The organism is Polaribacter sp. (genome assembly GCF_036480315.1).
Taxonomy (GTDB): domain Bacteria; phylum Bacteroidota; class Bacteroidia; order Flavobacteriales; family Flavobacteriaceae; genus Polaribacter.
Map to the genome: position 1 here is coordinate 1 of NZ_JAZGGG010000064.1, position 57,671 is coordinate 57,671.

A 57,671-nucleotide genomic window follows, 5' to 3' on the forward strand; every position below is an offset into this window, starting at 1 on the left:
ACTAAACCACTATGGACTAAAGTCCATAGGTTTTTAAATCTGACTAAAGTCAGGTGTACGAAAACAAACGTGCTTACTCAAGGATAAAATTATCATTATCATTACTCGATTTACGATGATGTTCTAAATAATCATTTACCATTTTATCGGTAATATTACCTGTACTCCAACATCCAAAACCAATTGCCCAAAAATGTCTACCCCAGTATTTCTTGCGTAAAACAGGAAACTCCTCTTGTATTTTCCTGGAGGTTCTTCCTTTTAACTTTTTTACAATTGTACTAATATCTTGTGATGGACGATACTCAATATGCATATGAACATGATCATTCGAAACAACTCCTTTTAAGATAACGATATCCTCTGCATCACAAATTTGTATCAATAACTTTCTACAACTTATCTGAATATCTCCTTGTAAAACTGCAAACCTATATTTAGTACTCCAAACTATATGAACAGTTAATCTTGAAACAGTATGACCATTTGTTCTTTGTTTTGACATAAGACAAAGGTAAACATTTTTAGAAGCTAAAGCGAGATGCACTAAAGTGCATAGTTTTAACTATATTTGAGACCAATAAAGCATTTTTATCCTATAAAAATTTAAAGAAAGCATATTCTATTTTAAATTTAAAAGAAAAATGTAATGATAGTTTAAATGAATGCCAACTACTTATTTTCGAATTATTAGATAGCCAAGATGATCTTAAAAATAAGATTAATGATAACCCTATAGATTATTTAAATGATTTTTTTGAATGCGCAAAAATAAAGAATGATTCAATAAAAATAATTAGATCTTATTTGGGTTATGCTTCATTTAATTTTAATAATAAAAAAAAATCTATTCCAAAAAATTATTACAAAAAAGCTTTAAAAATAATTAGAAAACTTAACATTACACAAGCAGAATCTGTTGTTTTAATGAATTTAGCTCTCTTACATTCTAATTCTAAACAAGATTCAGCAAAATACTATTTAGATGAAACTATAAAAATTTACAAAAAAGAGAATTTAATTGATAAATTATATGACCTGTATATAAATACTGCCAATTTTTATTTTATAAATAAAAAATATCCTCTTGCAATTAAAGAATTACAAAAAGCCGATAGCATTTTATTGAATGACTATAAAATAAAATCAAAAAAAATATTATATGAAAAATTTTCTTCAGTCTATAATGACGCAAAAGATTATAAAAATGCGTTTAAATATCTAACCATTACTAATAAATATACTGATAGTCTAAATACTCTCCAAAATAAAAAAGAACTACTTGATTTAGACAAAAAATATAAAACAGTTGAAAAAGAAAAAGAAATTTTACGATTAGAAAAAAACAATTTAGAAACAGAAGCAAAAAGAATAAAAAACAGAAATTTCTTAATAGGTTCTCTTCTATTTATTTTGTTAGGAGGAACTATAGGGGTTTTATCACTTAAAAACTCCAAAAGAAAAAGAAAACTAGCAGAACAAGAAAAAGAAATTCAAACTCAAAAAAATATAACCATTTTAAAAGAACAAGAGTTAACTATTATTAACGCAATGGTAGATGGTCAAGAGAAAGAGCGTAAAAGAATTGCAGAAGATTTACATGATAATTTAGGTTCCGTTTTAGCAACTTTAAAACTCCATTTCGAGAACCTAAAAATGAATCGGGAGAAGAAAAAAATTAATCAAGAAACTTTATTTGACAAAACAGAAGGTTTAATAGATGAAGCTTATCTAAAAGTAAGAAGTATTGCGCATGCAAAAAATGCTGGTGTTATTGCAAACCAAGGTTTATTAATTGCTGTACAAATGATGGCAGAAAAAATATCTTCTGCAGATAAAATTAAAATTGAAGTAATTGATTTTGGCTTAAATAAAAGACTAGATAATAGTTTAGAAATTACTATTTTTAGAATTATTCAAGAATTAATTACCAATATAATAAAACATGCAGATGCAAAAAATGCAACCATTAATGTTTCTTTGTATGATAAAAATTTAAATATTATTATTGAAGACGATGGAAAAGGTTTTGACATTAATAAAGTGAATCTAAAAAATGGAATGGGAATTAATTCTATAAAAACGAGAATTGAGCATTTAAATGGTTCTTTCGAAATTGATTCTACTATTGGTAAAGGAAGCTCTATAATTATAGATCTTCCTGTAGAATAATTTCTAACTGTAATAGTGTGTGCGTTATTAAGAAAACTAATATACCTATACATAGGTATGTTTGGTAATTGAATATTTCTGATATTTGGGTAAATAATTAATAAAAACTAGTTTTATGAGAATTTTTAAAATAATCTTGTTCCTTTCAGCCGTAAGTGTTTTTACTTTATTTTCTTTCAAGAAAAAAGAAGTTAAAACAATTTTAAATGAATATGAGAATGTTATTACAAACTTCAGCACTAGTATTCATTCAAAAAAATACCAAGTTGTACATGTTGGCTCTATGTTATTTAAAAACAAAAAAGATATTCCGCATGCTGTATTAATGAAATTTAATGCAAAAAGAAAAGGTTGGTTTTCTAAAAAGTTTGAAATGAGAGAAATTTCATTTGCCGTTTCAAACATAAGAATGAAAGACAAAAAAGTTGTTATAGATTCTATTAATTATGTGAAAAAACATAAAAGATTTAATTTATTTTTGAAAATTTACAACAATAATAGCAATGAAGATAATGGTCATCCTCTAGATAAATATTCTGAAAACTATTTTTTAAAAGATAGCACAAGAATTATTAAATATAAAAAGAAATTAATTGTAAGAAAAGGAGATGTTTTAGATTTCCATGTAGAATTAAGTAAATCTAGATCTTCATTAGTAATTGTTGGTACACCTGAAATTGAATGCAAATTAAAATTGAATTAAAAATATTAATAATAATTATTTTATCTTTTTTATTTTCTTGTAAAACATTTACACAAGAAAGTAAAAAAGGTAATTTATTATATGATAATTACTACAAAAACTTATCTCTTTATAAGTTTGGTGACTCAAACTTATCTTTAAAAAAAATAATACCAAAAGATTCTTTTTACCTAAAGAATAAATCAATTTTGAATTACTATTTATTAGGAAAGAAATCAAACATTACCAATCAGAACTTTTACACTAAAAATAACAATAGTTTAAAACTTGCTTATACAGATTACTTGAATTATACTTCTAAAAATAATGATACAATAATTTATAATAATTATTTAGAGGTCTTAAATATTGCTAGAAAAAAGAAAGATATTTTTCTAGTAAATGAGTCTTTAAGAAGAATTCTATATTATTTTTTTAAACGAAACAACTACCTGAATTACAATAAAGTAGGCAAATATCTGTTAGAATTTAAAAAAAATAAAACATCAGACTGGGATAATTTTTGGTTTGAATATTTAGGAAATGGTTTTAAAATATCAAAAGCATATTTTAATAACTCTAATTACCCAAATGTTTCAAATTTTAAAAATTGTTTAAGGTTTGCAAATAAAGCCAATAATATATTTGCAAAAGTTAAAGTGAATCAAATTATTGGAGCAACCTACACTCTTAAAGGTCAGAAGAATTTAGATAGTGCATCTTACTATTTTAATAAAAGCAAATCTCTATTATTAAAAGAAAATAGTTATTTTTTTAAAGATTTATTGAGTCAAATTTACTTTAACTTCGGTAAAGTAGAATATGAAAAAAAGGAATATAAAAAATCCATTTCTCTTTTAAAGAATGCTGTAAATCTAAAATCAATTGGTAACCAAAGTAAGTTAAAATATTATCTATTTATTTCCAAAAGTTATGAAAAGGATAATAAAAAAGATAGTGCTTTATATTATTTGAAAATTCATAACAAACTAAATGATAGTTTAAATTTATTAAAACAATCAATTGCAATTTCAGACATTAAAGAGAAATACGAAACTGCCGAAAAAGAAAAAGAAAACTTACAATTAAAAGTTGATAAAGAAAAAAGTAAACTCTTTTTATTTGCGTCTCTCCTATTTATCTTATTAGGTGGCACTATAGCAATACTATCACTTAAAAACTCTAAAAGAAAACAAAAACTTGCAGAACAAGAAAAAGCTTTAGAAACACAAAAAAACTTAACTCTATTAAAAGAACAAGAACTAACTACCATTAACGCTATGGTAGATGGTCAAGAGAAAGAACGTAAAAGAATTGCAGAAGATTTACATGATAATTTAGGTTCCGTTTTAGCAACTTTAAAACTCCATTTCGAGAATTTAAAAATGAATCGAGAAAAGAAGAAAATTAATCAAGAAACTTTATTTAATAAAACTGAAGGTTTAATAGATGAAGCATATTTAAAAGTAAGAAGTATTGCGCATGCAAAAAATGCTGGTGTAATTGCTAACCAAGGTTTATTAACTGCTGTACAAATGATGGCAGAAAAAATATCATCTGCAGATAAGATTCAAATTGAAGTTATTGATTTTGGTTTAGATAAAAGGTTAGAAAACAGTTTAGAAATTAGTATATTTAGAATTATTCAAGAACTAATTACTAATATATTAAAACATGCAGATGCTAAAAATGCAACCATTAATATTTCTTTATATGATAAAAATTTAAACATTATTATTGAAGATGATGGTAAAGGTTTCCTCATTGATAAAGTAAATTTAAAAGATGGAATGGGAATTAATTCTATAAAAACTAGAATAGAATACCTAAATGGGCGTTTTGAAGTAGATTCAACAATTGGTAAAGGAAGTTCTATAATTATAGACATTCCTGTTGAATAAATACCTATTTGTAGTGATACTCTTAAGTTGATAAATAATTATTTTTGATAAAAAAAACAGCCCTATGATTACTATAATAATGGCAGAAGATCATCAAATGTTAATAGATGGTGTAAAATCTTTCTTTGAATATGATGAAGATATAAATATTATTGGAACCGTAAATAATGGAGAAGATTTAGTAAAATTAGTTTCGTTAAAACAACCAAAATTAGTAATTACTGATATTAGAATGCCAAGAATGGATGGTATAGAAGCTACAAAAACCATCAAAAAACAATTCCCTCATATTAATGTTTTAGCTATGACAATGTTTGATCAGCCAGACGCAATCAAACAAATGTTAGATGCTGGTGCAACAGGTTATCTTTTAAAAAATTCGGGAATTAAAATGCTTTCAAAAGCAATAGTTACAGTTGCTAATGGCGAAACTTTTTTTGACCCAAATGTGGCATTTAATTTTATGAATAATTACATTGATGATAATGTAACTATTGGTAAAACAAACAAAATTGTTTTATCTAATAGAGAAAAAGAAATCTTAAACTTAATTGCAAACGGGAAAACTTCTAAAGAAATTTCTGAAATTCTATTTATAGCAAAAACTACTGTAGATACGCATAGAAAAAATATGATTCGAAAGCTAAATTTATCTTCTGGTAGCGAGTTAATAAAATATGCAGTTGATAAAAAATATCAATTTTAAAAGGTAAAACCACCTAACTTCCTCAACAATACATAATATAATTACCTATTTATAGGTATGTTTTATAGTTACTTCTTCATCTACTTTTGAAGCATAACTTAAACAAACGATATTATGAAAACAATTAAAACTTTTTGTATAGGACTACTGTTATTCAGTTCTTTAACAATCACATCCCAAAATTTTACATCGAGCTTAAGCTCCGTTGATTTAAGTACAGTAAATTTAAATAACGTAAATGTAAATGATGAAATTATTAATGATAATTCTATAGAGACTTATTCCGGTAGTTTTGTTATTCAAAATGGAAATTTAGTTTTTAAATCTAATGATTGCACACTTAAAGCATCTGGTCTTTTATTAAAAAGCATTAATGGAAAAAAGTTTAGAACTAAAAAATGGATGAAGAAAGTAAAAAAATCACCTAATAAAGAATTAGAATATATCCTTATAAAAGGTGTAAAATCACCTAGCTCTCCTGTAATTTTTGTTAAAAAAGTTAGTAAACCACTAAAAAAAGCAAAATCATGGTCTGGTGGAAATTCATACTTATACCTAACTGCAGCACAAGAATTATATCAAAAAACAATTCAATTAAGAGAAAATTATAACTTATTTTCTGTAGCAATAGAAGAAGTAGAAGATCCTGTTTTAGGTAAAATTACAGAATACACACTTTATGATTCTAAATGTAATAGAATGTCACCAGAAGACATCAAAAAAATGAGTTCAAAAGAACTAAACAGTGTAAACAATTCCTTAAAAATTGGTGGTGGTTTATTATTAAAGCAAACTGCACTTACTGCTTTAGCTGCATTAAGTACTCAAGAAATTGCTACAGCAAGTATATTTGATAAAATTACAATGGGAAAAGACGCCATTACTGCAGGTGTTTTTCAGGCAGCTATTATAGCACAATTGCCAAAAATAATAAGCAATTTAAAAGAGTCTAAAAAGTATATAGATCAATTAAAGTCAGAATAATTCTTAAAGAAGATATATCATGAAAATTAAATCTATATTTCTATTTACATTTTTACTCTTTTTTATAATTCCAAATACAAATTCTCAACAAGGAGAAGATTATAGATTAATTGTTGGTGTAGCTAAATTTACAGCAACTAATGTAAAACAAGAACGTTTAGCAAACATGGTTTCTGAAAGGGTTTTAGATGTACTTAACCAACAAAATAGGTTTCAAGTTGTAGATTTAGATGGAACAGCAAGAGAACAAGCAATTTCTAAATCTCAAGAAAACTATAAATCTAAAAATTGGATTGAAGCTAATAAATCTATTAGCGCAGAATACACACTTACTGGTGTTTTAACAAGTATTAAATTCATTCGATTAAATGCTGGTAAAGGTTATAAGGCAACAATAACATATACTATTAAGATTATTAATACAGAAAGTGGTGCTATTATTCAAAATGGTACATCAACATTTTCTTCAACTAAAAGTGAAATAAAATTAACCCCAGAAAGCGCTTTACAAAGTGCTTTAAGTACAACAATAGCTCCTTTGAGTAGTTATTTCTCTTCAAGTTTTCCTGTTAAATTAAATCTTGTTAGAATAGAAAAAGAGAAAAAAGGAAAAGCCCAAGTTGTACTGTTAGATGGAGGTTCTAAAATTGGTGTTCTAGAAGGAACAAAATTTGAAGCCTATTTTATAGATAATTCGCTAGGTAAACCTTTGCCTAAATTTATTGGAGAAATAAAAATAACAAAAGTTTTAAGTGAAGATTTTTCTGAAGCAAAAGTAACTGATGGAGGAAAAGATATTCATAAATATTTAAATGATGGAAAAAAAATAATCTGTAAAACCTTAAAAAAATGATTGATAAAATAAAATTTATTCTAATTGCAACTACACTTCTAATATTAACAAGCTGTGGTTCAAAAAAACAAGTAGCATTCTTTCCTACCTCAGAGGTTACCTATCAAGATTACTCTGGAGATATTTTAACGTTAAGAGTTCTTGGTTATGGAGCAAATGAAAACTCAGCAATAGAAGATGCTCAAAGAAGAGCTATGGAAACTCTTTTTTTTAGAGGAATACCAAACTCAAGTATTTCTAAACCTTTAATTGGATATAATGAGAATGAGTTAAAACAAAGTAACAACTCATATTTTCAAGAATTTTTTGGGTATAAAAGATTCTTAACATTTATTTCTGAAACTTCTTTTATTGGTGGACAAAAGCAAAAAGTTATTGCTACTAAACTAAATAAAAAGAAAGGACCAAAAGAAGATATGGTAGATGCATTAGTAGTTGCTGTAGATGTTCTTATTAATGTAAAACCATTACGTAAAGATTTAGAACAAAAAAATGTTATAAGAAAATTTGGATTTTAAAACAAAAAACATGAAACTAAAAATTATAATAATTGCATTAATTGCAATTGTGTCAGCTAAAACATACAGTCAAAGTGTAGAACAGGTTCAACCTACAATTATGGTAATGCCTTTTACTAAATCTGGTCAGAATGCGTTAGAATTATTCGAAAATGATTTTAAATGGCAATCTATTATTGCAAGGGTAAATAATTCACTTCAAGAAAGAGGATTTAGGCCAAAAGATTTACAAGAAACCATAAACCAGGTTAAAAGAACCAAAGCAATAAGTTCATTAAAAAATGCCAATTTTAATGTGGAAGAAGCCATTTATATGGAAGCAAGAACAGACATTATTGTAAAAGCATTTATAAACATTCATTCGGAAAACGGTGGTGTTAGTAATAGTGTACAAGTATCTCTTAAAGCAATAGAAGCTTCTTCTAGAATGTCTTTATATGATATGCCAACTGCTTCTTCACCTCCATTTAAAACTACAGATTATGGTTATTTAGTAGATAGAGTTTTAACAGAAGAAAATAGAATTGAAGGTTTTGTTGATGGTTTAAATGAAGCTTTCGGGCAAATAGTATCATTAGGAAAAGCAATTACAATAGAAATTTTAGTAACCGAAGACAGTCTATTTAAATTAGATGATGAAATTGGCCAGAATGCCGATTTTATATCTGAATTAATTACAGAATGGGTGAAACAAAATGCCAATAAAAACCAGTATAGAATTAAGCAAGATTCAGAAAACATCTTAAGTTTCGATGAAGTAAGAATTCCTTTAAAAACAGAAACTGGAAGTAATTATTCCGTAAATGATTTTGCAAGAAGTATTTCTAGAGCTATTGCAAAAATATGTAATCGAAAAGAAGGTGTAAAAGCAAAAAGAAGAAAAGCTTCTGTTTCTGAAGGAACTATAAGAATCATTTTACCATAAAAAAAAAATCATGAAAATTAAAATACTAATTATCGTTTTATATTGTATCTCAATTGTCAATATAAATTCACAAGAAAATGAAGAGTTACTAAATTCAAGAATAGTTTTATCTATAGTAATGCCTCAAAATGAAGAAAAGATTAACAGTTCTAATTTTGCTAAAATAAAATCTAAAATAAAGCAAATAATATCTAAAAATGATGTTGCAGCAACGGGTTACTATTCAGATTTTTTAATATATCCGAGTATAGAAATTTACGATGAAGAAACTATTGACGCTGGTTTACAGCCAATAACAATTTTTAGTGGAGACTTTACTTTATTTGTAAAACAAGCTTCTACAAATAACCAATTCGGAAGTATTTCTATAAAATTTAAAGGTTCAGGTAACAGTAAATCAAAAGCCATTAAAAATGGAGTTTCAAAAATTAATTCTAATCATAAAGATTTTCAAGGATTTCTAAAAAACGTAAAATCTAAAATTGTTAATTATTACCAAAACAACTGTAGTTTATATATTTCTGAAGCAGACAAACTAAATGCAAGTAAACAATACGAGCAAGCTCTTTTAAAATTATTAGCAATTCCTGCTGGTATAACAAAATGTAATTCTAAAGTAAACACTAGAATAGTACAATATTACAGAAACTATTCTAATAGTATTTGTGATAAAAAAATAATGATTGCAAATGGTCATTATAGCGAAAAGAATTTTTCTAAATCTTTAGATATACTAAAGACTATAAACCCAGAATCTAAATGTAAGAATGCTGCATTAAGTTTAATGAGAAAAATAGAATCTAAGATAGATAGAGAAGATAAACAAGCTTTAGATCTTACAATGAAAATTTATAATAATAAGGTTTCAATGGAAAAAGCTAGAATAGCTTCTATTAATGAAATAGCATTAACATATTATAAAAATCAACCTGAAACAAAAATTCATGTAATTAGATGATAATTACCTATTTATAGGTAATAAAACCATCTCTTTAATCAATTAAATTTGAAAATAATTATTAACTTAAACTATATATTATGAAAAATTTAAAAAAATTAAGTGTTATTATTTTTGCAGTAGCTTTAACAAGTTTCTCATTAATTTCTTGTGAAGAAGCAATTGATGCTGGTTGTTCTGCAGAAACTGCTCAAGAAAACTATTTAAAAGCAATAAATACGTTTTCTAGTAACCCAACTAGAACTAACTGTAATAATTTAAAGAGCAAAGCAAATGCTTTTATAGATGCAGCAGAAAGATGTGGTGGTTTTGATGCAAGTGCTGCGCACACTTCAATAAATCAAATTGATTGTTCAGACTTTTAACTTCCAATTTTAAGTAATTAAAAAGCTCTTTTAAATTTAATTTAAAAGAGCTTTTTATGTTTTTTTCCTTTAAGATTTAATAATAAAAGAGAAATTAATTTCCTACTTCATTAATAAATTTAATTCGCATTAATCGTAATTCGTCTTCATCATAATCTCCATCAAATTCATCTAAAGCTTCTTGAATACTGTCAGTTTCTGCTTCCATAAAATATTCATGAATCTCTTCTTGTTGATCTTCATCTAACAAATCATCTATAGCATAATCTATATTTAATTTTGTGCCAGAATAAATAATGACTTCCATTTCCTTAATTAAATCATTCATTTCTTTTCCTTTAGATTTTGCAATATCTTCTAAGGGCAATTTTCTATCTGTATTCTGAATGATATATAATTTTAAACCAGAATTAACTCCTGTACTTTTTACAATTAAATCATCTGGTCTTAAAACATCATTTTCATCAACATAAGTAGAAATTATTGCAACGAATTCTTTACCAAATTTTCTTGCTTTTCCTTCACCAACTCCATGTACTTTAGACATTTCATCTAAATTTATAGGATATTTTAAAGCCATATCATCTAAAGATGGGTCTTGAAAAACAGCAAAAGGTGGTACACCTTGTTTAATAGCTACTTTTTTACGTAAATTTTTTAAGATTTTTACTAATTTTTCATCAGCAGAACCACCTGAAGATTTTGCATTTGTAACAATAGCGTTATCATTTTCGGCAGAATATGAATGATCTTCTGTCATCAGAAAAGAAGTTGGTTTTTTCATAAACTCTTCTCCTACTTCTGTCAATTTTACAACTCCATATTGCTCTATTTCTTTTCGTACATAATTAACAACCAGAATTTGACGAATTAACGCCATCCAATAAGCTGCAGTTTTATCTTTACCAATTCCAAAATGAGGTTGTAAATGTGTTTTATGTGAAGTTAAAAGTGCATTTTCTTTACCAATAATTGTATTTACAACTTCTTTAGATTTGTATTGTTGTAAAGTATCTTTAATTACAGAAAGTAATTTTGCTACATCCTGTTTTGCTTCGTGTTTTTTCTTCGGGTTTCTAGTATTATCATCCATATCTGCACCATCTCCGTTGATTTCATCAAAACTTTCACCAAAATAATGCAACAAATATTTACGTCTATTCATAGAAGTTTCTGCATAACCAACCACTTCTTGTAGCAATGCATGACCTATTTCTTGTTCTGCAATTGGCTTGCTAGCCATAAACTTCTCTAACTTCTCAATATCTTTATAAGCATAAAAAGCCAAACAATATCCTTCACCATCATCACGTCCTGCTCTACCCGTTTCTTGATAGTAACTTTCTAAACTTTTAGGAATGTCATGATGAATTACAAAACGAACATCTGGTTTGTCAATTCCCATACCAAATGCAATTGTAGCCACTACAACATCGCAATCTTCCATTAAGAACATGTCTTGATGTCTAACACGTGTTTTTGCATCTAAACCTGCATGATACGGAACTGCCTTAATTCCGTTTACTTGTAAAATTTGAGCAATTTCCCCAACTTTTTTACGACTTAAACAATATATAATACCAGATTTTCCTTCTCTTTGTTTTACAAAACGAATAATGTCTTTTTGTACTTCTTCTGTTTTAGGTCTCACTTCATAAAATAGATTCGCTCTATTAAAAGAAGCTTTAAATCTATTTGCATCTGTAATTCCTAAAGTTTTTAAAATGTCTTCTTGTACTTTTTCTGTGGCAGTTGCTGTTAAACAAATTACAGGAACATTGTCTATTGCTTTAATAATATGACGTAAATTTCTATATTCTGGTCTAAAATCGTGTCCCCATTCAGAAATACAATGTGCTTCATCAATAGCCACAAAAGAAATTGTTTGCGTTCTTAAAAAAGTAACGTACTCTTCTTTTATAAGAGATTCTGGTGCAACATATAAAAGTTTTGTTATTCCGCTATCAATATCTGCTTTTACTTGAGCAATTTCTGTTTTATTTAAAGAAGAATTTAGAACATGTGCAACTCCATTGTGTTCAGAAATACCTCTTATTGCATCAACTTGGTTTTTCATTAATGCAATTAAAGGAGATACCACAATTGCAGTACCTTCTGCCATTAAAGCTGGTAATTGGTAACAAAGAGATTTTCCTCCTCCTGTTGGCATTATTACAAAAGTATTTTCATTATTAACAATACTTTTAATTACCTGTTCTTGCAATCCTTTAAATTTATTAAAACCAAAGAATTTTTTAAGAGGACTATGTAAATCCATTTATATAAATATTCGTTTAAAATTAAAAAACAAATTACAAACCTTATATAGTTTGTTGTCACTATTATTTGTAGTAAATTTGTCCTGTTTCCTTATCTAAAGATATAACTTTTTTTTATTCTGATAAAATACTTAAAGCTTGAAAAAATTAGACACTATTATTAGCACTGCAAAAAAAACTATTTTAACTGAGAGTAATGCTATTGCTAATTTAGCAAATTTAATTGACGAAAATTTTGAAAATGCAGTTAAATTCATATTAAATTCTAAAGGACGTGTAATTGTTACCGGAATTGGTAAAAGCGCAAACATTGCTACAAAGATTGTTGCCACCTTTAATTCTACTGGAACGCCTGCAATTTTTATGCACGCTGCGGATGCTATTCATGGAGATTTAGGAAATGTACAAAAAGATGATGTGGTTATTTGTATATCTAAAAGTGGTAATACACCAGAAATAAAGGTTTTAGTTCCGTTAATTAAAAATTATGGAAATAAGATTATAGCAATTACAGGAAATATAGATTCCTTTTTAGGAAAAAATGCAGACTTTCCTTTAAATACTTTTATAGAAAAAGAAGCTTGTCCAAATAATCTAGCACCAACTACAAGTACAACAGCTCAATTAGTTATGGGTGATGCTTTGGCTGTTTGTTTATTAGAGTTAAATGAATTTAGCAGTAAAGATTTTGCAAAATACCATCCAGGAGGTGCATTAGGAAAACGTTTATATTTAAGAGTTTCAGATTTAATAAAAGATAATCAACTTCCAAAAGTTGAAAAAAATGACTCAATTGCAAAGGTAATTGTAGAAATTTCAGAAAAAAGATTAGGTGTTACTGCTGTTATAAATAATGATAAAATTGTTGGTATTATTACTGATGGTGATATTAGAAGAATGTTAAGTAAATCTACTGATATTCAAAATTTTACTGCAATAGACATTATGGGTAAGAACCCAAAAACAATTCATGAAAACGCAATGGCAATTGAAGCTTTAGATTCTTTAGAAGCTGATAGTATTACACAAATTTTAGTAGTAAATGATGCCGGTAATTATGTTGGAGTTGTTCATTTACATGATTTAATTAAAGAAGGAATTTTCTAATGGCAGAAAAAAAAAATGAAATGTCTTTTCTAGGCCACCTAGAAGAATTAAGATGGCATTTAGTAAGAAGTGCAGCGGCAATATTTATTATTGCAATCGTATTATTTATATTTCAAAAGGAAGTATATGAAAACTTTTTGCTAGCGCATAGAAAACCTGACTTTATTACGTATCAGTTATTTTGTGATTTCTTTACTTTTATTGGTTTTGATAGTGGGTTTTGTAATGTTACTTTTAAAGATAATTTAATTAGTTTAAAGCCTACACAACAATTAATGAACTCCATTTGGTCTTCGTTAATTTTAGGAATCATTTTAGCTTTCCCTTATTTACTATGGGAAATTTGGCGATTTGTTTCTCCTGGTTTAACAAAAAAAGAAGTAAATAAATCAAGAGGTTTTATCTTTATTGCTTCATTTCTTTTTTTCTGCGGAATTGCATTTAGTTTTTACGTAATAGCACCAATTTCTATTCACTTTTTGTATAATTATCAAATTACAGATTTAATCCAAAATAATTTCACAATGGATTCTCATATTGGACTTGTAACCAATATGTTATTAGGAGTTTCTATTCTTTTTGAATTACCAGTTTTAGTTTTCTTTTTAACAAAAATTGGGTTGGTAACTCCAGAGTTTTTAAAGAAATATAGAAAACATGCTTTAGTAGTTGTTTTAATTTTAGCTGCTATTATTACACCACCAGATATTGCTAGTCAGGTTATTGTTGCAATTCCTATTCTTATTTTATATGAAGTAAGTATTAGAGTTTCTAAAATGGTGATTAAAAAACAAGAAAAAGAAGCGAAGAAAAATTCTTCGAATAAATAGACATTTATAATTACTTTAAGAATTCACTTTAACAGTTTTACTATCTTTGATATATGATTTTAAGAGCAGAAAATATTCAAAAAATTTACGGAAGTAGAAAAGTGGTAAGCGGCATTTCTTTGGAAGTTCAGCAAGGAGAAATCATTGGACTTTTAGGACCAAATGGTGCAGGAAAAACAACTTCTTTCTACATGATTGTAGGTATGGTAAAACCAAATTCAGGTAAAATTTTCTTAAATGATGAAGAGATTACGGAAGACCCAATGTATAAACGTGCTCAAAAAGGAATTGGATATTTAGCACAAGAAGCTTCTATTTTTAGAAAATTATCTGTTGAAGATAATATTATGTCAGTTTTACAATTTACTGGTTTATCAAAAAAAGCACAAAAAATTAAGTTAGAATCTTTAATTGAAGAATTTAATATTGGGCATGTTCGTAAAAATAGAGGAGATTTATTATCTGGTGGAGAAAGACGTAGAACAGAAATAGCACGTTGTTTAGCTTCTGACCCAAATTTTATTTTATTAGATGAACCATTTGCTGGTGTAGACCCTATTGCTGTTGAAGATATACAAAGTATTGTTGCACAATTAAAGAATAAAAATATTGGTATTTTAATAACCGATCATGATGTGCAAGCAACTTTAGCAATTACCGATAAAACGTATTTAATGTACCAAGGAAGCATTCTAAAAAGCGGGTCGCCAGAAGAATTAGCTGCAGATGAAATGGTGCGTAAAGTATATCTTGGTAAAGATTTCGAACTAAAAAGAAAGAAAGTTTTTTAGGAATTAAATTTACCTATATGCAAAAGAATTCTTTTTCCCAGTCATTAATTACAATTTCTGATACTCTAACATTAGAATACTTCTCTGTAAGTTTTTTTGATTTTAATTCTATTAAATATTCTTCAAGATTTTCAACTTCTAAAATAACATAGAATTATCTACCCAATCTTTAACAAAAGCTTTTTGAAGGTAAAAACCTAGATGGTTCTCAACCTTAAACAAAGACATATCTTCTGATAAAACGACTTCATAAAAACCAAAATCCCTATAAAAGTTTCTAAATTGATTTTTTGTGCCTATAAAAGCCCTAACAGATTTAAACTGTTGCTTTTTTTCCATAATTACTAATTACTGATAAAACAACATAAAGTATTATTATCAAAGGAATAGAAATATACTGCAAGAAAATAATCATTAATAATGAAGCTAGTAAAAACAAATATTTTGTTAAATTATTTTTAACAGAATACTCTTTAAACTTTAGTGAAAATAAAGGTAATTCTGCATTCATTAAATACGTTAATAGTAAAGTAATTGCAATTAAAAAATAGTTATTAGATATTAAATTCTGTGCAAATTCAATTGTAGACAATTCTTGAATTAAAGGCAAAGAAATTACAAATAAACACATAGCTGGTGTTGGTAAACCTATAAAAGAATCTGTTTGTCTTGTATCAATATTAAATTTTGCTAATCTGTAACACGCTCCTAAAGTTAAAATTAATCCCAGAAGTGAAAAACCCAAAATAGAATCTTCAAAATGACTATGAGGAATGTCAAATAAATTATTTTGAATCAACTTAAACATAATAATTCCTGGAACAACTCCACTTGTAACCATATCTGCTAAAGAATCTAACTGTTTTCCTAATTCTCCAGAGACATTTAATAAACGTGCAGCAAATCCATCAAAAAAGTCAAAAACGATTCCTAAAACTACAAAAAATGCAGCCATTTTAAAATTACCATGCACTGCAAAAATAGTTGCTATAGTTCCGCAAAAAAGGTTACCAAGTGTTATTAAATTAGGAATGTGTTTTTTCATATTTCTTTTGATTAAAAAGCTAAAATAAGAAATCCTATTTTGGTAGTTTTCTATTTCATTTAATTATTATCATATTTGCATAAAATAATAAAGTTATGCCCGTTTTTACGTCCAACTTCTCTCCTACTTTACCTTTTAGAAATAGTCATTTTAATACTATGTATAGACCACTATTTATGAAAGATACTTGTACTTATGCAAGAAAAAGAGTAACAACTTGGGATCATGATTTTATTGATTTAGATTTCTCTTTAGTAGGCTCAAAAACATTGGTTGTTTTAATTCATGGTTTAGAAGGTAGTTCTGAATCTAAATACATAACGTCTACCTCTAATCATTTAAATGATATTGGTTTAGATGCAGTATGTTTTAATTTAAGAGGTTGCAGTGGCGAAGATAATTTACAATTACCAACCTATCATAGTGGAAAAACTGAAGATGTAGATTTTATTATAAATCATCTTTTAGAAAATTATGATTATGAGAATATAATTTTAGTTGGTTATAGTTTAGGAGGTAATTTAACCCTAAAGTATTTGGGTGAAAATACTTCTAATTTATCAACCAAAATAAAAGGAGGAATTGCAGTTTCTGTGCCAATACATATTGCTTCCGCAGAAATAGAAATGGACAAGTTAAAAAATAAGCTTTATATGGAAGTTTTTTTTAAAACAATGAAAAATAAAGTTTTAGAAAAAGCGCACAAATTCCCTGAATATCAATTAGATAAAGATAAATTATTTAAAGCAACAAAATTTAAACATTTAGAGTATTTATATACTGTGCCCGTTTTTGGATTTGAAAGTCCAGAAGATTATTGGGAAAAAGCGAGCTCTAAACAATACGTTTCTAATATAGATAGACCTGCGCTTCTAATAAACGCAAAAGACGATACATTTTTATCAAAGGAATGCTTTCCTTTTGAGGAAGCTAAAAGCTCTGATTATTTCCATTTAGAAGTACCCGATTATGGTGGTCACGTTGGTTTTATGTCTTCTTTTAAACCATCAGAAAATAGATGGTTAGAAAATAGAATTGCTCGTTTTATTAAAGAAAATATTCAGATTGCTATTTAACAAACAATATCTTTAGAAAACAGCAGTTATTTTAGTAAGAAATTCGATATTTGTTATTGATAATCATGCGCCTTTTGAAACATAAAATTTTACTTTTTTTATTCCTTTCTCCCTTACTTTTAAATGCACAAGCATTTAGAAATTATTCGAACGAATTCTTAACTATTGGTGTAGATGCTGCTGCTCTTGGTATGAGTAAAGCCGTTGTTGCTACTAGTAACGATGTAAATGCAATTTATTGGAATCCTGCAGGTTTAGTAGGTATTGAAGATTACCAAGGTTCATTAATGCATGCTTCATATTTTAAAGGAATTGCAAATTACAATCATGCTGGTTTTGCAATGCCAATTGATAAAGAAAGTGCCATTGGAATTTCTATTATCAGATTTGGAGTAGATAATATTTTAAATACTACAGAATTAATTGATAATGAAGGTAACATCGACTTTAATAGAATTCGTCTTTTTTCATCTGTAGATTATGCTTTTAATATGGCGTATGCACGAAACTTAATTTTTAAAGATTTAAAATTTGGGATAAACGCAAAAATTGTACGAAGAATTATTGGCGATTTTGCTTCTTCTTATGGTTTTGGTTTTGATGCTGGTATTCAATTTGAAAGAAACGATTGGAAATTTGGATTAATGGCAAGAGATATTACCACAACTTTTAATAGTTGGACTATTGATGAAGATGAATTTAATAAAATTAAAGATGCAATTTCTGGACAAAATCAAGAATTACCAGAAACAACAGAAATTACAAAACCAAAATTACAACTAGGAGTTGCTAGAAATTGGCGAGTTGGTCGATTTTTAAATTTACTTACTGAAGTAGATTTGAATGTCCGTTTTGCTAAAACAAATGATATTTTTTCTTCTGATATAGCAAGTATAGATCTTGCTGCTGGTTTTCAATTAAATTATGATGAATTGGTTTATTTAAGGGCTGGTGTTGGTAATTTTCAATACATTACAGAATTTGATAATTCTAAATCTCTCTCTATGCAGCCAAATTTTGGTGTTGGTTTTAAATACAACGGAATTAGCGTAGATTACGCTTTAACAAATATTGGTAGTGTTGGTAACGCTTTATACTCTAATATTTTTTCTATTACTTTTGATTATACTTTTTTTAGACGTTAGTTTTTATGAAGAAAAAATACTTTTTACTACTATTTCTTATCACTTTTTTTAAAATTACAACTTCACAAAATGTTCAACTTTCTGTATATTCTGAAATTAGCATTGTAACTGCAGGTCCAGGGACTGAACTATATTCGGCATTTGGTCATTCTGCAATAAGAATTAAAGATCCTGTTTTAAATTTAGATATTATTTATAACTATGGAATCTTTGATTTTAATGCTCCAAACTTTTATTCAAATTTCGCAAAAGGAAATCTTACTTATAGTTTGGCTCGTTATGATTTTAAATACTTTTTAAGAAGTTATAAGAACGAAAAACGTTGGGTAAAACAACAAGTTTTAAACCTTACTAGAGAAGAAAGGCAAGCCTATTTTTTATATTTAGAAAATAATGCTAGACCAGAAAACGCAAAGTATTCTTACGATCCTTATTTTAATAATTGTGCCACAATATTAAGAGATATAACAAATTCTATTTTAGACAATAAGGTCGTTTTTAAAGATGATCATATAGAAAAAGAGCAATCATTAAGAGGTTTAATGGACAAAGAAATCTATTGGAATACTTGGGGGAGTTTTGGCATAAATTTAATTGCAGGAACAATTTTAGATAAAAAAGCAACTACTTCTGAATATATGTATTTGCCAGATTATGTGTATGATGCTTTTAAACATGCATCGCTTTATATAAATAACCAACCACAAAGTTTAGTAAAAAGAGAAGATATTGTTTTAGATTTTAAAGAAACAAATCTAAAAAGAGGTTTGTTTAATCCTTTTTTAATTTTTAGTTTGTTGGCAATTATTGGTTTGTTTATTACTTACAAAGATTGCAAAAATGAAAAAAGAACAAAACTATTAGATTTTATATTGTTTTTTATAACAGGAATTATTGGGTGTGTACTTTCTTTTTTATGGTTTTTCTCAAGTCATTCAACAGGACCAAATAACTTTAATCTTTTATGGGCTTTAGCTCCGAATTTATTAGTTGCCTTTTTATTATTGAAAAGGAATCAAAAAAAATGGGTGCAAAAATACGTTCAGTTACTTTTGGTACTTTTATTAATTATACCAATACTTTGGATTGCTAAAGTTCAAGGTTTTCCAATTGCTGTAGTTCCGTTATTAATATTGCTTTTTGTAAGGTATTTATTCCTTTCAAAAAGGTTATTGCCCTCGAAAATATAAAACAGTAGTTATCGTTTTAATTAGAATTTTAAAGTCTAAAAAAGAGTTTCTTTCTTTAATGTAATATAAATCATATCGTAACTTAATTTCTTGTTCTTCTATTGTACTTGCATATGGATAATTAACTTGAGCCCATCCTGTTAATCCAGGTCTCACAACATGACGAATAGCGTAAAAAGGAATTTTTTCTTCTAAATCATTTACAAAATTAGGTCTTTCTGGTCTTGGACCAATAATACTCATTTCTCCTTTTAAAATATTGAAAAATTGAGGAACTTCATCTAATCTAGTATTTCTTAAAAATTTACCGAAAGACGTTATCCTTGAGTCATTTTTCTCTGCCCAAACTGCTCCATTCTTTTCAGCATTTTTTATCATTGAACGTAATTTATAAATTTTAAATAAATTACCGTTTTCACCTACTCGTTCTTGTGTATAAAATAATGGGCCTCTACTTCCTATTAAATTACCTATAATTAAAAAAGGAATAATACATATAAATATAGTTAAACCAAAAAACGAAATAAGTATATCTAAAAAACGAACCCAAAAAAGGTAAAACCTGTTTTCGTTATTTTTACTAAAATTTATATATTTATAAAAGTTATGATCTAAATACTCTTTTGGTACTCGAGCTGTAATGTCTTCATAAAAACTCTCAAAACTTATAATATTTACCCCTTTTTCAAACAATAAAATGAGGTCTTTATTTAATGAATTTATAATCTCTTTAGAAAAACCTACTTTGGAAACAATAACTTCTGAAATAAAGCCTTTTTTAACTGATGAAGATAATTTTGTAGATAAAATATCTTGAAAACCATTAATATTGTCTATCTCTTTATCTGAAACATAACTAATTAAATTATGAAAATTATCATTTTTTATATTGTGAAGCATTTTTTCTAATCTATCAGACTTTCCTATAAATACAACATTCTTAAAGTATTTAGGTGAAAAAACTAGCCAAGTATATAAGAATCTCCATATAATTATTGGTGCAGAAATTATTAAAAAGAAATAAACAATTTGTAACCTATTAGTTGGTAATTCTGGTGAAATAAATGGAGTAAAAACATAAAAAATAGTAGTAGCAAAAGCAGTTAAAGTAACACTTCTAACAATTAAGTATCTATTATTTGAAACATTTAAATTATATAGTTGAAAAACTTCACCAAAAATTAAGTAATAAAAACCAAGTAGTAATAACCAAATAAAAATATTATCATTTAAAAAATCTAAATAAGTAAAATTTAAATATTTAGAAGCTGCAAATAAGCTGGCGCCAACAACTATTATATCTACTATTCTAAGAAGAAATTTTCTTTCAGATATATTGTAATATGTAGAGGTATTATTCAATATTAGTGATTTTGATGTCTATAATATTAATTAAAATAATATAGACAATAATTGGTTAAACTTATTATTTGGGAGAAAAACAAATTTATAAAAAAAAGAATGCTATTTATGATTATTTAATAAAATTATTCTCGAATAGTTTATTTAATTGGTTTTCTAAATTATATTCATGTTTATGAATTGATAAAGACCTCTTACTTAATTTTTTATAATCTACTTTATTTAAATCTATATAGCTTATAATACTCTTTTTTAAATTGCTAAAATCACCCGAATTACAAGTGAAACCTATCCCTTCTCTTTCAATAATATTTACTCCTTCTCCTTCTCCAAAAAATAAAACAGGAACACCTAATTGCATTAATTCAAATATTTTAGAAGGAACAGCGCCATATATTTTATTTTTTAAAGGAACAAAACCAACATCATACTTTCGAATTTCTTCTTTAATTTCTTTTGAGTTTTTAATGCCATGAAAAAAGATATTACTTTCTTTATCTTTGATAAATTTCTTAAGTTCTTCCTCTTCCATTCCAGCCCCATAGATATGTAATTCTGCATCTAATTCTTTAAAATTAATTTGCTTACATACTTTTAAAACTCCTTGAGCATAACCTAATAAACCAGCGTAAACGATTTTTAGATTACCATTACTCTTTTCTTTTGGTTGATATTCTTCATAATCTGAAACATTTCTGTACACTAAAAAATCCTTTTGCACCAATTTATTTATATGAGAAATTGTTTCTTCTGATTGGCCAACAATTTTATCTGCTAGTTTATAATTGACTTTTTCAACCTTTTCTAACAAACTATAAAAGAATCCTTTCTTAATAACACCAAGTTCTAACGCAGATAATGGCCAAATATCAGACACGTTTAATATATTTTTACAACCTAAAAATTTGCTTAAAATTAATCCTGAAAAAGCTACAAGTAATGGTGGAGATTGTACAATAAATACATCTGGTTTTTTTCTTAAGAAACTAAAAAAAGAAAACCATAAAGCCCATGAAAAAGACAACATACTCAATAGTCTTATAAAAGCATTTGTAGACTTAGAAGGAAAAATCCAAAACCTTTTTACTTTTACATTATTCACAGTTTCACTTACGAAAAACTTATTTTTATAGTTTTTAAAAATTTTACCTTGCGGATAATTTGGTAACGGACAAATTACGGTAACATCATTACCTTTATTTATTAATCCTTCTGCTAAATTTTTAATTCTATTAGCCGCAGCACCCATTTCTGGAGGATAATAATTAGAAATTATAACGATTTTTTCCATTCTTTAAAGCTAATTATTTTTTATTAGAGAAGTAAATTGCTTTAATTTTCCGCTTTTAGATCTTTCTAACGCTGGTAACCTTAAAAAAACAATCTTTAAGTTAGATTCTAAATAATCTAACAAAGCTTTTTCTATATTTTCTTTTTGACTGTTTTCAAGTTCCTTTTTTGAAACATATTCAATTTTAAAAGTATCGAGTTGAGTTTGAATTATTTTAATTTCCTTTATTTCACCAGAATCTTCCATAATAGATTTTGTAATATAATAAAAGGTTAAACCAGGTGCTACTTTACCACTTGGTAATTTTACCAAATCTTCACTTCTACCTTGTAACTTCTCTAAAATATATTGTGTGCTATTTATTTTTTTAATTGCTCCTTTATCGCCGATTTTATAACGTATAAAAGGGTTTGCCTTATTGTATAAAGAAGTAATTACTAAATTTCCTACTTCGCCTTCTTTTAAAACTTTATTATTATCATCTAAAACTTCTACAAAAAGAGTTTCCGTATTTAATATCCAATTATTGTTAGAGTCTTCAAATGCAATTAAATCTAATTCAGATGCACCATATTCATTAACTATGGTAATTCCAAATGCTTTTTGTAACAATTTTTTATCACCATCAAACAACATTTCTGATGTTACTACACAAGCTTTTAAAGTTGGACAAATATTTTTTAAAACAATATTTTTTGAGATAAGATATTTTGCAAAAACAACAATTACACTTGTATATCCATTTAAGAATACAAACTTATTAGATTTAAATTTTATAACCCAATTTTGTAGTGCAACATCTGAAACATCAAAAACATTAAACCTGTATCTGTTTGAAAATAAATCTTTTAAAAGCTCTTTGTTTTTTGATAACGTGTCTTTTGGAAGACCATAAAAACGAGCCTGTTTTTTGCCGTACAATGAATGCCAATTAAATCTATTTGTAATTATAGACCAGGTTAATGCATGAGAAAATTTGTCTTTGGCAAAAGAAAAAGGATTCCCAGTAGAGCCAGATGTTTTATTTTTGAATACATTTTTTAATGAATAATTTTTACTTAATCGTTCTTCTAATGGAATTTGTAAATCTTTTTTTTCTAAAACGGGTAAAGAGTTCCATTCCCATTTTTTATTGTTTATTAATTTGTTATAAAACTGATTATTTTCTAGATGATAGTTAACAATTTTATCTTTTTGATTTTCAACATAATTATCAAAATTTAATTCTTGTAAATGATGAATTCCCTTTAGTTTCTCTCTTGCTTTAACAATAGGATAATTATTAAATTTTAAAGAATAATCTATTAAATTCATCCTATATTAATTTAAAATTTCTAACCATTTAGTTCTTACTTTTTCCCAATCAAAATTTTCTACTTTCATTCTAGCATTTTCAGCTAAATTAGAATATTTATTATTTAAAAGAGATGTAATTGCGGCAGACATTTGTTGTGCATCATTTTTATCTACTAATAACCCGTCTTTTTTATCAATAACCAAATATGGCATTCCGCCAACATTACTGCTTACTATTGGTAATCCTAAAGCCATAGCTTCAATTACACTCACTGGGGTATTGTCAAAATTAGTAGTATTAATAAATACATCAAATTCACTCGCTTTTTTATGCCAATCTTCTTTAGATAAAACATTTGTAAATTCTACAGAACTTTCTAAATTATACTTTTTAACAAGTTCTAAAGTCTTATTATAAGATTCATCTAAAAATGGACCTATCATACACAGAACTGCTTCTGGATAATTTTTTTTAAGTATTTGTAATGTTTCAATTGCAAAAGTAGGATTATAAATATTTTTGAAAGCTCTTACCCATAATAATTTAGGTTTAATTATTTCTCTCTTTTTAAATGGATAATCTTTAATATTTATAGTGTTAGGTATATATTCAACTATATAACCTTCTTTTTCAAAAGCATTTTTTAAATAATTTGAAGGCGCTACATTTTTGTATGAATTCTTAAATATCTTTTTTGATAAATAAGTATTCTTTTTTACCCTATCGGGTAAATTTCCTCCATGTAAAATTGGTATATATTTAATTTTAAAAAGTCTAGCCAATTGAGAAGTAAAAAAAGCATAGTAAAAATTTGTTGTGCTATATGTATCTATTAATATATAATCTAAATATTTTTTATTTTTTATGATAGAAAAACACATATCTAATAATCTTACTATTTTATTTACTTTATTAGAAGATATAATGACATTATAATTCGCATTTATTAATTGTTGAGAAAGGTTTTCTAAAGTGGTTTGGTATTTAGTTTTTTTAGCTAAATTATTACCAATATATAGAATTTTAGTCTTCTTCATCTTCTGTAATTCTTATAAGACTTAATGCATAAATAAAACCAGGTAATGCTATTCTCATTGCAGAATGATTAATTGTTAAAAACCAAAGTGAATAGAATGATATTATAAAAGCTTTACCATATAAGTCTGATCGAAAGAAATTAAACATTGGTACAAAAATAAGTAGAAGAAGCAAAATGAAACCTATATAACCATGTTCTTCTAATAATCTACCAACTTCATTATGTGAGGCACCGGTAACATGTACAGTCCTTTTAAGTCTTGCATATTTTCCATTACCAACTCCTATTCCTAGAGGATTGTCTAAAAAACTAGTCATTTGAATCGCTAATAAATCACCCCTACCAGTGGTAATATCTTTTTGTACACCAAGAGCATTTTTACCTGTATACCTATTATTTAACATACCTCCAGTTACATTGGATGTATAAATCCAAATAGCAAAAATAAAAAAAAATGTAACCAAAATATATTTAAATAATATTTTGATACTAATTTTTTTATACAACATAAAAAAGAAAGCAAATGCAAGTAAAGTAACTACTGCAGTTATAATCCCCCCTCTAGAAAAAGTTAATAATCCTCTATAAGTAAAATAAATTAAAAAGATAGAATCTAAAAATAAATATCCTGTTAACCTTTCTTTTAGTAATATAAAAACCGTTAAAATAAACATACCTAAACCTATTGCTGTAGCAACCTGGTTGGGACCAAAACCACCTGATGTAGCAAAATTTGCAGACCCCCCAAAAACTAACTCTGATAAATCTGGCGTTCTAAAATAAAGGTAAGTAATCATAGAAAATAAAGGGAGTAACATAAAATACAAAGCTTCAATTAGTTTCTTTTTACTAATTGATCTCTTATAAAAATAAAAAGCTGATATTCCTAAAACTATAGGTCCACTTAAATTAAATAAAATGTTTTTTCTTAAAGATTCACCTTCAGGCACCTCTGTAAAAATAATACCAAATAAAAGTAATAGAATAAAAAACACATATTGTACAGAAAAAACTTGTTTAAATTTACCTACAAAAATTCCTAATAATAAAAACAGAATAACTCCATATTTACCTGTTTCATATAAAACAAATCCTCCCGTCATTCTTATAAAAACCTCTGATCCTACTAAATAAGCTGCAAAAATAAATGCTTCTTCACCTTTATTCTTAGATGTATAAATAAGAAGTACTGGTAAAGCAACTAAAATTAAACCTAAAACTTTAGTGAAAAAAGGAAACGTACCTAAATAACCAAATACAATATGTACTGTTATAAAAAGTAATTTATTATTTAATATTTTTTCTAACAAATTATGCTGTATAAATTTTAAAAAGTTGGTTTATAAAACTTTCTTTTGAGTATAACTTTTTAACATTACTATTGTGTAACTCACTAAAATCATTTCTTTTTTCTTCGGAATTGGCTAAAGTACTAAAAGCTTTAGCTAATTCTAAGCTGTTTTCTGGTGCAACTATTATACCCGATTTATTATGTTCAACTACTATTGAACATTCACCCACATTTGTTACAATTACTGGTAATTTTGCCAATCCATATTCTAATAAAGATATTGGTAATCCTTCATACTTTGACGATAAAACCCCAATAGTACTTTGATTTAAAATGTTAGCAATATCTATACAAACATCATATACAAAAATATGCTTTTCTAAACCTAATTTCTCTATTAACTCCAATATTTCTCTTGTATATAGATCATCATATAGTTTGCCTACTAAATGTAAAGACCAATCCTTATTATGTTCTTTAAAAATTTTAAATGAAGATATTAAATTCTTGTGATCTTTATCTTCTCTAAAACCAGCAACATGCACAATTCTTTTTCCTTCAATTCCATTTAAAATAGTTGTACTTTCAAAATTATTAAAAATAGAATAGTTGTTTAAAAAAATAATTTTATTACATAATAAATTTTGCTGTGTCCAAGTTTTTAAAACACTATTCACAGTTATAACTGAATCAAAAAAATAAGAGGTTATTTTTAATAAAAATAATTTATTTCCTTTTAATTTTATATTTCCGCCATAATGATTGTGCCAGATAACTTTAATTTTAGGACATAGTATTTTTACACAAAAAGCAAAAAAAGAAGAAGTAGCATGTGCATGTAATATGCCTATTTTATTATTTTTTACATACTTTCTAAACTTTAGTAAAGCCTTAATATCAATAGTTTTTGATCTGCTTAAAAATAAATAGCCAACCTTTTTAGAAACATTATTCTTTAAAACTCCTTCGACCCTAGTAACACAGATATGAGAATTGATTTCTGTTTCTGATAGACCATTAGCAATATTTACTGCAAGTACTTCTGCACCTCCGACATTTAAAGAATCGATAATTTGAATAACACCTGTTTTATTCATGAATAATCTTTTTAATTTCTTTTGAAAATTTATCAATCGTAAATTGTTGAGACCATTCTTGGGCTTTTAAAACTTGCTTCTGGTATACTCCTTCGTTTTCTATATATTTAATAATTATTTGCTTTAATTCCTCTAATGTTACATTTGACATGACTAAAGATCCTCTAGCACCATTGTCTAACATATATGCTACACAAGATACTTTTGAGGAAATTGGTAAACATCTCCAAAACATAGCCTCGGCAACAACTTTTGGCCAACCTTCTGATTTAGATATAAATAATAAAAAATGTGCTTTTTTATAAGCTTTCTTTACAATATCTTTTGATTTATTACCATGTAAAATAATAGTTTTCTCTAAAGAATTATTTTTCACATATTCTTTTATTTTATTGAATTGTGCTCCTTCACCAAACATTTCTAATTTTACATTAAAGCCTTTTAATATAAGATTTTCAATAACTTTTACACTTAAAAAAGGCTGTTTTCCTTCAGAAAAAGATCCCACAAACAAAAAAGTTATTGTTGCTGATAAACTCTTTTTTTCTATAATTTCTATTTCACTTTTTTTATAAGAAGCCGTAAAAAAAGGTACGATATTTTTTGATTGATTTTTCCAATTTCCATACACTAAAACTTTACAGTTTTTGGTTAAAAAAGTATTAGATAAAATCCATTTTTGAATTTTATAACTCGTTGGTTGTTTACTATTTGGATCCCAATTTCCTGCATATTTAACTGTTTTAGGTTTAGAAGGAAAAAGAACCTGAACAGCACAACCTAACAATCCTATATTACCAGGACATCTTATATGAATATGATCTGCATACATCATAACCTTAAAAATTTTAATAAGAATTAGAGGTAAATATGTTAATGACCTTATTTTATTTTTTAAAGTTAAAATATTTATATTAGGTATTTTATTTAAGCATATTTTTTTATGATTATATGGTATTTCTATTTCATTAATTTTATCATTACAAGTAGGACTCAACAGTAGTACCTCGTCTGCTTGAAGTAACCAAATGTTCATCTCTTTAACATAAGGTTCATAAGCATATAGCTTTTCTCCTTTTACTTTATGCAATGCATGTGTAATTATTGCGAACTTCATATTATAAAGGTAATTTTTGAAGACTGTTATCTAACCTTTTAATAACACTTTTTGGCGCTAATTCATTGTTAAAATATTTTCTTGCATTTTCTTGCATTTTTATTCTTACAGATTCATTTTTAAGAATGTATTCTATTTTATTCTGAAGATCATCTTTTGTACCATCTGTTATTAAAAAATCTTCATTATTTAATAATGGTTTGGGTAATTTTCTTGATAATTTTGTAGAAACAATTACTTTTCCTAAACATAAAAACTCAGCTAATTTCCAACCATGACAATCTAAAACAGCTGGTGTATTAAATGCAATAGCAGATTTATTAATTTTTAATAAATAATCTTTCATAGTAACTCTAGTACTTAAAGTTAAATATTTAAAATCTGGCATATCATCTCTACTTCTTGGAGCAAAACCTCCTTCAAAATTAACTAAATTACTAGTTTTACAAGCTTTTATAAAATTTGCTCTTTCTGTATTTGTTTTCTCTTCCTTTTTCCATAGAGTGGCTATAAAGTAAATATAATTTTCTTTATTAATTTTAAAACTATAGTCCTTTAATTTTATTCTTTTAAATTGAGATTTATAATTAGAAAAAAAAAGTCTTTTATTACCAATTCTATTATATGATTTTAAGTAATTTAATACAGAAAAAGTTAAAGTGTCAAACAAAGAATAAATTTTTACGCCAAAACTTGGACCAATTGGTATAATTTTTTTTGATAAATTAAAATCTTCTTCCGCTAAATTTATTTTTCCATAAACATCGCACCATCTCAATGCTTTTTGATTAATATCTGATGAATCTGCAAAATCTATAATTACTTTCTTTATATTATTATGATCTTGGGTTACAAAAGAGAAAAACTGATTATTAAATGAAAAATCTTTAAAGTATTCTTTATTAGAAAAATGAACATTATTTTTTCCATAATATTCTTTAATTCCAATAATATAAAAAGAGGAATATAAAATATTACAAGCTGGATCTATATATACTTTCATTGTATCTTATTTCAAACAATCTTAATTATTAATTAATAATGTGTATAATTCTAAATTTGTTTAATAAATAATCTCTGGAGAAAATTTGTTTAAAATCTTTTCTCTTGCAGAAAATTCATTGTTTCTATTATTATTTTTAAAAGCGAACGTTATTATAAAAATTGATGTTCTGTTTAACAATTTTATCTTCATTAAAACGGTTTAAAATATCTTTTATTCCGGGGGCTAAATTACTTTTTACTTTATTGTAGTTATTAAAAACATAAATAATTCTTTCTGAAATTTCTTGAGCATTAATGTTTTCTATACTTAAAACACCTTCAAGGTTTCCTTTTATTTCATTAAAAGTTTCAATGTCACTAGCCAATACTATTTTATCCATAAAAACAGCTTCTAATAGTGTTAATCCAAAAGATTCCATATGAGAAGGAAAAATACAAATAGCACTATTACTTATATAATTTGGCAACTCATTTTGCGGGACTGCACCTATAAACTTAATACATTGCTTACTATCAGCAGAAATAAACGTTTTAACATATTCTATATATGATGATCCATTTTTAAACAACCAATCTCGTCCAACAATGGTCAATGATATTTCAGGAATCTCTTTAACCACTATATTAATTGCTTCAATTAATTCTTTTACACCTTTTTTCTGACAAACTGTACCTACAAAAAGTAATGATTTCTCTTGTGGAATACTGTTGCTATTACTAAAAACCTTACTATTTATAGTATTATATATAGTTGTGTAATTAAAATTATAATTTAAATACTTTTTAGTTTGTTCACCTACATAATTACTAACTGCAATATATGAGTCAGCATTTTTAAATGATTTTTTTTCCTGAAGACCTCTCCATAGAGCAGTTTTTTTTCCTAATTCTATTGCAAAAAAATGATGACCACCATGTAAACGAATAACTTTTTTATAAGGTGTTTTTTTAGAAAAAAAAGCAAAATTTAATTCACTTCCTTCTACAATATCAATTTTATTTTCAGCATGAATTTCTTTCAGTTTTTTAGTAATACTATTGTTTTGCTGATAAAATTTTGCAAACTTCCATTTTGATTTTTTAAGCCTATAAATATTTATTCCGTTTTCCTCTACAATTTCATTTTTATAGCTATTATTTATTCCAATAACTGATACATTAATTCCTTTATCTATTAACTTTTTAGCTAGAAATTTAACAAAACTACCAATACCTCCATGAGGTTGTCCTTCTCTGGGATATTCACTAGTTAAAAAACAGATATGCATTTAATTTATTATTTGATTAACTATATTCAAAGATATATTTTCTTAAGTAGTTATAAATTTAAAAATAAAATTTTATTTTTAAATTTATTAAATTGAATTAATAATACTTTCTATCAATCTTTCTGAACTTTTATCTAATGGATGTAATACAATTTTGTTCAACCATTTTTTTCTATCTACACCAACTTTATTTGGATTAGTTAATGTATAAATTATTTGATTTTTTATATCTTCTTTTGTGTTAATCCACCCTACAGCATGCATATTTTTCATACTTCTAAAATGTTGAAATTCGAAAATATCTTCTACTTTAAATATTGAATTGTTAATTGGGTTATAATTTAAATAAAGGCAAGGCTTATCGAAAACTGCAAAATCATGAGCCATAGTACTTCCTAAATTAATAACAAAATCAGAATGTTTAACAGTGTTTATTAATAAGTAATTATCATTAACAGTTGGGTAAATAGATGTAAAAGTATCTTCTTGTTTTTTTTCTGTTCTCCAATCTGGATCAATCGAGAAAACAAATTTTTTGTATTCTTTTAATATTTTATCAAATCTGTCTGATTTATCAACAGGACATCTTCTAAAAATAATTTGAGGTCTATTTTCTTCTTTAATTTCATTTATAGCTTCGCAAATATCTTTTAAATAGTTTGCTTCATATGGTGATGTTAAATCGTTGCCTGAAAAACAAATCGTTTTTTTATTTTCATTCAACCCATATTTACTGAAAAAAACTTTTTTTTCTTCGCATAATTTTTTATCATAATAAAATTCAAATTGAGGTGTTCCAGTAATTTTTATTTGTGAAGATTTAATTTCAGGATATAGTTTTATTAATTCATTTTTCATTAATTTAGACCAAACGAAATAAAAATCATAACGTGATATTAATCTTCCTTTTGGTACATTATCCCAAGAAAAAATTACTGTACTAGTTTTTATATTTATTTTTTTTGCTAAAGTAATTATTGGAGATACTAAAGGTGATCTTTGATGAAGGTTTATTATATAATCTGGACTAATCTCCTTAAGTGTCATTTTTATTAAATACTTATTACAACTTTTTAGAATTTCTTTTTCATAAATTTCATCAAGTTTATTCATAAGACTGTATGATTTTGATAAAAACAATCCTAGAAATTCTGAAATAAAGTATAATATTTTCTTTTTTATTCCTTTTTTACTTACAGTCCAAAAATTTAATATTGTATTATTACTTAATTTCTTTTTGTTCTTTAAGAGTCTTGCATAAGCTAAAGATTCTCTTATAACCCTTGCTTTTGGGTTTTCTATAAAATCAGGGATTTCTATAAACTTTTTAATTTCTGGTCTACAATTTTTGATTTCTTTTATTGCAGATTTAGATAGTTTATGATAAATATAGATTTCATGTTTTTGTTCAATTAAACGAACTACAAAACTTGAAAAAATGTAATTTCTTACACCAACTCCATCTGGAACTAAAATTATAATTTTCATATATAAATTAAATACTACCTATTCTTCCATGATCAGAGAAAGATCTATGAACTAAAAATTTACTGTCTAATGGTTTTTCTGATAGGAAAGTTATATCACAAAAATAGCCTTTCTCTATTGGGTTTAATCTCCAAGGCACAACACTATAGTAATCTAATACCCAATTATTTTTCTCTAATCCTTTTATTTTTAAATCATTCCAAGAAGTAATATAATCTATCCAAAGAAAACCCAATTTCCATGCTTTTTTTTCTAAATCAGATGGTTCATCATTTAGATCTACCAACCTTAATCCGCCAATTTCTAATTGTGCAACACCAGTTGAATCACCAACTTTTACTCCATTTAATTTTGGTTGATTTAAATAATGACTTTCTTTATGTGAGATAGAATTTGAGTTAACATCAATTGGTAAGCAAACATTCTCTGTTATTGGGTTTTTAATTTTAGGATTTACTTTTACATACCTAACTAAATCATAATACCTTATCCATCCCATATTTCTATACAAACCCAATCCTGCTTCATTAGCAGCGGTTGCAGCCAAAGGGTAATATAACCTTGCTAAATCATATAGTTTTCTTAAAACACCTTTTCCTCTGCATTCTATGTCCAAATAAACATTAATAATCCATGCAATATTATTGCCAAAATTTGCACCGACATGACCTACAATTTCTTCTGTGTCATTTAAACAAATAAAAGATCTTCCTTGGTTTTTATCTCCATATTGCCAGAGCCAAAATTCTTTTTTATGCAAAGGATGGTTTTCTCTATAAATCCTTTTGTAGAAGTTTTCTAATTTATTCCAATCCTCAATATTTGCTTCTCTAACCTTCATATTTTTTACCTCCTATTACATCGTTACAATCAAATCTTTTTAGTATTAACAAATTATCAAGTGAACCGTTTATTCCTTTTTCTGTTGTAAAACCAAATTTATGATGTGAATCTTTTGCTGTTTTTAATACATCTTCAGTAATTACTTCTTCGGTTCCATAAGGATAAGAAATAGTATTAATTGGAGAATAAGTTAGCTTTTCTAAATATTTTTTTGATTCAGTAATTTCTATAACTAACTCCTTTTTACCTAAAACACCTAAATGTTTATGGTTGTATGTATGATTACCAATCATGTTCTTTTTTGATAATTCTAAAATTTCAGATTCATTCATATATAAACTATTATTCACTTCTATTTCATTAAAATGATTATCAAATAATTTATCAATAATAATTGCTTTACTATCATTTGGAAATAAAAAATTTAATAAATACTTAAGTTCTGCATTTACAATAGTATCAAATCTATAAACTTTACGACTTCTTTTTTTATCCAATTTTGAAAAATTATAATTTAACTCTAACTTTAATTGTTTTAAAAATAATTTAGGCTCTAAAATCGATTTTAACAAATGTATTTTATGAACTAGACTTACTTTTTTTTCTTTAAAGTTTAATGCATTCAAAAAAAAATAGGCTTCTAAATTTAATTCTTGTAAAACTGAATATGCATTGGTGAATTGTTCTTTTAAACCATCATCAAAGGTGATTAAATTAAAATTATTTCTAGAATTTAAAAGATCTTTGTAATTATTATTAAACTCATTAATAGTAATAAAATCTCCCTCGTTTTTTAAAAGTAATAATTGTTCTTTGAATTGACTGTTTGTCATACCAAAAATACTTGGGTATTTGGATTCAAAAGATTTTCTTATATAATGGTAATTAACAATTGTTAGCATTTTGTTCTATTTGGATGATATCTGCTTCTGTGTCAATATCTAAACTTTTTTCAATATTCATTTTAAAATGAATTGTTTTGTCTGTTAATAAAGACTTATTCTTTAAAAAACTCTTTATTCTAATAATGTAAATTGCGCCATTCGCTCTATATGTTATTGGTAGTTCTTGTCTTGGACTAAATGGAAAATCATTATTAATAATTCCTTCTAAAAAACCGTTTTCATCAACTTTAAAGGACTTATAAGGGTGATATCCTAAACTACAAACACTTATTAATGAATCTGCCTTTGCATCTTTTAAAATACTAAAAGCCAAATCGATATCTTCAAAAGTTCTTAAAGGTGAAGTAGGCTGTAAAAGTATTAAATAATCGTAATTTTCAGGTTTTAACGTTTCTAAAACATGAGCCAGCACAGGTTCTGTTCTAGAACTATCTTGCGCTAATTCTAAAGGTCTTTTTATTGCAATTATACTATCGTTTTTTTTTGCTTCTTGTAAAATATCATCATCATCGGAAGAAACTGCAATATCAGTAATAACTTTAGATTTTAAGGCAGCTTCTATTGACCATTGAATTAATGGTTTACCTAAAAAATTAACTACATTTTTTCTTGGTATCCCTTTAGATCCACCTCTGGCAGGTATAATAGCTAGTACTTTCATTTTATAAATCTTGAAATTGTTTTTGGCAATTTACTTTCCAAATTTTGTCTGATTTTAACAAATGTAAGAAAAGAGAATTGCTATTACCATTACCAAATTCAGAAATTTCAATTTTATTAGATTTTAATTTTATACATTTTTCAATTTCAAATAAAATTTCTACTTCATTATATGAGATATTTAATATAGAACTTGCTTTAGATCTATTGTTTTGCCTAGAGCCAATATCTATAGTTGGTACTTTATAAAAAGGTGCTTCTCTTATACCAGCACTAGAATTACCTATAATAAAAGTTGCTTCCTTAAGAAGTTTCAAAAAGTATTCAAACCGTAAAGATGGATATATTTTAAACCTAGAATTGTTTTCTAACCTTTTATATTCTTTTAATATTTCTTCAGTTCCTAAATCATTATTAGGATAAATAACAATATAGTTTTTACCAGATTCTAATAAAACATCTACAAAAATTGCGACTTGTTTTTCTATATTATCATATTCAGTAGTAACCGGGTGATACATTGCAATTGCATATTCTTTAAAAGGAATATTATAGTATTCTTTTACCTTCTCTATGCTTGGTAAAGTATTAGGATTCATTAGATCTAAATCTGGAGAACCTATAATGTAAACAGAACTCTCTAATTCTCCCATTTGAATAACTCTTTTTTTAGCTTCAATATGTGAAACTAAATGCAAATGAGATAATTTACTAATAGAATGTCTAATTAATTCATCTATTGTTCCAGAAATTTCTCCTCCTTCTATATGAGCTACTAAAATATTATTTAAACTCCCAACAATTGCACCAGCTAAAGCTTCTACCCTATCTCCATGAACTATTATTAAATCTGGTTTTTGCAACGCTATATATTCAGAAAATCCTTGAATTGTTTTTGCCAAAGTTCTGTCCATAAACTCAGCACCAGCATGATTTTTAAATGTATAAACATTCTTGAAACCGCTTTTATAAATTTCATTAACAGTTAAACCGTATTTATCATCTAAATGCATTCCTGTTGCAAAAATTTGCACGTCAAAATCATCTGACTCTTGCGTTATTTTTATTAAAGACTTTAGTTTCCCAAAATCTGCACGAGTTCCTGTAAGGAAAATTATTTTTTTTTGCTTACTCAATATTAGAATAATTTAAATGTTTATCATTTTCAATATCTATTATTGCTTTTTTACCTAAAATCGAATTAAATTCTTCTGCAAAAATCTCTCCTGTTCCAGGTCTTTTAACCCAAATATTTTCTTTTGAGAAAATATCTCCTTTTTTAATTGGTTTTATAGTTACAACGGTAGCAAAAGCAAAATCTATAGTTACTTGCTCTTCTTTTGCAGGTTCTTTTGTACCTCCACGCATTTGCCAAATTAAATTGCTTCCTTCTATTAATTCTTTGCAATCATTTTCATCCATAGAACAAACAATGTCTGGTCCTGTTCTTTGTTTATGATCTGTAAAATGACGCTCTAAAATTGATGCTCCTAATGCTACTGCTCCTAAACAAGCATGGTTTGTTAATGTATGGTCAGACAACCCGAAAACATTTTTTGAAAATGCTACAGACAACTCTTGCATGGCACCAAAACGAACTAAATGAACAGGAGTTGGATATAAATTTGTAGTATGCAACAACGCTAATGGAACATTTGCTTTCTCAAAAATTGCAACGGCTTTTGCAACACTTTTTATAGTATTCATACCAGTACTTAAAATTACCGGCTTACCAAAAGTAGCAATATGTTCTAACAAAGGATAATTATTACATTCTCCTGAACCTATTTTATAGGCTGCAACATTCATTTTTTCTAATCTTTCTGATGCTGCTCTAGAAAAAGGTGTAGAAATGAAAATCATTCCTTTGTTTTCTACATATTCTTTTAGCGCAATTTCATCATCTTCATTTAATGCACAACGTTTCATTATTTCATAAATAGATACATCTGCATTTCCTGGAATTACTTTTTTTGCTGCACCACTCATTTCATCATCTACAATATGGGTTTGATGTTTTACACATTCTGCACCTGCTCTATGCGCAGCATCTACCATTTCTTTGGCAACTTTTAAAGAACCTTCATGATTAATACCTATTTCTGCAATTACAAATGGTGTGTAATTTTGTCCTATTTTCCTTCCTTGTATTTCTATGTAATTTTTCAAAATATGTCTAAATCGTTGTTAGTTTTCTATATATTTTTGCAATGATTACCTTTATTGTATATGGAATAAAAGTATTCTTAAGTTTTGTTTCAATAATTTTTTCAAAAGGTTTAATTTCTTTAAACACATATTCTTGAACCCATTTTGGTATATTATTTCCTAAATGATAAACAAAGGTTTTTGTTGTTGAAAGTCTATAATAACCAAATCTATCAATAGGGTTATCTAAATGAAATGTTTCTGCACCATCTTCAAAAATATATTTTGGTCTTTCTATATTTAGATTATCTAAAACTTCCTTTCTATAGGTTGCAATAAAATGACCAGCACCAATACAAACTTTAAAGTTATTTTTTTCTAAATATAATTGATTTTTAAACCAGTTATTTTTCTTTATCGAAATTTTACTATTTATGCTTTCTTCAAAAAGTAATAAATCTTTATCTAAAATAACTTTTCCTTTTTTAACATTTAATATTTTTTTAGAAAATAAAGAAGAGTTGCTGTAAAAAGCTAATTGTGGCATTGGTAGCGGAGCTACTACCCCGGTATTATTAAAATTCTTAAAAACTTGAACTGTATTCTCTAACCAATTAGAAAAATAAAAAACATCTGCATCTGCGATTGTTATTAATTCTTCATAACTTGCTTTTGCTTCGGATAGAATTGTATAAACTTTACCATAATTAGAAGAAAATTTTACATGTTTATCTATACTTTTTTCTTTTAATAAACTATCTATAAAATCGGTTACTTCATTTTTGCTGTTATTATTAACTATAGTAATGTTTGTTTGTTTACTATCTGTTGTTTTTATTAAAGAATTTATAGAAACTTTAAAAACTGAAAATAGATTGTTAAAATACTCTTCATCAGAATCTGGAATATAAACAGGAATAATTACTCGATGCTGTTTATAAACTATCTTTTTGAATTTCTTTTTTTCAGGATTATGACCTATTCTCATGATATTTTAAATACAGATTTTGCTTAATTTGATTTTAATGAATTATTTACTTTTTTTTTATAAGTACCAAAAAGATCTGAAAGTACTTTTAAATTTATAACCTTTAAAATTCCTTTTACAATGTAAAAAAAATTTATGTAAGTTTTAGTTGATAATACTAAATTTATATTATATGAATATTTATATAAAAAATGTTTTCTTAAAAAATAATTTTCGCTTAAAAGTTTTTTTTCTTTTTTCAACATTCCAAACACTAGATTATTTGCAATTATTCTAGATTTTAGTGTTTTAGAAGAATCTTTTCCATTAATACTAGATTCATGAATTCTAAAATAATACAATGTTTTATGAAGCGTGTAATAATTAGTAGATTTAAATAAAAGACGTGTATAAAACTCCCATTCTTGTTTTCTTAATAAATCTTCATTAAACAATTTTATATTTTCTAAAAAACTTCTTCTAAATAGTGGTCCATTAGTATGAAAATTTACACGACCTGTTATATGATCTAGAAGTGGATTATCAGAAAAAATAGTGTCCCATTTATTAAAAGTATTAGAGATAGTATTGTTAAATTCAATTCCTTCACAAACTAGATAGTCTACATTTTTAAACTCCTTTAGAGCTTTTACTTTTTCTTCAATTTTATTCAAGCTCATAACATCATCACTATCAAACCATTGAATAAATTCTCCTTTAGAAACTTCAAATCCTAAATTTCTACAAGCATTTGCTCCTTTTTTTCTGTTTTGGGGTCTTAAAACAATCTTAAATCGGTTATCATTTAAAATAAATTTTTCAATTACTGTTATAGAATTGTCTGTAGAACCATCATCAACTAAAATACATTCCCAATTTTGGTAAGTTTGTTCTTTTATAGAAATTAAAGTTTCTATAATTAACAAAGCCCTGTTATAGATAGGTATAATTATGGATACAAGAGGTTTATTCATCTTTATAATTTAATAATGAAACAGCATCTAAATATTTTTGTCTAATTTTTTCTTTTGAATATTCAGAAATATATCTGTCTCTATTAATTTTTGATATTTCTGTAACTTCATTAACATTTAACATTTTTACTTTATTAATTTTTTCTGACAATACATCTATCGTATTATTATGCCAAAAAACATGTTCTCCAATAATTCTTTCTGTCATTGCTCCTGTTTTAGAAGAAATAATTATTTTACCTGCAGCCATAGCTTCAATTCCTGTTAAAGGGCCAGCCTCTAATTTATAGTAAGAAATAATAAAACATTGGCAAATTTTATAAATTTCTTGTAATTCATTATTATGAATAAAACCTGTAAAAATAATTCTTTTGTCTTTAGTTTCTATAATAGTTTTCTCTAAATCTGGGCCATTACCTACAACATATAATTTATCATTTATATCTGCACTTTTTATAAATGCATTTATTACAATATCTATATTTTTATTTTTTTCGATTCTAGAAACGGTCATAAAATTATTAACTTTTGTATTTAAATCTGGTATTTTTAAAAAATTTTCTTCATTAAAAGCACATTGATCAATAACTTTAAAATTATAATTCTTATTTAGTTTTTTTGCGTTTTTTAAAGAGTGATGAATAAATAAGTCTACATATTTCAAATAAGTAGGTTCTAGATTTTTTGAAATATTACCTGTAGTTCTAAATATTATTGTTTTCTTATTCTTTTTTGCAATTAAAATAATTTCTTCGATGTAATTAGATGATAATTGAGCACAAATAAATACTATGTCTGTTTTTAGAATCTCATTGTTTAATATTATAGACTTCCTCTTTTGTACCTTTAAAACTTTTTTTAATAATGGTGAACTTAAACTAGAAGCATCAAAAGATATGTTTTTTAAAAATAGAGAAATAAATTTAATTAAAAACCTAACCAACAAATTATTGTCAAAAATTAGATATTTTAAGCTTGTAACAGAAAAACCTTTAAATGTTTTTACTTGTGAATTTTGCGTATAGTTACCTGTTGAAATAACATTTACATTATATTTTTCTGATAAAATAGAAGCTATAAAACCAACTTCTAATTCTCTACCTCCAACATCCCCAATAGGACTTAAAATTAAAACTTTAGACTTCAATACTTATATATTAATTATGAAAATAATTTGTTTTTAACTCGTTTTAGAAGCTTTATTAAATTTTTATTTTTTAAATTTTTATATTCAGATTTTAATTCTAACATATTTTTATAATCTAGGTAAAAAACACCAAAGTGTTCTTTTAAAATTATGCTATTTTCTATCTGAACATTTTTCTTAAACGCTATATTATTACTAATGCCATGTAAATCTATTATTGCCAATTTTTGATTGATATGCTTAAATACTACTTTCTCACTCAAAAAACATTTAATATAAAATGACTTATCTGAAACAATTTTAAACCTTTCATCATAAAGCCCAAATTTAGAAAATAAATCCCTTTTTATGAAAGAACTTTGGTGTGGTAATGAAGATTTAAAAAAGTGTAAAGGTGTTAAAACATCTGGATATTTTTTACCTCCATCTAAAAACTTATAATCTCCATAAATTATATCTCCAGAAAAATTAGAATTATCTATAAAATCTTGCAAAGCGTTTACACCATTTAGAATATCGCCACTATTTAAAAACAATAAATATTCTCCTTTAGCTACTTTAATACCTTTATTCATAGCATTATAAATACCACTATCTTTTTCACTTATTAAATAAGAAAAAAGTTGTTTTTTCTTATTTAAATATTCACAACTACCATCTTTAGAACCGCCATCAATTATAATATATTCAAAATTAGTATAGGTTTGATTTTCAACAGAATTTACCGTTTTTTCTAAACCTAAAACATCATTAAAATTTATAGTAATTATTGATAAAAGTTGTTGCATTCTTATTATATATTTTCAATTTATTCATTAATGGCATCATCTATAAAATATCCATTTGCAATTAAATAACCAATTAATTTATAGTTATATGTTTTTAAATACGTACAAATTTCGCTCTCATTTAAATTATTAAAACTAAAACTGTCTAACATTTCAACAACAATCAATTTTGGCCTATATTTTGTTAAATCTAGTGATTTTAACACCTTTAAATCATGTCCTTCAACATCAATACATAAAAGATCTATTTTAGTAACATTATGCTCTAAAACAATTTCATTTAATGTTAAAGTATTTATCAATTTTGAATCTGAAATTACTTTTTTATGAGTTTTCATCTCATTAAAGAAATCACTATTTATAGTACTAATTGAATTATCTTGAAATTCGTAAACTTTCACAGATTCATTTTTATCTGATATAGCAGTATTTACCTGTACATCTCCTTTTCTTTCCATTTTATGCAAAGATATTAACTCTTTATTAAGATCTATTGTAATACCGCTCCATCCTTTTCTATATAATAAAAAAGTATTTGAACAATGTATTGGATGATTGCAACCTACATCTATATAAAAACCGTTTTGAAGATTTAAATGTTTTTCTAGTAAATGCGTAATAGCAATATCTTCTCCTAATTGAGAATAAGTTTCTTTATATTTAATTTTTACAAATTTTTTAAAAAAATTATGTGCTTTAAACTTAAGTGCAGTTTTGAAAGAAGATCTTTTTGTTTTATTTAACATTGTTTTATTTTATTTTTTACCAGTAACAACCATTTTCAATTTTATTGAAATTTTCAGGAATTTCTTCTCCTAACGGTCTCACCCAACTATCGTTTATTAGATGGGTTAAATCATATTCTTTTTCCCATCGTTTACCTAAAACACCAAATAACATTTGAGTAGAACCGCCAATGTGAACTGCTTTTTTACCAATTTCTTTAATGTAACTTGCCAACGGCAAACCGTATGCGCCACAGCCTAGAATAGCAATATCAAAATCAATATTAGAAATATCTTTTTTCATACTATTTAATGCATCAAACCAATTCTCGTAATCTAGGTTAGTATGATTTCCTGCTATAGAAACAACAGGCTTATAAGTTATTAAGTTAAATTCTGGAAGAATATCCTTATTCTTAAATAATAATTCTCTTTTTTGATATTGAGATTCAATGCTTATATTAAAAGGATGTATTACCAAAACATTTTTTCCTTTTAAAACTCTACTCCAAGGTTTTTTATGATTATAAGCATTTAAGTCCTCTAACCCAATTTTTTTAGCTTTGTAAAGTTCTGTTTTGAATTTATTTTCTACTTCTAACCAAGAACCTAAAATATCTATATTTTTCATTTCTGAAATTATTAGTTCAGAAAACTTATTCAATGTTTTATTATTTGCTGGGAAGAAACCTGCATTATTCTGAATTTCTTTCTTCATTGCAATTGAATAATCTAATGCGTCTATATCACCAATAACAAATTTTCTGTATTTTTTAAATAAACTATCATTCTTAACCTTATATTGATAAACACACTTAAACTCTGTATTCCCTAACCTAGAAATCATACAGGGTTCTTCTGATTTTAATAAGTTATAAATTAGCTCTGAAGCTTCTTCACCGTTGTAATCTGGTTTATTTTTATTAAAAAAACCTCTTTCCTTTTTACCGAAAACTTTAATATAAATTTTTCTGAAGATTTTTAATATTATTTCAATCATTTTTTAATAGTTCTTTGTATAGATTTAAATAATCTCTGTATTGATTAAAAAAACTGAAATTTTCTTCAGCATATTTTCTAATTAATTGGCTATCAAAATTATCTTTAGAATTATAAAATTCTATTATCTGTTTTGACAAAGATAAACCTGTAAGTTCATTAGATATAGCACCTGTTTTATTTGATAAAACATGCTCTTTAATACCACCAATATTAAAACTTATTATTGGTAAACCGGTTGCAAAAGATTCTAAAATTACATTTGGTAAATTATCTTCTCTACTAGGTAAAATAAAAACATCTGCTAAATTGTAAATATCTACTATTTTTTTTACATCAGAAATTCTACCTAAAGAAATTACTTTAATATCTTTATAAACTTCTGGGTTATCTAACCCTATTGTTAAAATAGTATAATTTATAGATTCTAAATAATTTAAAGATTCTAAAAGTAAATCAAATCCTTTTCTATAATTATTTACGTCTTCAGCTACAAATAAAATAACAAACTCATTATCTGAAATGGAATATTCTTTTCTTAATTGTACTTTACATTTAATTGTAAATGTTTCTAAATCTATTGAGTTTACAATGTTTTTATTAATTAATTTTGGAAAAAAGCTACTATTTAATGCTTCTTGTAATAACCAATTAGATGGAGAAACAATGGCTCCAATTTCAATATAATTAATATGTTTCTTTTGTAATTCTTGTATTTCTTTATTAAACTTATTTAATTCTGAAGATGCTTTGTTAAAATCGTTTTGATAATGAAACATTCCTAAAAAAGGATTCATGTCATGAAAAGTCCAAACAATTGGTTTTTTACATGCTTTAAAAAAGGATGGGTAATCTATAATACCAGAAACCCAATGTAAATTAATAATGTCTGCTTCTTTGTATAAATGATGATTTTGTAATTTGTAACTACTAAACGGTGAAGAAATAATTTCAAAATCTCCTTCTTTTTTAAATCTATTTATTTTTTTAGAAAGATTATTCCTTATAGAAAAAGAAGTGAAACTTAAAATTTTTAATTTTATTTTTTTTAATATACTTGGTTTTTTGTATTCAAAGAAATTATCTATTACAACTTCTTCATTAAAATTTATAGTTAAATTAGTTGATAAATACGCTGAAGAAACTCCATTCTGTTGTAATGCAGTATGTAATCTTTTTGCAGCAATACCTGCACCTCCTTTATGTGAATATGTAATATGTAATATTTTCAAAAGCTCTTATATTTAACCATTCTGTACAAATTTAACATAAACTCTATTAGATATTTTTTTAAATATTTAATAGAATAACCAAACATAATAAAGTCTAAAAAAACAATCTTAAATTGATTAAAAATAAAAGAATACCCTTTTTTAGTTTCTAACTTCCAAGAATGATCCCATAAATGAACGGCATAGGTTTCTTTGGTTATAAATAATTTATAATCTTTTTCTTTATTTTGAAAAGTTAATGGGTAAAAATATTCTGGACTTAATAATATTTCATTGTGTTTTAAACTAGATGAATTTATTAAATGTTTAAATGTGTGAGTTATTATTGGAGGATTGAACTCATCAAACGCTGTTTTTTTATAAAAACTTAACATTTCATAAAAAAATCTATGTTGTTTTGTTCCACCATATAAGCCGTAAGCAACTCTTCCTTCCACTTCATAGCCTGAAAAAAAACTATTGCTTAAAAGTTTATCTATTGGCTTTAAAAGTAGCATATCTGTATCTAAATAAATTCCGCCGAATTCGTACAACGCTTTTGTTCTAACATAATCTGCAACAAATGCATATTTTTTTTTTCTTAAAGCATTTTTATAAAATGAGTTAGAAAACTTTAAACTGTTGATTTCATTCCATTCTATAATTTTATAATCCGAGCAATACTTTTTCCAAGATAAAATACATTTTTTTAATGTTTCCGACTTCTCATTACTCCCAAACCAACAATAATGTATTATTTTTGGTATCATAGAGAACGTGTTTTTATTTTATAAAAAAACAATGATTTAAAAAACAAATTAGTGGCATTTTTATAACTAAAATTTAACTTATGCTTTCTTGAAATTTTTAAATAATTTAAAAAGTCTAAACATGAATATCTCTCATATTTAGAAAAGTAGTTTTTTAAAAAAGCATTCTCTAATTTAAATGTATAGTTTTTAAAGCCCATTTCATTAAAAAAACTAGTTTCAACATTAATCTTTTTCATTTTTAAAATGTAATCACTAAATATTTTAATATCTTTTGACTTCATTTTATTATTTAAAAGTAATAATCTTTCTAATATATTAATTTCATCATTTGAAATATCTTTGTAAAATGATTTAATGTAATTAATTTTTACTGAAAAAGACATTTTATCTTGTTTAGCCTTCTTACTTTGAGAAATTTGTTTTTCATGAACTCTATACTCTAATAAGTTTTCTTGTAAATTATAAAACTTTCCTTTACTAATTAAGAATGACCATAAATGATAATCTTCTGCAGGTTCGCTTTCTTTAGAATAATGTAGATTATTTTTTTTGATTGCTTCTGTTTTACACATAACAGTTGGGTGAGCAATACAACAGTTACTTAATAACGTGGTTTTAATTAAAGAATGATTTTCTGGTAAAACTACTTCGTAAGTTGAATTCAATATTTTATAATTAGAACCACATAAAATGTAATTTTTATTATTTTCTAAAAATTCTACCTGCTTTTTTATACGCTCTGGAAAACTTTTATCATCAGAATCCATTCTTGCAATATATTTTCCTTTTGCTTCACCAATACCAAAATTAAGCGTTTTAGAAATTCCAGAATTTTGCTTCATATTTAAAACTCTAATTCTAGAATCTTTGTAAGATGAAATTATTTCTAATGAATTATCTGTTGAAGAATCATTAACTATTAAAAACTCAAAATTACTGTAAGTTTGACCTAAAATACTTTCGATTGCTTCAGCAACATAATCTTCAGAATTATATACTGGCATTAAAACGGATACTAATGGAATTTTTAAATTCTGATCCATTGTGGTGGAATTAAATTTTTAGATTGTGCTTCTAAATTTTCATCTAAAAACCATTTTTTAGGAGCAATAACTTTTTTGTTTACATTAGAATTTAACCAAGCTCCCCAGAAGCTAAAAGAACTGTTAGCGATAATATTATGTTTACAGTTACTCATTAAAAACATATCTATCCAACTATCTTTACCTGTATTATTGCTTATGTACTTTTTATTAAAATTAATATGATCAAATTTTTCTTTTACCCATTTAATATCATCAGAAAAAAAATATAATTTAAAATTTTTTGAAACACCTTTTGTCAATTCTTTAATTGCATCATAAAAATAATCTAAAGAACAAGTACCATGTGTATTGTTAGTGTCAGAATTACTTACATAATCTCCTCTTCTTATATGAATTGAAATAGAGTTATTTGTTATTATTTCTCTTAAGATATTTTCGTTTTGTAAACCTATTTTTTCTTTTGGAAAAGTAAAAATAGATTTAATAAAATCTTCATAACCTAATAAATATTTATAGCTATGAAAATAACCAAACAAACTTACTGGTTTTCTTAAACTTAAAGCAGCTGCATTAAAATCAAAAGAAGGTTCTCTATAAATATTTTTTTTTGGAAGAAACTTCTTTAGAGCCTTATTGAGTAGTTTTTTTTGAGAAGGTAAATTTTCTTCAATCTTAAATATATCTAAACCAAAAAACCTAAAAGCACAATTTTGGTCATTTTCATTTATTTCAAAAAAACTTTTTTCAAAAGTTAATTTACAATTATTTTTTTTGGCAATTATGCTACCAAATGCTACTTGAAACATTTGATTGCCTAGACCTCCATTAATATTTATAATTATCATTTTTTTCTTGCTAAAATATGGTAACCAAAGCATAATAGTTCTGAAGAATTAGTGTCGTTTTTAGATAATTTCTCCAATAAAACTTCTAAATTATAAATATTTGCTTTATCATCTTTTGATAAGTTAACTTGAGTATAATTTTTAGAAACGTGTTCTATTCTTTTTACTTCTTGTGCTAAATACTCAAAATAATTACCATTCGCTTTTACATCTATAATAGTAAAATCATTTTTCTCTAACTCTAATTCATAAAAATATTTACTAAAACCTGTATAATAATGGTAAGGAGCAAAATGAGTTAAACTACAAAATGGCGCTGTAATTATTAAATAACCATTTTTTTTTAGTAATCTTTTAAATTCCTTTAATGCTTCTCTAGGGTTTATAATATGTTCAAAAACTTCTGTACACATAATAGCATCAAACGAGCTATCTTCTTGAGGTATATTGGCTATATCTGAAATGATGTCTAGCTCTCCATAATCCCATTTATCTACTTGTAAGCCTGATTTAAGTTTGCTCGGATTATATGCTGCAAAATCTTGGGAAACATATTTTAAATGCTTACAAAATTGCTTAAATTGTTGTTCTCCTGCTCCTGCATCAAGAATTCTACTATTTTCGGGTATTTTTTTTAAAGTAGACTCTATCCAATCAACTCTTGTTTTTTCATTTAAAGTACCAACTTTTGTTGATGCCTTTCTTTGTTTGAAAAAAAATTTTTTAATTATTTTTTTTATTTTCACTTTTTTATTTTTTTTAATTAAAACCAATGTGCATTATTTAATAAATCGTTTTAATTTATTAGAAATTCTAGTTTTTAAGCTTTTTGGTTCAAAAAAAACATCATTTATTAAAGTTATTTTATCTTTAGACAAATCATTATTCATTTTACTTAAAATAGTTGTCATAAACGGAAAAAATTGATCTCTATCTAAGCTTTTAATTTTCTCTATATTAATAATGTTTTTCTTTTTTTCATATTCATCATTTTTAATAGTTTTTTCAATAATTGAAATAGCTTCTTTAATATTGTTAATATTAATTCTTACAAAAGTTTTACTATCTACATATTTTTCTAGGTTTGGACAACCGTAATAGAATTGTAACGTATTACTATATAGGCAATCGAAATATTTTTCTGTAACATAATCATTACAAAAATCATTTTCAATAGCAATAGAATATTTATAGGGAGCTACAACATTCCATTTATCATCAAAGTCTTTAATTCCTCTTCCAAAAACATCTAACGTATCTCCAAAATGTTTTTTTAATTCATTAACAAACATCACTCTCTTTTTATGACCTTCAGTAACTACTTTATTGGACGAAACTATTGAGATTAATTTCGTTTTTTCTAAAGGTTCTATTTCTTTTAACTCATCATAGGTTTTATTTATAAACCAAGGGTTGGCATTATGAGTTTTTAAAACATTATTAAGTTTGATTTCTTCTTGTGAAGTAATAATAAGACCAAATTGATTTAAGAAATGTTTTGAGTACTTGGGGCTTGTATCATAACCTTCACCAGATATAAAAATAATATTTTTTTTATTACATAAAACTTCATCTGCTTTTAAATTGTAATCTCCATAAATAATCCAAAAATCACATTCTATTAAATTATCATCAATAATAAATTTATAATCTCCCCAAATTCCAGAAAAATTTGGAGTTTGTCTAAAAATTGGCCAATCATAATTAAATGTTAGTTTAACAATTTTCATCACTATAACTTTTTCCAACTAGGGTTTAAAAAAAACTGTCCTGCTGCTTTTGGTAAATATCTAGTTGTATATTTTCCTCCATCAATAATTTCAAAAGAAATGGCATCGTCTATATTATCAAAAATCTGTAAACCAGATAAACCTATACAAGTTAAATTTATAGTATATATACCAGGAAACAATCTAATATCTTCAATTGAGACTACAAATGATTCTTCTTTTTTATCTAAACTAAATTCATAGTTCGAATCTCTACCCATTATGTGAAATATAGGCACGTCTTCATTAGATTTTATTTGAACACTTGATTCTATTTTAATTTCATCAGAATTATTTCTTACAACAAATTCTATATTTAAGGTGTCACCTATTGAGAAATCTTTAGTTATTTTTAAGTTTTGATTTTTTAAGTTTACAGAAACAAATTCAACCATTTTTTCTTTTTTATCATCTTTTTTAAAGAAAACTGAATGATTAGTTTCGATATCTCTTGCTAAATAAGATTCTAATGCTTTATCTGTTTCGCCATCAAACTTTACAGTTCCATTTTCTAAAACAACTACTCTAGAGCACAAGTTTTTAATTGCAGACATATTATGGCTTACAAATAAAACTGTTCTTCCATCCGAATTAGAAATGTCTTGCATTTTACCAATTGCTTTCTTTTGAAATTCTGCATCACCAACAGCTAAAACTTCATCTACAATTAAGATATCTGGTTCTAAATGAGCTGCAACTGCAAATGCCAGTCGTACCGTCATACCACTAGAGTATCTTTTTACAGGAGTGTCTATATAACGTTCACAACCAGAAAAAGAAATTATTTCATCAAGTTTATCATCAATTTCTTTGGTTGTCATTCCTAAAATTGCTCCGTTTAAAAACACATTTTCTCTACCAGTCATTTCTGGATGAAAACCAGTACCAACTTCTAAAAGAGAAGCTATTCTACCGTTATACTTAATAGAACCAGTTGTTGGACCAGTTACTTTAGAAAGAATTTTTAATAGTGTAGATTTCCCTGCTCCATTTTTACCAATTATTCCTAAAACTTCGCCTTTTTTCACTTCAAAATCAATATCTTTTAATGCCCAAACATAATCTGAATTACCTTTAGATGTTCTATCGTTACTTTCTCCTATTTTAAGATAAGGGTCTTCTTTACCTCTAATTTTAGCAAAAAATCGATTTAGATCATGACCAATAGTACCTGTTCCAACTGTTCCTAAACGATACTGTTTAGACAAATTTTCAACTTTTAAAATAGTATCTGTTATCATATATTAAATTGTATCAATAAAGGTTTTTTCCGTTTTATTAAAAACTACCAATCCTATTATAAAAACAATAAACGATATGGTTGACATATAGATAATATCAAATAAATCTATGTTATTCGTATTAAAAACTATATTTCTAAAATTCTCAATTACAATTGTCATTGGGTTATATTCAATCAATTTAATTGCAAAAGGATAATTTTTCATTTTTTCTACAGCAACTTCAACGGGATACATTACAGCAGAAATGTACATAAGTAAAGACACTCCAAAACTTAATAAATAAGTTAAATCTCTATATTTAGTAACCATAGAAGAAACTATCATTCCTAATCCAAGGCTTAAAAAACCCATTGAAAAAATTAAAATAGGTAAGTATAACGCATTTAAAGAAAATGATACTGAAAATCCGTTTAAATAAAAATAAATATAAAACGCAGTAAATATTAGTAATTGAATTCCAAATTTCAACAAATTAGACACTATATTAGATAATGGCATTATAACTCTTGGAAAATAAACTTTTCCAAAAATGCCTTCATTATTTTTAAAAGTATCCGAAGTTTGCGTTAAACAATCTTTAAAATAATTCCATGAAGTTATACCTGCTAAGTTGAATAAAAAAGGAGGGACTCCGTTTGTTGGTATAGATGCAATATTGTTAAATATTAAGGTAAATATTACCGAAGTAAATAGAGGTTGTATTAAATACCATATAGGCCCTAAAACAGTTTGTTTATATTTAGTTACTATATCTCTTTTTACAAAAAGCATCAATAAATCTCTATATTGCCAAACTTCTTTTAAATTTAAAGTAAATAAACTCTTTTTAGGAGATATTTCGAAAAGCCACTTTTCTTTCTGCATTTCTATTAATAAGGTTAAATACAAATATAAATTATTTAATCAATTTTTAACATTTCATTCATTATTTAATTTTTGATTTCTTTATATTTGAGTAAAATATATTAAAATGAATAAGCAACTTATAGAATGTGTACCAAATATTAGTGAGGGAAGAGATATTGATAAAATAAATACCATTGCAAATGTAGTAAAAACAATAGAAGGCATAAAGCTTTTAGATGTAGATCCAGGTAAAGCTACAAACAGAACTGTAATTACATTTGTTGGAGAGCCAGAACAGGTTGTAAAAGCGGCATTTTTACTAATACAAAAAGCCTCTGAACTCATTGACATGAGCAAACAAACCGGCGAACACCCAAGATTTGGAGCTACAGATGTTTGTCCACTTGTGCCAATTGCAAATATTTCTATGGAAGAAACTGCTAAATATGCACATAAATTGGGAAAACGAGTTGGAGAAGAATTAGGTATTTCTGGTTATTTCTATGAAAACGCTGCAACATCAGAAGATAGAAAAAATTTAGCAACAATTCGTTCAGGTGAATATGAAGGCTTAAAAGAAAAATTATCTAAACCCAAATGGAAACCAGATTTTGGACCAGCAGAATATAACAAACAAGTAAGCTCATCTGGAGTTACAGCTATTTCTGCCCGCGATTTTTTAATTGCATACAATGTAAACTTAAACTCTACTTCTACTCGTAGAGCAAATGCCATTGCTTTTGATATTCGAGAAAACGGAAGAGCAAAATTAGTAGATAGAAAAAAAGTATTAGATAAAAACGGTGAACCAGAAAGAATTCCTGGTAAATTAAAAGCCGTAAAAGGAATTGGTTGGTTTATTGAAGAATACGGAGTTGCACAAATTTCATATAATTTAACAAACATTTCCATAACTTCAATGCATGAAGCTTTTTATGAAACAGACAAATCTGCAACAGAAAGAGGTTTGCGTGTAACAGGTTCCGAACTAGTTGGTTTAGTACCATTACAAGCAATGTTAGATTGTGCAGATTTTTATCTAAAAAAACAACAGCGTTCATTAGGTATTAGTGATGCTGAAAAAATAAAAATAGCTATAAAGTCTTTAGGATTAGACGATTTAAAACCGTTTAATCCACAAGAAAGAATTATAGAATATGTAATGAATTCTGATGCAGATAAAAAACTAATAGATTTTACAGTTAGTGGCTTTGCAGAAGAAACAGCTTCTGAATCTATGGCTCCTGGAGGTGGAAGTATTTCTGCTTATGTTGGTGCTTTAGGTGTTTCTTTAGGAACTATGGTTGCTAACATTTCTTCGCATAAAGCAGGTTGGGATTCTCAATGGGAAACCTTTTCTAAATGGGCAGAAAAAGGACAAAAATATAAAAATGAATTGTTATTTTTAGTTGATGAAGACACCAATGCTTTTAATAAAATTATAGATGGTTATAGAATGCCTAAAACAAACTCTGAAGAAATTGAAGTAAGAAAACAAGCCATTGAAGATGCTACAATTTATGCCACTGAAATTCCTTATAAAGTAATGGAAGTTGCTGCTAATTCTATAGAAGTATCTCTAAAAATGATGAAAATAGGATTAAAAAGCTCTCTTTCTGATGCAGGTGTTGGAATTCTTTGTGCAAAAACAGCAGTTACTGGCGCTTATTTTAATGTACGTATCAATGCTAAAGACATTAAAAATAGAGAATTTGCTGAAGAAATTATTGAAAAAGCAGAGGCTATTTATCAAAAAACAATAGTTTTAGAAAACGAAATGATGAAAATTATTAATGAAAATATTTAATTAAATTTGAGCGTTACTGCGTTGAAAAACGCAGTCGGGCTTTTCACTATATCTTTTGTTTAAAAAAACAAAAGGATGTCGTTTCAATCCCTAACGCAATATATTTATTATGGAAATAGAAAACCTAGAAATTATAGCATATCAACCTCAATTCGCAGAAGGTTTTTATAAGTTAAATGTAGAATGGTTAAAAAAGTATTTTTATGTAGAACCTTACGATGAAAAGATTTTAAGCAACCCAAAAGAATTTATTTTAAATACTGGTGGCTTTATATTCTTTGCAAAATTTAAAGATGAAATTGTAGGTACTGTCGCTTTAATCAACCAAAACACCTTTTTTGAATTAAGTAAAATGGCAGTTTCTACAAAATATAGAGGATTAAAAATCGGATTGAAACTAATGGATCATTGTATAGAATTCGCCAAAGAAAAAAATTGGAAAAACATTACATTATATTCTCACAGAACATTAGTACCCGCAATAACATTATATAAAAAAGTAGGCTTCAAAGAGATAGAATTGGAAAAAGAATCTCATTATGAGCGATCTGATATAAAGATGTTACTTGAATTGATTTAAGAAAGTTCTGAAATAGTTTTATTTTTATAGAAAACTATTAATTGCTAAATCATAACCTTTTAGTCCAAAACCAAATAAAACACCTTTAGCATTTGCAGCAATATAGCTTTTATGTCTAAAATCTTCTCGGGCATGAATGTTAGAAATATGAATTTCTACAACAGGTGTTTCAATACCTTTTACAGCATCACCAATACCAACAGAAGTATGCGTATAAGCGGCTGCATTTAAAATAACACCTTCATAATTAAAACCAACTTCATGTAATTTATCTATAATTTCTCCTTCAACATTCGATTGAAAATAAGACAATTCTACAGTTTTAAATTTTAATTGAAGTTCTTTAAAGTAATCTTCAAAAGTAGCAGAACCGTAAATTTCTGGTTCTCTTTTTCCTAGTAAATTTAGATTTGGTCCGTTTATGATAATTAGTTTCATAATTTTCTTTAAAGTTGTAAATATAAACTTTATTTTTAGCAAATGAATTGGCAAAACGCAATTAAAGATTATCACCTTTTTTTAAAAATTGAAAGAGGTTTATCTAAAAATACAATAGACAGTTATTCTAGAGACTTAAAAAAGCTAGAAAACTTTTTAACTAAAAATGAAATAATCGTTACTCCTATTTCTATTGATGATAACATCATTCAACAATTTGTATATGAAATTGCAAAAGAAGTAAACCCAAGAAGTCAAGCAAGAATAATTTCTGGTTTGCGTAGTTTTTTCGATTATTTAATTTTTGAAAATTACAGAGAAAGTAATCCAACAGACTTAATTGAAGCTCCTAAAATTGGAAGAAAGTTACCAGACACTTTATCCGAAGATGAGATTGATCATTTAATTTCAGCAATTGATTTAAGTCATCCTCAAGGAGAAAGAAACAGAACTATTTTAGAAACCATGTACAGTTGTGGTTTACGTGTTAGTGAGTTAATTTTTTTAAATATTTCTGATTTATTTTTTGAAGAAGGCTTTATAAGAGTAACTGGTAAAGGTGATAAACAACGTTATGTGCCCATACAATACAATGCTCAAAAATATATTTCAATTTACATTAAAGATGTCCGAAGCCATATTAAACCTAAAAAGAATTTTGAAGATACGCTGTTTTTAAACAGAAGAGGAAAAGGGCTTACACGTCAAATGATATTTATAATTCTAAAAGGTTTAGCTTTAAAAATTGACTTGAATAAGAAAATAAGTCCGCATACATTAAGACATTCTTTTGCGACTCATTTATTAAAAAATGGTGCAGACTTAAGAGCAATACAACAAATGTTAGGTCACGAAAGTATCACTACAACAGAAGTTTATGTTCATGTGGATAAAAGTTACTTAAAAGAAGTTGTAGAAACTTTTCATCCAAGAAAATAAAAAGAAATAGTGCTTTTATAAAGTAGTTTGTTAGCAAACAAGTTTAACCTTGATTGTAGCGACATCCTTTTTATGTTGATTTTTTTTCAGCATAAAAAGGTATAGTGAAAAGCAAGAAATAGCTTCAAAAATGAAAATAAAAAAATTCCTACCTTAATAGAGTAGGAATTTTTATTTATATAAGTTTTTGCTCTCTTAAAAAGAGGAACTACTATTTATTTAGCCACATTAACCGCTCTAGTTTCTCTAATAACTGTTACTTTAACTTGACCAGGATATGTCATATCATTTTGTATTTTTTGGGAAATACTAAAAGACAATTCTGCTGCTTTGGTATCATTAACTTTAGCACTTTCTACCATAACACGTAATTCACGCCCTGCTTGAATTGCATAGGCTTTTTGTACACCAGTAAAACCAAAAGCAATTTCTTCTAAATCTTTTAAACGCTGAATATAAGAATCTAAAACCTGACGCCTTGCGCCTGGTCTTGCACCAGAAATAGCATCACAAACTTGAACAATAGGCGAGATTAAACTCTTCATTTCTATTTCATCATGGTGAGCTCCAATTGCGTTACAAACGTCTGGTTTCTCTCCGTATTTTTCTGCCCATTGCATTCCTAAAAGTGCATGAGGAAGTTCACTTTCCTCATTTGGTACTTTACCAATATCATGTAATAATCCTGCACGTTTTGCAACTTTAGAATTTAAGCCCATTTCTGCTGCCATAATTCCACAAAGATTAGAAACTTCACGCGAGTGTTGTAATAAATTTTGTCCGTAAGAAGATCTGTATTTCATTCTACCAACTGCTTTTACTAACTCTGGATGTAAACCATGAATTCCTAAATCAATTACAGTTCTTTTACCAACTTCTATAATTTCTTGTGTAATTTGTTTTTCTGTTTTCTTTACAACCTCTTCAATTCTTGCTGGGTGAATTCTTCCATCAGTAACTAATTTGTGTAAAGATAAACGTGCAATTTCTCTTCTAATTGGATCAAAACAAGAAAGAATAATTGCATCTGGTGTATCATCAACAATAATTTCTACTCCAGTTGCAGCTTCTATTGCTCTAATATTACGGCCTTCTCTACCAATAATTCTCCCTTTAACATCATCTGATTCTAAATTAAAAACAGATACACAATTTTCTACAGCTTGTTCTACACCTACTCTTTGTATAGTACCTAAAACTATTTTTCTTGCTTCTTGTTCGGCAGTTAATTTAGCCTCTTCAATTGAAGTTTGTACAAAAGCCATTGCTTCAGTTTTTGCTTCATCCTTTAATGAAGTTACCAATTCTACTTTTGCTTCATCTGCAGACAAACCAGAGATTTGCTCAAGCATATCTACATGACGTTTGTGCATTACTTCAAGTTCACCTTCTTTCTTTTCTACAAAGTCTAATTTTTTATTAAAATCATTTTCTTTTTGTTCTACAGATTTATTAAGACGTTTGTTTTTATCAACTTCAGAAGCAACTTGAGATTCTCTATCTCTAATTCGCTTTTCAACATCAGAAATCTTTTTCTCTCTAGAAAAAATTACTTTTTCATGTTCAGACTTTAATTCAATAAATTTTTCTTTTGCCTGTAGTATTTTTTCTTTTTTAATTGAATCTGCATCAATTTTGGCTTCTTTTAGAATAGAATTTGCTTCTTTTCTAGTAACATTTAGTAATTTTTTACCTTTAGATTTCTCCATAGCCTTTGCTATTAAAAACCCAATAACTATTCCTATAATTGCTGCCAAAATTGGCAGTATCATTCCTTCCATAATTTAAATTTAGTATATAAAAAAAGCCTACATCAGTTTGGTTTTTTAAACTCCATTATGGGTACTTATAGGACTAACTAACTGATCAAGAATCCACTTGCCACAAAATAAATTTGATAACTATGGCTTGCTTTTACAATTAAGACTCATCCTTCATAATTGAATCGTGTTGAGTTTAATAAACAATTTACTAACGTAGGCAGTGTGTTGTTAATGTATTTTAATGAACTTATTTTAAATGTGAATCAACTAAAGTAGTTAACTCCTTCAATTTTTCTATTGCTTCAGTATTTGTAGAGTCTTTTTCTAGGGATGCTATTTCCATTTTAGATGCAAATTGTAATGCGCACATAGCTAAAACATCTTGTTTATCGCTAACCGCATAATTTTGCTCATACATAGAAATTAATTTATTAATAGCATTTGCCGCTTTACGCATACCCTCTTCTTCTTTTGTGTTATTTACACTTAAAGGGTAAGTTCTACCAGCTATAACAATATTAATTTTTAGTTTATCCACAATTTAAAGAACTTTATTCTTGTAACTGAATGATGCATTTATCTATTTCTCTAATTAATGCATTTATTTTTAGTTTTGTATCTGTACTACTGCCGTCTATAGTTTTTGCAATTTTTAGTAAATCGTATTCTTTTTTTTGACTTTCTATTAATTGTTTGTTTTCTAAAAGTTGATGTTGTAATTGCGTATTATTTTGAAGCAAAATTTCATTTTCATTCTTTAAAAATTCATAATTAGAAAATAAGCTTTCTAACTTATCTTGCAGTAAATGAATTGCTTCTAATGTTTTGCTCATATAACTTTTAAAATAAAACTATACCTACAAAGTTAGCACTCTGTTTTAAACTTTACAACATTTAATTGCTTTTTTAATAAAACATTGATTATTAAATCATTATAAGAAGAATGATTTTCACTATTTTTACATAAAAATTATTGCATCTTGAAAAAATACATTCTATCAATGTTGCTATTAGCAACATTATCTAACTTTTCTCAAAAAAAATATCCAAAAGACTATTTTAGAAGCCCTTTAGAGATACCAATTGTGCTATCGGGTACTTTTGGCGAATTAAGAAGCAATCATTTTCATGCAGGTTTAGACATAAAAACACAGGGAAAACAAGGTTTAAAAGTTTTTGCTGTTGCAGATGGTTATGTTTCTAGAATAAAAGTGCAACAATTTGGTTACGGAAAAGCTATCTATGTAACACACCAAAATGGATTTACTTCTGTTTATGGACATTTAAGTAAGTTTTCTGATGAAATAGAAAAATATGTAAAATCTATTCAATATAAAAAAGAAGATTACCAAACAGGAAACTTATATTTTAAAGAGGATAAATTCCCTCTTAAAAAAGGAGCAATTTTTGCATATACTGGTGATACTGGTGGTTCTGGCGGACCGCATTTACACTATGAAATAAGAAATACTAAAACAGAAAGTATTATTAATCCGCTTTTATTCGGATTAAAGGTAGACGATTCTAAATCGCCAACAATACAAGGTGTTAAAGCATATTCATTAAATTCTGATGCCAGGATTAATCAACAAAACAAAAGTTTTTCAATTCCTATTAAAAATATTGCTAAAGGAAAATATAGTGCAGATAGAATTTCTGCAAGTGGGACTATTGGTTTTGGAGTTAGCGTTTTTGATAGGCTAGATAAAGCAACAAATAAAAACGGAATTTACAGTTTAGAAATGTTAGTTAATGAAAAACGTTTCTATTATATAGATGTTGAAACTTTTACTTTTTCTGAAAGTAAATTTATCAATCTACATATAGATTACGAATATTATAAAAAGTATAAGAGACGTTATCAGAAAACATTTAAAGAAACTGCAGATAAGTTGTCTATGTATAAAAACTTGATTAATAACGGTAAAATCAACATTAAAAAAGGATTTAATTATATCGTTAAAATTATAGCAAAAGATTTTAAAGGTAATGTTAGTTCTGTTAAAATACCTATTGCAGGAAAAGAAAGCAATGCCATTTTTAAAGAACAAATAGATTCAACAGAATACCAAATTATTGCTAAAGAATTTCAAAAATTTACTAAAAAAAATGTAACAATAGCCTTTCCAAAAAACACATTTTACAAAAATGTTAATTTAGATTTTGAAGTAAATAAAGGTATTGCAAAAATTCATACACCAACAATTCCACTTGATAAAAGATTTACACTTACTTTTAATGTTTCTAAATACTCTGAAGCGGAAAAACAACAATTATATATTGCTAATTTGGAATATGTAAAATATCCTAGATATCAATTTACAAGAAAAAAAGATAGTACATTTTATACCACATCAAAAACTTTAGGAAATTACACGTTATTAAGTGACAATATTAAACCGAAAATAAAATTATTGTATTTTAAAGATAAACAATGGATTTCTAGCTTAAAAACAATAAAAGTAAAAATAT

The 57,671-nt window shown here is 26.2% G+C and carries 57 protein-coding genes (1 of these 57 running past the window's edge); 20 read left to right on the plus strand and 37 right to left on the minus strand.

Annotation, left to right across the window (positions count from 1 at the left end; translation table 11 throughout):
- Positions 1-73 precede the first annotated feature (73 nt).
- On the minus strand, positions 74-505 hold the full coding sequence (gene tnpA, locus V3V28_RS13355; RefSeq protein WP_331365510.1) for an IS200/IS605 family transposase: 432 nt from the start codon (positions 503-505) through the stop codon (positions 74-76).
- Between the two features lie 302 nt (positions 506-807).
- Here tnpA and V3V28_RS13360 point away from each other — a divergent pair, with 302 nt between their 5' ends.
- From V3V28_RS13360 to V3V28_RS13405, 10 genes are all read left to right on the plus strand, one after another.
- Positions 808-2,172 carry a sensor histidine kinase gene (locus tag V3V28_RS13360; protein ID WP_331365511.1) on the plus strand — a complete coding sequence of 455 codons (1,365 nt, stop codon included), beginning with the start codon at positions 808-810 and terminating at the stop codon, positions 2,170-2,172.
- Positions 2,173-2,287: 115 nt separating this feature from the next.
- On the plus strand, positions 2,288-2,875 hold the full coding sequence (locus V3V28_RS13365; protein WP_331365512.1) for a hypothetical protein: 588 nt from the start codon (positions 2,288-2,290) through the stop codon (positions 2,873-2,875).
- Positions 2,854-4,755, plus strand: a complete 1,902-nt coding sequence (locus V3V28_RS13370) for a sensor histidine kinase (RefSeq protein WP_331365513.1) — start codon at positions 2,854-2,856, stop codon at positions 4,753-4,755. The genes V3V28_RS13365 and V3V28_RS13370 overlap by 22 nt, the downstream gene beginning before the upstream one ends.
- 64 nt (positions 4,756-4,819) lie before the next feature.
- The gene (locus tag V3V28_RS13375; protein WP_331365514.1) at positions 4,820-5,461 is read left to right on the plus strand and encodes a response regulator transcription factor; all 642 of its coding nucleotides are present in this window, start codon (positions 4,820-4,822) and stop codon (positions 5,459-5,461) included.
- A 114-nt stretch (positions 5,462-5,575) separates the two neighbouring features.
- Positions 5,576-6,445 carry a hypothetical protein gene (locus V3V28_RS13380; protein WP_331365515.1) on the plus strand — a complete coding sequence of 290 codons (870 nt, stop codon included), beginning with the start codon at positions 5,576-5,578 and terminating at the stop codon, positions 6,443-6,445.
- 19 nt (positions 6,446-6,464) lie between these two features.
- The gene (locus V3V28_RS13385; RefSeq protein ID WP_331365516.1) at positions 6,465-7,298 is read left to right on the plus strand and encodes a hypothetical protein; all 834 of its coding nucleotides are present in this window, start codon (positions 6,465-6,467) and stop codon (positions 7,296-7,298) included.
- Complete coding sequence (locus tag V3V28_RS13390; protein ID WP_331365517.1) at positions 7,295-7,816, plus strand: hypothetical protein; 522 nt, start codon at positions 7,295-7,297, stop codon at positions 7,814-7,816. The genes V3V28_RS13385 and V3V28_RS13390 overlap by 4 nt, the downstream gene beginning before the upstream one ends.
- Positions 7,817-7,826: 10 nt before the next feature.
- Complete coding sequence (locus V3V28_RS13395; protein ID WP_331365518.1) at positions 7,827-8,741, plus strand: DUF6175 family protein; 915 nt, start codon at positions 7,827-7,829, stop codon at positions 8,739-8,741.
- Positions 8,742-8,751: 10 nt separating this feature from the next.
- Positions 8,752-9,699, plus strand: a complete 948-nt coding sequence (locus V3V28_RS13400; RefSeq protein WP_331365519.1) for a hypothetical protein — start codon at positions 8,752-8,754, stop codon at positions 9,697-9,699.
- A gap of 80 nt (positions 9,700-9,779) precedes the next feature.
- Positions 9,780-10,064 carry a hypothetical protein gene (locus V3V28_RS13405; RefSeq protein WP_331365520.1) on the plus strand — a complete coding sequence of 95 codons (285 nt, stop codon included), beginning with the start codon at positions 9,780-9,782 and terminating at the stop codon, positions 10,062-10,064.
- A 94-nt stretch (positions 10,065-10,158) separates the two neighbouring features.
- On the opposite strand, the gene V3V28_RS13410 is transcribed toward V3V28_RS13405, so the two are convergent.
- The gene (locus tag V3V28_RS13410; protein WP_331365521.1) at positions 10,159-12,342 is read right to left on the minus strand and encodes a RecQ family ATP-dependent DNA helicase; all 2,184 of its coding nucleotides are present in this window, start codon (positions 12,340-12,342) and stop codon (positions 10,159-10,161) included.
- A gap of 139 nt (positions 12,343-12,481) precedes the next feature.
- On the opposite strand from V3V28_RS13410, the gene V3V28_RS13415 reads away from it, so the two are divergent.
- From V3V28_RS13415 to lptB, 3 genes are read left to right on the plus strand one after another with little or no spacing between them, the layout of a single operon-like run.
- Positions 12,482-13,450 (plus strand): KpsF/GutQ family sugar-phosphate isomerase, encoded by a 969-nt coding sequence (locus V3V28_RS13415; protein WP_331365522.1) that lies wholly within the window; start codon positions 12,482-12,484, stop codon positions 13,448-13,450.
- Positions 13,450-14,280 (plus strand): twin-arginine translocase subunit TatC, encoded by an 831-nt coding sequence (gene tatC / locus V3V28_RS13420; RefSeq protein ID WP_331365523.1) that lies wholly within the window; start codon positions 13,450-13,452, stop codon positions 14,278-14,280. The genes V3V28_RS13415 and tatC overlap by 1 nt, the downstream gene beginning before the upstream one ends.
- Positions 14,281-14,333: 53 nt before the next feature.
- Positions 14,334-15,071, plus strand: coding sequence for an LPS export ABC transporter ATP-binding protein (gene lptB, locus V3V28_RS13425; protein ID WP_331365524.1), 738 nt, complete (start codon positions 14,334-14,336; stop codon positions 15,069-15,071).
- 138 nt (positions 15,072-15,209) lie between these two features.
- Here the strand turns inward: lptB and V3V28_RS13430 are convergent, their stop codons facing one another.
- Together V3V28_RS13430 and V3V28_RS13435 are read right to left on the minus strand one after the other, a co-directional pair.
- Positions 15,210-15,410 carry a hypothetical protein gene (locus V3V28_RS13430; RefSeq protein WP_331365525.1) on the minus strand — a complete coding sequence of 67 codons (201 nt, stop codon included), beginning with the start codon at positions 15,408-15,410 and terminating at the stop codon, positions 15,210-15,212.
- On the minus strand, positions 15,388-16,116 hold the full coding sequence (locus V3V28_RS13435; protein WP_331365526.1) for a CDP-alcohol phosphatidyltransferase family protein: 729 nt from the start codon (positions 16,114-16,116) through the stop codon (positions 15,388-15,390). Before V3V28_RS13435 ends, V3V28_RS13430 begins: the two co-directional genes overlap by 23 nt.
- A 176-nt stretch (positions 16,117-16,292) precedes the next feature.
- Between V3V28_RS13435 and V3V28_RS13440 the strand changes: the two genes are divergently transcribed.
- The 3 genes from V3V28_RS13440 to V3V28_RS13450 all read left to right on the plus strand — a co-directional run bounded on the left by V3V28_RS13440 (position 16,293) and on the right by V3V28_RS13450 (position 19,527).
- Positions 16,293-17,192, plus strand: coding sequence for a YheT family hydrolase (locus tag V3V28_RS13440; protein ID WP_331365527.1), 900 nt, complete (start codon positions 16,293-16,295; stop codon positions 17,190-17,192).
- Positions 17,193-17,257: 65 nt separating this feature from the next.
- Positions 17,258-18,337, plus strand: a complete 1,080-nt coding sequence (locus V3V28_RS13445) for a PorV/PorQ family protein (protein WP_331365528.1) — start codon at positions 17,258-17,260, stop codon at positions 18,335-18,337.
- Positions 18,338-18,342: 5 nt separating this feature from the next.
- A complete protein-coding gene (locus V3V28_RS13450) occupies positions 18,343-19,527 on the plus strand; it encodes a lipoprotein N-acyltransferase Lnb domain-containing protein (RefSeq protein WP_331365529.1) in 1,185 nt (394 codons plus the stop codon).
- Here V3V28_RS13450 and V3V28_RS13455 read toward each other — a convergent pair.
- From V3V28_RS13455 to V3V28_RS13595, 29 genes are all read right to left on the minus strand, one after another.
- A complete protein-coding gene (locus tag V3V28_RS13455) occupies positions 19,507-20,889 on the minus strand; it encodes a sugar transferase (protein WP_331365530.1) in 1,383 nt (460 codons plus the stop codon). The genes V3V28_RS13450 and V3V28_RS13455 overlap by 21 nt on opposite strands.
- 112 nt (positions 20,890-21,001) lie before the next feature.
- Positions 21,002-22,180 carry a glycosyltransferase family 4 protein gene (locus V3V28_RS13460; RefSeq protein WP_331365531.1) on the minus strand — a complete coding sequence of 393 codons (1,179 nt, stop codon included), beginning with the start codon at positions 22,178-22,180 and terminating at the stop codon, positions 21,002-21,004.
- Between the two features lie 9 nt (positions 22,181-22,189).
- Positions 22,190-23,494, minus strand: coding sequence for a phenylacetate--CoA ligase family protein (locus tag V3V28_RS13465; protein ID WP_331365532.1), 1,305 nt, complete (start codon positions 23,492-23,494; stop codon positions 22,190-22,192).
- Between the two features lie 6 nt (positions 23,495-23,500).
- Complete coding sequence (locus V3V28_RS13470) at positions 23,501-24,514, minus strand: glycosyltransferase family 4 protein (protein ID WP_331365533.1); 1,014 nt, start codon at positions 24,512-24,514, stop codon at positions 23,501-23,503.
- Complete coding sequence (locus tag V3V28_RS13475) at positions 24,501-25,826, minus strand: O-antigen ligase family protein (protein WP_331365534.1); 1,326 nt, start codon at positions 25,824-25,826, stop codon at positions 24,501-24,503. The genes V3V28_RS13470 and V3V28_RS13475 overlap by 14 nt, the downstream gene beginning before the upstream one ends.
- Position 25,827: 1 nt before the next feature.
- The gene (locus tag V3V28_RS13480) at positions 25,828-26,904 is read right to left on the minus strand and encodes a glycosyltransferase (RefSeq protein ID WP_331365535.1); all 1,077 of its coding nucleotides are present in this window, start codon (positions 26,902-26,904) and stop codon (positions 25,828-25,830) included.
- On the minus strand, positions 26,897-28,021 hold the full coding sequence (locus tag V3V28_RS13485; RefSeq protein WP_331365536.1) for a glycosyltransferase: 1,125 nt from the start codon (positions 28,019-28,021) through the stop codon (positions 26,897-26,899). Before V3V28_RS13485 ends, V3V28_RS13480 begins: the two co-directional genes overlap by 8 nt.
- 1 nt (position 28,022) lies before the next feature.
- On the minus strand, positions 28,023-29,024 hold the full coding sequence (locus tag V3V28_RS13490) for a glycosyltransferase (RefSeq protein ID WP_331365537.1): 1,002 nt from the start codon (positions 29,022-29,024) through the stop codon (positions 28,023-28,025).
- A 136-nt stretch (positions 29,025-29,160) separates the two neighbouring features.
- Positions 29,161-30,294, minus strand: coding sequence for a glycosyltransferase family 4 protein (locus V3V28_RS13495; RefSeq protein ID WP_331365538.1), 1,134 nt, complete (start codon positions 30,292-30,294; stop codon positions 29,161-29,163).
- Positions 30,295-30,381: 87 nt separating this feature from the next.
- Positions 30,382-31,782, minus strand: coding sequence for a hypothetical protein (locus V3V28_RS13500; protein ID WP_331365539.1), 1,401 nt, complete (start codon positions 31,780-31,782; stop codon positions 30,382-30,384).
- Between the two features lie 7 nt (positions 31,783-31,789).
- The gene (locus V3V28_RS13505) at positions 31,790-32,623 is read right to left on the minus strand and encodes a GNAT family N-acetyltransferase (protein WP_331365540.1); all 834 of its coding nucleotides are present in this window, start codon (positions 32,621-32,623) and stop codon (positions 31,790-31,792) included.
- Positions 32,613-33,527, minus strand: coding sequence for a polysaccharide deacetylase family protein (locus V3V28_RS13510; RefSeq protein ID WP_331365541.1), 915 nt, complete (start codon positions 33,525-33,527; stop codon positions 32,613-32,615). Before V3V28_RS13510 ends, V3V28_RS13505 begins: the two co-directional genes overlap by 11 nt.
- Positions 33,511-34,191 (minus strand): acylneuraminate cytidylyltransferase family protein, encoded by a 681-nt coding sequence (locus V3V28_RS13515; RefSeq protein ID WP_331365542.1) that lies wholly within the window; start codon positions 34,189-34,191, stop codon positions 33,511-33,513. The genes V3V28_RS13510 and V3V28_RS13515 overlap by 17 nt, the downstream gene beginning before the upstream one ends.
- Before the next feature lies 1 nt (position 34,192).
- On the minus strand, positions 34,193-35,326 hold the full coding sequence (neuC, locus tag V3V28_RS13520; RefSeq protein WP_331365543.1) for a UDP-N-acetylglucosamine 2-epimerase: 1,134 nt from the start codon (positions 35,324-35,326) through the stop codon (positions 34,193-34,195).
- Positions 35,319-36,359: an N-acetylneuraminate synthase gene (neuB, locus tag V3V28_RS13525; RefSeq protein WP_331365544.1), complete on the minus strand. Its 1,041-nt coding sequence runs from the start codon at positions 36,357-36,359 to the stop codon at positions 35,319-35,321. Before neuB ends, neuC begins: the two co-directional genes overlap by 8 nt.
- 7 nt (positions 36,360-36,366) lie before the next feature.
- Complete coding sequence (locus V3V28_RS13530) at positions 36,367-37,326, minus strand: glycosyltransferase family A protein (RefSeq protein ID WP_331365545.1); 960 nt, start codon at positions 37,324-37,326, stop codon at positions 36,367-36,369.
- A gap of 23 nt (positions 37,327-37,349) precedes the next feature.
- On the minus strand, positions 37,350-38,279 hold the full coding sequence (locus V3V28_RS13535) for a glycosyltransferase family 2 protein (RefSeq protein WP_331365546.1): 930 nt from the start codon (positions 38,277-38,279) through the stop codon (positions 37,350-37,352).
- Complete coding sequence (locus tag V3V28_RS13540) at positions 38,272-39,426, minus strand: glycosyltransferase family 4 protein (protein ID WP_331365547.1); 1,155 nt, start codon at positions 39,424-39,426, stop codon at positions 38,272-38,274. The genes V3V28_RS13535 and V3V28_RS13540 overlap by 8 nt, the downstream gene beginning before the upstream one ends.
- Before the next feature lie 14 nt (positions 39,427-39,440).
- The gene (locus V3V28_RS13545) at positions 39,441-40,214 is read right to left on the minus strand and encodes a glycosyltransferase family 2 protein (protein ID WP_331365548.1); all 774 of its coding nucleotides are present in this window, start codon (positions 40,212-40,214) and stop codon (positions 39,441-39,443) included.
- Between the two features lie 20 nt (positions 40,215-40,234).
- Positions 40,235-40,960 carry an FkbM family methyltransferase gene (locus V3V28_RS13550; RefSeq protein WP_331365549.1) on the minus strand — a complete coding sequence of 242 codons (726 nt, stop codon included), beginning with the start codon at positions 40,958-40,960 and terminating at the stop codon, positions 40,235-40,237.
- 16 nt (positions 40,961-40,976) lie between these two features.
- Positions 40,977-41,939: a hypothetical protein gene (locus tag V3V28_RS13555; RefSeq protein ID WP_331365550.1), complete on the minus strand. Its 963-nt coding sequence runs from the start codon at positions 41,937-41,939 to the stop codon at positions 40,977-40,979.
- On the minus strand, positions 41,932-43,170 hold the full coding sequence (locus tag V3V28_RS13560) for a glycosyltransferase (RefSeq protein ID WP_331365551.1): 1,239 nt from the start codon (positions 43,168-43,170) through the stop codon (positions 41,932-41,934). The genes V3V28_RS13555 and V3V28_RS13560 overlap by 8 nt, the downstream gene beginning before the upstream one ends.
- A complete protein-coding gene (locus V3V28_RS13565; protein WP_331365552.1) occupies positions 43,167-43,919 on the minus strand; it encodes a glycosyltransferase in 753 nt (250 codons plus the stop codon). The genes V3V28_RS13560 and V3V28_RS13565 overlap by 4 nt, the downstream gene beginning before the upstream one ends.
- Complete coding sequence (locus V3V28_RS13570) at positions 43,916-44,965, minus strand: glycosyltransferase family 2 protein (RefSeq protein ID WP_331365553.1); 1,050 nt, start codon at positions 44,963-44,965, stop codon at positions 43,916-43,918. Before V3V28_RS13570 ends, V3V28_RS13565 begins: the two co-directional genes overlap by 4 nt.
- Positions 44,950-45,813, minus strand: coding sequence for an alpha-1,2-fucosyltransferase (locus V3V28_RS13575; protein WP_331365554.1), 864 nt, complete (start codon positions 45,811-45,813; stop codon positions 44,950-44,952). The genes V3V28_RS13570 and V3V28_RS13575 overlap by 16 nt, the downstream gene beginning before the upstream one ends.
- Positions 45,810-46,559 (minus strand): class I SAM-dependent methyltransferase, encoded by a 750-nt coding sequence (locus V3V28_RS13580; RefSeq protein ID WP_331365555.1) that lies wholly within the window; start codon positions 46,557-46,559, stop codon positions 45,810-45,812. Before V3V28_RS13580 ends, V3V28_RS13575 begins: the two co-directional genes overlap by 4 nt.
- A 33-nt stretch (positions 46,560-46,592) precedes the next feature.
- Positions 46,593-47,543, minus strand: a complete 951-nt coding sequence (locus tag V3V28_RS13585; RefSeq protein WP_331365556.1) for a glycosyltransferase family 10 domain-containing protein — start codon at positions 47,541-47,543, stop codon at positions 46,593-46,595.
- A 2-nt stretch (positions 47,544-47,545) separates the two neighbouring features.
- Positions 47,546-48,823 carry an ABC transporter ATP-binding protein gene (locus V3V28_RS13590; protein ID WP_331365557.1) on the minus strand — a complete coding sequence of 426 codons (1,278 nt, stop codon included), beginning with the start codon at positions 48,821-48,823 and terminating at the stop codon, positions 47,546-47,548.
- Between the two features lie 3 nt (positions 48,824-48,826).
- Positions 48,827-49,690, minus strand: coding sequence for an ABC transporter permease (locus V3V28_RS13595; protein ID WP_331365558.1), 864 nt, complete (start codon positions 49,688-49,690; stop codon positions 48,827-48,829).
- Positions 49,691-49,796: 106 nt separating this feature from the next.
- Between V3V28_RS13595 and ftcD the strand changes: the two genes are divergently transcribed.
- On the plus strand, positions 49,797-51,479 hold the full coding sequence (gene ftcD / locus V3V28_RS13600; RefSeq protein ID WP_331365559.1) for a glutamate formimidoyltransferase: 1,683 nt from the start codon (positions 49,797-49,799) through the stop codon (positions 51,477-51,479).
- A 109-nt stretch (positions 51,480-51,588) separates the two neighbouring features.
- Positions 51,589-52,059, plus strand: coding sequence for a GNAT family N-acetyltransferase (locus V3V28_RS13605; protein ID WP_331365560.1), 471 nt, complete (start codon positions 51,589-51,591; stop codon positions 52,057-52,059).
- Between the two features lie 24 nt (positions 52,060-52,083).
- Here the strand turns inward: V3V28_RS13605 and aroQ are convergent, their stop codons facing one another.
- Positions 52,084-52,497, minus strand: coding sequence for a type II 3-dehydroquinate dehydratase (gene aroQ / locus V3V28_RS13610; protein ID WP_331365561.1), 414 nt, complete (start codon positions 52,495-52,497; stop codon positions 52,084-52,086).
- Positions 52,498-52,539: 42 nt separating this feature from the next.
- Here aroQ and xerD point away from each other — a divergent pair, with 42 nt between their 5' ends.
- The gene (gene xerD / locus V3V28_RS13615; protein ID WP_331365562.1) at positions 52,540-53,436 is read left to right on the plus strand and encodes a site-specific tyrosine recombinase XerD; all 897 of its coding nucleotides are present in this window, start codon (positions 52,540-52,542) and stop codon (positions 53,434-53,436) included.
- Between the two features lie 215 nt (positions 53,437-53,651).
- Here xerD and rny read toward each other — a convergent pair whose 3' ends face one another.
- The 3 genes from rny to V3V28_RS13630 all read right to left on the minus strand — a co-directional run bounded on the left by rny (position 53,652) and on the right by V3V28_RS13630 (position 56,032).
- On the minus strand, positions 53,652-55,217 hold the full coding sequence (gene rny / locus V3V28_RS13620) for a ribonuclease Y (RefSeq protein WP_331365563.1): 1,566 nt from the start codon (positions 55,215-55,217) through the stop codon (positions 53,652-53,654).
- A gap of 229 nt (positions 55,218-55,446) precedes the next feature.
- Complete coding sequence (locus tag V3V28_RS13625) at positions 55,447-55,737, minus strand: cell division protein ZapA (RefSeq protein WP_331365564.1); 291 nt, start codon at positions 55,735-55,737, stop codon at positions 55,447-55,449.
- 13 nt (positions 55,738-55,750) lie between these two features.
- Positions 55,751-56,032, minus strand: a complete 282-nt coding sequence (locus V3V28_RS13630; protein ID WP_331365565.1) for a hypothetical protein — start codon at positions 56,030-56,032, stop codon at positions 55,751-55,753.
- A gap of 147 nt (positions 56,033-56,179) precedes the next feature.
- Between V3V28_RS13630 and V3V28_RS13635 the strand changes: the two genes are divergently transcribed.
- Positions 56,180-57,671: the 5' portion of a M23 family metallopeptidase gene (locus V3V28_RS13635; RefSeq protein WP_331365566.1), read on the plus strand. The gene runs 212 nt beyond the window's last position; only the first 1,492 of its 1,704 coding nucleotides appear in the window; its start codon is at positions 56,180-56,182; its stop codon lies off the right edge, out of view.

Bases quoted from the DNA above. Each gene is read 5' to 3' on its own strand.
- V3V28_RS13410 (WP_331365521.1), bottom strand. From the start codon at position 12,342: ATGGATTTACATAGTCCTCTTAAAAAATTCTTTGGTTTTAATAAATTT.
- V3V28_RS13450 (WP_331365529.1), top strand. From the start codon at position 18,343: ATGAAGAAAAAATACTTTTTACTACTATTTCTTATCACTTTTTTTAAA.
- lptB (WP_331365524.1), top strand. From the start codon at position 14,334: ATGATTTTAAGAGCAGAAAATATTCAAAAAATTTACGGAAGTAGAAAA.
- V3V28_RS13575 (WP_331365554.1), bottom strand. From the start codon at position 45,813: ATGATAATTATAAATATTAATGGAGGTCTAGGCAATCAAATGTTTCAA.
- V3V28_RS13500 (WP_331365539.1), bottom strand. From the start codon at position 31,782: ATGAAAATTATAATTTTAGTTCCAGATGGAGTTGGTGTAAGAAATTAC.
- V3V28_RS13495 (WP_331365538.1), bottom strand. From the start codon at position 30,294: ATGCATATCTGTTTTTTAACTAGTGAATATCCCAGAGAAGGACAACCT.
- V3V28_RS13445 (WP_331365528.1), top strand. From the start codon at position 17,258: ATGCGCCTTTTGAAACATAAAATTTTACTTTTTTTATTCCTTTCTCCC.
- V3V28_RS13430 (WP_331365525.1), bottom strand. From the start codon at position 15,410: ATGGAAAAAAAGCAACAGTTTAAATCTGTTAGGGCTTTTATAGGCACA.
- V3V28_RS13395 (WP_331365518.1), top strand. From the start codon at position 7,827: ATGAAACTAAAAATTATAATAATTGCATTAATTGCAATTGTGTCAGCT.
- rny (WP_331365563.1), bottom strand. From the start codon at position 55,217: ATGGAAGGAATGATACTGCCAATTTTGGCAGCAATTATAGGAATAGTT.
- V3V28_RS13510 (WP_331365541.1), bottom strand. From the start codon at position 33,527: ATGCTAACAATTGTTAATTACCATTATATAAGAAAATCTTTTGAATCC.
- V3V28_RS13590 (WP_331365557.1), bottom strand. From the start codon at position 48,823: ATGATAACAGATACTATTTTAAAAGTTGAAAATTTGTCTAAACAGTAT.
- V3V28_RS13595 (WP_331365558.1), bottom strand. From the start codon at position 49,690: ATGCAGAAAGAAAAGTGGCTTTTCGAAATATCTCCTAAAAAGAGTTTA.
- V3V28_RS13570 (WP_331365553.1), bottom strand. From the start codon at position 44,965: ATGGATCAGAATTTAAAAATTCCATTAGTATCCGTTTTAATGCCAGTA.
- V3V28_RS13470 (WP_331365533.1), bottom strand. From the start codon at position 24,514: ATGAAGAAGACTAAAATTCTATATATTGGTAATAATTTAGCTAAAAAA.
- ftcD (WP_331365559.1), top strand. From the start codon at position 49,797: ATGAATAAGCAACTTATAGAATGTGTACCAAATATTAGTGAGGGAAGA.
- V3V28_RS13365 (WP_331365512.1), top strand. From the start codon at position 2,288: ATGAGAATTTTTAAAATAATCTTGTTCCTTTCAGCCGTAAGTGTTTTT.
- V3V28_RS13630 (WP_331365565.1), bottom strand. From the start codon at position 56,032: ATGAGCAAAACATTAGAAGCAATTCATTTACTGCAAGATAAGTTAGAA.
- V3V28_RS13605 (WP_331365560.1), top strand. From the start codon at position 51,589: ATGGAAATAGAAAACCTAGAAATTATAGCATATCAACCTCAATTCGCA.
- V3V28_RS13435 (WP_331365526.1), bottom strand. From the start codon at position 16,116: ATGAAAAAACACATTCCTAATTTAATAACACTTGGTAACCTTTTTTGC.
- V3V28_RS13405 (WP_331365520.1), top strand. From the start codon at position 9,780: ATGAAAAATTTAAAAAAATTAAGTGTTATTATTTTTGCAGTAGCTTTA.
- V3V28_RS13490 (WP_331365537.1), bottom strand. From the start codon at position 29,024: ATGAAAGTATATATAGATCCAGCTTGTAATATTTTATATTCCTCTTTT.
- V3V28_RS13515 (WP_331365542.1), bottom strand. From the start codon at position 34,191: ATGAAAGTACTAGCTATTATACCTGCCAGAGGTGGATCTAAAGGGATA.
- V3V28_RS13535 (WP_331365546.1), bottom strand. From the start codon at position 38,279: ATGAATAAACCTCTTGTATCCATAATTATACCTATCTATAACAGGGCT.
- V3V28_RS13505 (WP_331365540.1), bottom strand. From the start codon at position 32,623: ATGAAGGTTAGAGAAGCAAATATTGAGGATTGGAATAAATTAGAAAAC.
- V3V28_RS13370 (WP_331365513.1), top strand. From the start codon at position 2,854: ATGCAAATTAAAATTGAATTAAAAATATTAATAATAATTATTTTATCT.
- V3V28_RS13385 (WP_331365516.1), top strand. From the start codon at position 6,465: ATGAAAATTAAATCTATATTTCTATTTACATTTTTACTCTTTTTTATA.
- V3V28_RS13400 (WP_331365519.1), top strand. From the start codon at position 8,752: ATGAAAATTAAAATACTAATTATCGTTTTATATTGTATCTCAATTGTC.
- V3V28_RS13550 (WP_331365549.1), bottom strand. From the start codon at position 40,960: ATGTTAAATAAAACAAAAAGATCTTCTTTCAAAACTGCACTTAAGTTT.
- V3V28_RS13390 (WP_331365517.1), top strand. From the start codon at position 7,295: ATGATTGATAAAATAAAATTTATTCTAATTGCAACTACACTTCTAATA.
- tatC (WP_331365523.1), top strand. From the start codon at position 13,450: ATGGCAGAAAAAAAAAATGAAATGTCTTTTCTAGGCCACCTAGAAGAA.
- tnpA (WP_331365510.1), bottom strand. From the start codon at position 505: ATGTCAAAACAAAGAACAAATGGTCATACTGTTTCAAGATTAACTGTT.
- V3V28_RS13555 (WP_331365550.1), bottom strand. From the start codon at position 41,939: ATGATTGAAATAATATTAAAAATCTTCAGAAAAATTTATATTAAAGTT.
- V3V28_RS13460 (WP_331365531.1), bottom strand. From the start codon at position 22,180: ATGGAAAAAATCGTTATAATTTCTAATTATTATCCTCCAGAAATGGGT.
- V3V28_RS13480 (WP_331365535.1), bottom strand. From the start codon at position 26,904: ATGAATAAAACAGGTGTTATTCAAATTATCGATTCTTTAAATGTCGGA.
- aroQ (WP_331365561.1), bottom strand. From the start codon at position 52,497: ATGAAACTAATTATCATAAACGGACCAAATCTAAATTTACTAGGAAAA.
- V3V28_RS13375 (WP_331365514.1), top strand. From the start codon at position 4,820: ATGATTACTATAATAATGGCAGAAGATCATCAAATGTTAATAGATGGT.
- V3V28_RS13545 (WP_331365548.1), bottom strand. From the start codon at position 40,214: ATGCAACAACTTTTATCAATAATTACTATAAATTTTAATGATGTTTTA.
- xerD (WP_331365562.1), top strand. From the start codon at position 52,540: ATGAATTGGCAAAACGCAATTAAAGATTATCACCTTTTTTTAAAAATT.
- V3V28_RS13585 (WP_331365556.1), bottom strand. From the start codon at position 47,543: ATGAAAATTGTTAAACTAACATTTAATTATGATTGGCCAATTTTTAGA.
- V3V28_RS13465 (WP_331365532.1), bottom strand. From the start codon at position 23,494: ATGAATTTAATAGATTATTCTTTAAAATTTAATAATTATCCTATTGTT.
- V3V28_RS13380 (WP_331365515.1), top strand. From the start codon at position 5,576: ATGAAAACAATTAAAACTTTTTGTATAGGACTACTGTTATTCAGTTCT.
- V3V28_RS13440 (WP_331365527.1), top strand. From the start codon at position 16,293: ATGAAAGATACTTGTACTTATGCAAGAAAAAGAGTAACAACTTGGGAT.
- V3V28_RS13530 (WP_331365545.1), bottom strand. From the start codon at position 37,326: ATGAGAATAGGTCATAATCCTGAAAAAAAGAAATTCAAAAAGATAGTT.
- V3V28_RS13565 (WP_331365552.1), bottom strand. From the start codon at position 43,919: ATGATACCAAAAATAATACATTATTGTTGGTTTGGGAGTAATGAGAAG.
- V3V28_RS13485 (WP_331365536.1), bottom strand. From the start codon at position 28,021: ATGAAGTTCGCAATAATTACACATGCATTGCATAAAGTAAAAGGAGAA.